A 57,671-nucleotide genomic window follows, 5' to 3' on the forward strand; every position below is an offset into this window, starting at 1 on the left:
ATTCTTTTTCAGCGATTATCTCTTTATAAGCTTGAATCTCTCGCTGAAGGCGAAGAATCTCTTTGTCTTTATCAGAGTTACTAACGCTGGATGGGCTTGAAAAACCTCCTTTTTCGTACTGGGAAACCCAGTTATAAATGTTTGCACTCGAGACGTTAAACTCCTTAGATGTCTTAGCAGCTCCGTGTTCTTTGTAGTAATTCACTATGGTCAGTTTTTCCTCCTGGCTCCATGATTTTTGATGCTTTCCCATTGAATCACAAATTTAAAAGTTATACCCTAATTTGTGTCCAACTTTTTAGCGGGCTAGATTCAATCCTAATTAACTTCCACGTTCTAAACATTTTCAACAATGGTCAAAAAACATTTGTGAACGAATACTTTCGTGCATTGCCTGATTCGTAGAGAATAACTTCTATGGTTTCTATTGTGCCCAATTCTATGTATCTATGTGGTAAGAAAAAATTTAAACACATAGATACATAGGATTTACACATAGGGTCACATAGCCCAAAAATTACTCAATCCAACTCTGATAATACTTCCCATCATCGAGTTTTAACGCCTCATCCGTGAGGGCCAATGGACGGAAAGTATCAATCATGACGGCCAATTCTTCCGTAGAGGTTTTGCCAATACTCCGCTCATAAGCTCCAGGCGCTGGCCCGTGCGGAATACCCCCAGGGTGAAGCGTCAAATGCCCCTTTTCGATATTGTTCCGACTCATAAAATCCCCGTCCACGTAATATAAAAGCTCATCGGAGTCGATGTTGGAATGGTTGTAGGGGGCAGGAATGCCCTCAGGATGATAGTCGTACAACCGTGGGCAGAACGAACAAACCACAAACGCCTTCGTCTCAAACGTTTGATGCACTGGCGGGGGCTGGTGGATGCGTCCCGTAATGGGTTCAAAATTATGAATCGAAAACCCGTAAGGGAAATTATACCCATCCCAACCGACCACGTCAAAAGGGTGGGTAGGGTAGAGGAGCTCGTACAAAACGCCCTGTTTTTTTATTTTAATGACAAAATCCCCCTTTTCATCGTGCGTTTCGAGGTCTTGGGGGAGTTTGTAATCACGTTCGCAGAAAGGAGAATGTTCGAGTAACTGTCCAAACCAATTTCGGTACCGTTTGGGTGTATAAATGGGATGAAACGACTCCGCAAAAAGCAGCCTATTGTTGTCTCCGTCGAAATCAATTTGATAAATCATCCCCCGAGGAATGACCAAATAATCGCCATACTCAAATGGAATATTTCCGAGTTGCGTCCTTAAAGTCCCCGTGCCTTGATGAACAAAAATGAGTTCGTCAGCATCGGCGTTTTTGTAAAAATAGGAACGCAGCGACTGACGAGGGGCTGCCAATCCAATATGAATATCGCTATTGGCCAATATTACTTTTCTGCTCGCTAAAAAATCGTCTTCCGCAGGGAGGTCAAACCCCTTCAATAAACGAGGTTTAATACTTTTAGCGACGCTAATGTTGGGGCTAACATCCGTTTCGGAAAGTACTTCACGAATCATCGTTGGGCGATGGACGTGGTACATCAAAGACGACATTCCATCAAAACCGATGGTGCCGAAAAGCTGTTCGTAATGCAACCCGCCCTCGTCCTTACGAAACTGCGTATGGCGCTTGGGGGGAATATTTCCGAGTTTGTGATAAATAGGCATGTTATGATGAAGTTGGAATACAGTTCTGAACAATCATTTCCAGCATTTCTTGGGCTGCTGAAACCGACGCTGGCTCAATTCCTTCAAGGGCTTTTTGGCGAATTTTGGGCACTAATTCCGTCAATTTTTCGATGGTTTCAAGCCCTTTTTCGGTAATGGTGAGTTGAAACATCCGCCGATTGGTAGGATGAATATCACGCAGCAAAAAACCATTTTGAACCAACAATTCAATGATTCGAGTAACGGATGCTTTATCTTTAAATACTTTCTCCGCTATATCGTTTTGGGTACAATCGGGATATTCGGCGACTGTATTTAAAATCAACCATTGGTCAAGAGTAATATCAAACCCGTTGATTTTGAATTGGTTTTGAAAAAACTGACGATATATTTTGACGGTTTTTTCTAAATTGTAGAAAAATGAGGTCGTTAATTTTTTCATTGATTTTAAATTGTTGTGACAAATATATTTAAAATCAATAGTTGATATATCAATTATTGGCAAAAATATTTTAAAAATTTGCTTCAAAATTTTTCTTTGAATGAATTGTGTTATTTTTAGGTTCATTAGCAAACAATTTAGCCATAAGACGATGAAAAAGATGTTTATCAGCCTGCTTTTCATTGGGTATTGTTTACACGCTTTCACCCAAGATAAAAAAGCGTACAGCTACTTTTTGCCTGAAACCAAAATGACCGATCAAGATGCACGTATCGAAGTGAACCAAAAAGGAGATACCGTTTTGGTAGCTTTCTATCGAGCATTAGAGGCAGTTAATAAGACCAATAATACCTTTACAAAGGTGTATAAAGGAACACCCTTCTTTAAAAACGGTTGGTTCAAGGGGAAAACGGTTGAGAAAAATGGGCACGAGGCCGAGTATTTGATGGCTTATAACCAACAAAAAGGCGTGCTTCACGTCATGGCTAATCCACTTTTGGAGGCGGTTACGATGAAGCCAACCGAGTTTGTGCTTCAAAACCACCGTTTTGTACTACTCAAAAATCAATACTACGAGCCTATTTATGAGGGGAAAACGATGATTTTGAAAGAACACCAATGTTTGCTACATTCAAAAAGTAGTGCCCAAAACACGGGTTATGAGGCATCGGGGAGTGAGAGCGAATATGAAGGAGAATTTATCAAAACGACGAAATATTACTGGTACGAAGATGGTAAACTTTCGGGCATTCCAACAGGAAAACGCTTTTTTAAACTGTTTGGAAATCAGGCAAAAGAAATGGAAATGTTTGCCAAAGAACGCCAACTTACGCCGACTACCGAAAAGGGCATGATTGAAATCGTTAAAAATTTTAACCCACTTTGACAACTTTCTCACAGAAGTTCCGTTTCTTAGTAGTTCAACCTAATCATTTATTCTTACAAATATTCTTACAAACAACAAATGAAAAATTTATTCGCAACTCTGTTTTGTATGCTTGTTGCATTGACATTTGCCTACAGCCAAAATCCTCCAGCGAGCCCACGCGTAACCGCTGAAAATGGTAACATCAAAATCGTATATGGCCAACCCTCTAAAAAAGGTCGCGTGATTTTTGGGGCTGAAGGAAGCCAAAGCTTAGAAAAGTACGGTAAAGTATGGCGTACAGGTGCCAACGAAGCGACCGTTATTACGTTCAAAAAAGACGGAAAGTTAGGTGGCAAAGACGTGAAAGCAGGAGATTATGCTTTCTTTACAATTCCTGGTGAGAAAGAATGGGTAATCATTTTGAACAGTGAAGTAAAACAATGGGGTGCTTACAACTACAAGCAAGACAAAGACGTACTTCGCGTGACCGTACCTGCTACCACCTCAGCAAGTCCAGTTGAAAAACTTACCATCGAAGCCAAAGACAACGCAATTGTATTGGGATGGGACACCGCAGGTTTCTCGGTTCCAGTGAAATTCTAATAACGCTAATAATACATTTAGAAGCCCAGCCATTTGGTTGGGCTTTTTTTGTGTTTTAATGCAGTATGGTATTGATAATTAAGCCTTTGTCCAGTATCGTCAAAAACAAACCTTCCTTAACTTTACCAATGATGAAACGATTTTTATATGCTTTCTTATTTCTAGTCTTGATAGTTTGCTTGGCAGGATTATCCTTGGCGTATTGGCCAAACAAATGGCGTATTGATAATAAAGGTATTACCCCAGAACAAGCTACGTCTTTACGTCAAAACTACGAAGGATCACATCATTTGATGAAAACTTCGGATGGTGAAACCCTCTTCCTACGTCGATGGAATCCCGATTCATTAACTCCTGCTAGAAAGGACATTGCCGTACTTATTTTTCACGGTTTTACGGCCTATAGTGGTCCTTACAGCATGGCGGCCATTCCATTTTCGAAGGGCGGCTATACCACATTTGGCCTTGATTACCGAGGCCACGGGCTCTCGGGTGGAAACCGTGGCGATAGCCCAAACAAAGAGAGATGGATTGCCGACTTGGCGGAAGCAATCGTTTACCTCAAGAAATTGGGATTCTCAAAAGTGGTAGTGATGGGACATAGCTTAGGGGTGGCTTCAACGATTTGCGCGGCCAATGCTGTTCCTAACGAAGTGGCAGGGTTGGTACTTCTTTCGGGTGCATACGAGAGTCGGCCTGGGCTGAACAAGCCAATGAACCCGTTTGTAAAAGCCAAAATCATCGCAAGTGCGGTCTTTCGCCCTTCGTTCCAGTCGGTGGAGTATTATCGGGAAGGGATGACTGTTACGCCTGATACGTTGTTTACTTTTCATTATACCCCAAGATTTGTGACAATGTTGGATGTAAAACAACTTCGGCTTCCTGCGCAGTTGAATATACCCGTTTTGGTGGGAGTAGGGGACAAAGACGAATTATTTGCAATTGATAAGGTCAAAGAGTTTTATAATTTAGTGCCAGGCAACAAGAAAGAATTTTACGTAATGAAAGACGCCACCCACGCCAAAATCCCCGTAGAAAGCTGGGAGGGAATTGCGAAATGGCTTGACAAAACGTATGTGTTACAGCAATAAATTGCCTTCTAAATCATCTTCGAGTACTACTATCTCAAAAGAAAGTTTTCAAGACAACAATAAATTTGGGTCGTTTTTGGCTTTTAAGCAGATAAACCCATGTTTTTATGCAAATTACCCGTCGTCAGACTTTGTCTTTACTCACCGCTACCACAGGAATGAGTATGTTGCCAGAAACCTCGCAAGCCGTTGAGCCTGCCAAATCAGCCTCTTTTGTGCCTTGCCTCAATATGAGCACCATTCGAGGGCAAAAATTAGGATACGTCAAAGAACTAGAAACGGCTTCTAAAGCAGGGTTTCGTTCGGTTGAAATTTGGATGGATACCCTCCAAGAATTTATAAAAAATGGGAATACCCCCGCTCAAGCCCGAAAAGTGGCAGCGGATTTTGGTATAAAGCTCGAAAATGCCATCGGTTTTGCGGCTTGGATTGTTGACGATGAATCAGCAAGAGCCAAAGGCGTGGATCAACTCAAACGGGAAATGGAGCTGTTGGCAGAAGTTGGCTGTATGCGCGTAGCGACCCCGCCAGTTGGAGCACAAGCCCCTCAAGCCCCTCGCATCGACCTTCAAAAAGCGGCCGACCGTTACCGTACTATTCTTGAAATAAGCGACCAAACCAAAGTAATTCCGCAATTGGAACTGTGGGGCTTTTCCAAAAACCTCAATAAACTCAGTGAAGTAATGTACGTGGCGGTGGAGAGTGGCCACCCGTCGGCGCGGTTGCTATTGGATGTATATCATTTGTTCAAAGGCGGCTCAAGCCTAGATACCCTCAAGTTGGTGGGTAAACCTGGCGTTGAAATATTCCACATCAATGATTATCCTGCAAATTTTCCGAAAGAAACCATCGTAGATGCTGACCGCGTGTATCCAGGTGATGGAATTGCGCCCATTGGCCAAATTTTGAAGACCATCAAAAACCCAGAGCGGCCCATTGTGCTTTCGTTGGAGGTATTCAATAAGACCTATTATGCCCAAGATGCCCTTGAAGTTGCCAAAATGGGCTTGGCAAAAATCAATAAAGTCATCGCGGGGATTTGATTTTCGTACAGAATCTAAACGCTTTGCACGATATTTGCGTTTAGAGTTCTAACGACTACCGATAACACCAAACCTGAATGCAATTTCTTTTTCCGACCTTTTTGTGGAGTTTACTGGCAGTGGGGATTCCAATTGCCATTCACTTGTTCAATTTTCGCCGCACCCGCCGTATTTACTTTTCCAACGTCTCGTTGTTGAAAAACGTAGAGATGGAAACAAGTTCGTTTCGACGTTTGAAACAGTACTTGATATTGGCAACCCGGGTACTTGCCATTGCGGCCTTGGCGTTGGCATTTGCCCAGCCCTATCTTCCAAGCGAAAACAAATCTGGAACCAATGCCCAAAGCGTGACGAGTGTTTATTTGGACAATTCGTTCTCGATGCAAAACGAAGATAATAACCAACGTTTTTTTGACATTGCCACAGGAAAGCTCGATCAATTGTTGACGCTGTTCAGGAATGCCACCCGTTTGCAGTTGATTACCAATGACTTTGATGCCCAAGAGCAACAGCTCACAACGACCGACCGCATCAAAGACCGCTTGACTACCCTCAAGCTTTCACACACGCCACGGTCGCTACCAAGTATTTACAAACGTCAGGTGAATTTGATGTCGCGGTACGCAGGAAGTGGTAAAAATCAGTTTTTTTGGTTTTCCGACTTTCAAAAAAGTACCGTTGGTGACGTAGCAAGCCTTAAAGTTGATTCTACCAATCGGTTGTTTATTGTGCCTGTGCAAGCCGTTGCGAATCAAAATGTGTATGTTGATTCGGTGTGGTTGAATACACCTTTTGTACGGGAATTTCAGAACAATATCTTGTACGTTCGGGTCAGTAACTCAGGGAATGATGACGTTCAAAATATGGTTGTCAAATTGTTTTTGGACGATGTTCAGGTTTCGACCGCGCCCGTCAACCTTTCTCCCAAAGGGTCGGCGACGGCTTCTTTCAATTTTAATGTTCGCGGGAAAGGTTTCAAACGGGGTCGAGTTGTATTTGACGATTTGCCCATTACGTTTGACAACGAATACTTTTTTGTGCTAAACGCTTCGCCCGTCATCCGCGTCTTGCATTTGTACGGACAAGCAAACCCCAACCGTTCGATTGAAAATGTGTTTGCTAACGACAGCCTGTTTGCCATGCGTAGCCTCAACGCTAATAATGCCGACATTGGCTTATTGAAGCAGACCGATTTGGTCGTTATAGAAAGTGTAGAACGGGTAGAAGGAGCGATGCGCACCGAATTAGAAAATTTCGTCCGTAAAGGAGGAAGCATTTTGGTTGTTCCCCCATCAAACCCCGATATAGCTTCTTACGGAGGGTTTTTAAGCGCCCTTGGTGTAAATTCATTGAGTGAACGCACTTCTAACGAACCCATTCCATTGACCAACCCTGAGCGGAAAAGTCCGTTTTTTAGTGATGTTTTTGAGCAATCCATTCGCCAAGAGAACCTTGAATTACCAGTTTCAAAGCCCGTTTGGCAATGGCAAGCAGGTGGGGCAAAGTTGTTGAGTTTGCGGAGTGGGGACGTTTTCTTGAGTCAGTCGGCGGTTCAGCGGGGCAAGGTTTATGTCTTGGCAAATCCGCTTACGGAAGCTTTTGGAAGCTTTGCTCAAAATGCACTTTTTGTGCCAGTGATGTACAAAATTGCCGCGCAAAGCGTACGTGAACAGCGGACAGCCTATTCGTTTGATGAAAATAATATCGCACTGACTGTGCCAGATTTGCCACAAAATACGATTTTTAAACTCAAAAAAGGTAAAATAGAGTTGATTCCAGTTCAACGCTTGAATGGAAATCAATTGACGCTCGAATTACCGAAAAGCAACCAATTAACCACCGAACAAGACATGGAGTCGGGCTATTATGAGTTGCAAAAAGACGGACAAACCGTTCAATTGCTGGCCCTGAATCACGACAATCAAGAATCGCAATTAGATTATTACACGCCCGATGAACTTCGGAAACTATTCGCCAATCAGCCCAACGTACAAGTGTTTGATCACGTGGCAGACGGTGATTTTGTGAAAGAGTTTCAAAAACAAAACATTGGTGTCAGCCTTTGGAAATATTTCTTGTGGGCGGCGTTGGCGTTTTTGCTTTTAGAAATCTTAGTCATTCGTTTGATAAAATAAAGGGGTTTCCGTACCGCTGGTTTTGAGAAACCAGCAACACCTGTGCCGCTGGTTTCTCAAAACCAGCGCAAGCGCAGAGTGTGCAAAAGGTTTCTCGAAAATGTGCTACTGGTTTCTCAAAACCAGTTCAAACGCAGAGTGTGCAAAAGGTTTCTCGAAAATGTGCTACTGGTTTCTCAAAACCAGTTCAAACGCAGAGTGTGCAAAAGGTTTCTCAAAACCTTGCCCAAGAATGAAACGCAAGTTTTTTTTGCCCCAATTTGAGGAAAAGTTTTCCCGTTTTGTAAAATATACGTTTGGTTCAAATTTTTGATAACTTGCAACAAACGACTCTAAACTTTATAGACATGAATGACTTAATACGGGGATTATTAGCAGGCTACGGCGCAAAAAAATTAGGAGGAGGCTGTGTAAGCACAGTTGTTATATTTTTAGTCCTTTGGTATGTTTTAGGACAATGTAGCTAAACGACTAAATACAAAAAACGCCGTCAATTTTCACTGACGGCGTTTTTTATTGGTATAAACTCTACCAGACTAACTCATGATTTTACCCAATGAGTTGTCGTATAAATCTTTAGCTTCGGCTCCTGAAATAACCGTTTGCTTATCCACCACAAAACCTTCTTTCGTTACTTTACCAAGCAACGCGTGCGTGATTTTAAGGTCAGCACCAAGCACTTTTTGGAATTCAGCTTGCTTGTCAGGGCTTACACTTACCAACACGCGGCTTTGTGCCTCGCCAAACAAGAATGCATCGGCGCGGTACGGGCTTTGGGTTGCAACTTCAAAACCAAATCCGCGAGGTAATGCCGACTCAGCCAAAGCGACCATCAAACCACCGTCTGAAACATCGTGAACTGACTCAACCAATTGATTAGAAATCAATTGTGCTACTGCTTGTTGTAATTCAAATTCCTCGTCGAGGTCGAACGCAGGAGCAGGAGAGGCTTTTACACCACGGTATGAGTACAAGTATTCCGACGAAGCGATGTCGTTTTTAGGTTGACCTACCAAGAAAATCAAATCACCTTCGTTTTTGAAATCAAGTGTCATTTGGCTTTCAGGTTTTTCCATCAAACCAATCATGCCAATCGTTGGGGTTGGGAACACTGGGCCGTCGTCCGATGATTGGTTGTAGAAACTCACGTTACCACCCGTCACAGGTGTACTAAATTTGCGACAGGCTTCACCCATTCCTTTAACGGCATGAACAAATTGCCAATAAACTTCAGGAACGTACGGGTTGCCAAAGTTGAGGTTGTTGGTAATCGCCAATGGTTCAGCACCTGTACAAACGAGGTTACGAGCCGCTTCCGAAACGGCAATTTGTGCACCAATAAACGGATCTGCATTGACGTAACGAGCGTTACAGTCAACCGTCATGGCAATGCCTTTTTGGTAGTTCGGGCGTTCTACGTCGCGAATACGAACCACTGCCGAGTCCGAAGGACGGTTGGTCGAGCGGTTGGCCGTGCCTACCATCGAGTCGTATTGCTCATACACCCACTTCTTAGAAGCGATGTTTGGATGCGACAGAAGGTGACGCGTTACAGCCGCAATTTCAGCTGCTGAATTTACGTCAGCTACCGAATTAATATCGAATTTCTTAAATTCTTGGAAATAAGCAGGCTCGCGGTATTCGCGGTGATTTTGTGGTGCGCCGCCACCTAGCACAAGGTCGTGAGCAGGAACATCGGCAATCAATTCGCCGTGTTGGAAGAAATGCAAACGTCCGCCTTCAACCACTTCGCCGATTTGAGCGCAATGCAAATCCCATTTATCAAAAATATCTTTGATGACATCTTCTTTGCCTTTTTCAACCACCACCAACATACGTTCTTGTGATTCAGAAAGCAAAATTTCCCAACCTTTCATGTTGGCTTGGCGCGTTGGTACTTTATCGAGGTCGATAATCATTCCGTGTTCGCCTTTGGCACTCATTTCAGAGGTTGAGCAGATGATACCCGCTGCCCCCATGTCTTGAATCCCCACAACATAACCCGTACGAATGATTTCAAGCGAGGCTTCCAGAAGCAATTTTTCCATGAAAGGGTCACCCACCTGAACGGCTGGCAACTTTTCAGTTGACTTTTCAGAAATATCTTCCGAAGCAAAACTTGCCCCACCGATACCGTCTTTGCCCGTGGCCGAACCTACAATAAATACGGGATTCCCAACGCCGTAACTGATGGCGCGAGCTACTTCACCCGCTTTTACAATCCCTGCCGAAAACGCATTGACAAGCGGGTTGGTGTTATAACAATCATCAAAGAAAACTTCACCACCTACCGTCGGGATACCGAACGCATTACCATAGTCGCCGATTCCTTTTACTACCCCTTTCACTAGCCATTTTGTTTTGGCCAATTCGGGATTTCCGAAGCGGAGAGAGTTTAATTGAGCAATGGGACGCGCACCCATTGTAAAAATATCACGGTTGATACCGCCTACACCCGTTGCCGCACCTTGGTAAGGTTCAAGGGCTGAAGGGTGATTGTGAGATTCAATTTTAAAGCTACACGCAAGGCCGTCGCCAATGTCAACCAGACCAGCGTTTTCTTCACCTGCTTTGGCAAGCATACGCTCTGAGTCACGGGGGAGGGTTTTAAGCCAAACGATTGAGTTTTTGTACGAGCAGTGCTCCGACCACATCACCGAGAATATGCTCAACTCAGTGAAGTTGGGCGTGCGGCCTAGTATTTGTTTGATTTGTTCAAATTCTTCGGGAAGAATACCTAGTTTTTTGGCGGTTTCGACGGTTGGTAGTTGTTCTACGTGTTCCACGAGCGGAGGAGTTGGGGGATTGGTGATTTGTACTAAAGGCGCAAAGTTAACTTTGACGGCACCTATTTTCTAACATTATTTTATATTTTCTTCCTTGCGTGCCTATTTGAACGTCTTTTTTCAGGAAATACTCACTTCATTTTACAAAGAATACTCATGTAAACTGGTCGAAAAAGTCGAAAAACTGGGCTTGATTGCAAAAATGTAAAAACAGAGTCTCGATAGGCAACTCTAATTGATGAATTGTTAATGAAAATGAGTTTTTTTTGAAAAATATCTTATGAAACTAGATATTATTGCGAAAATATGAAATATTAATCTTTGGTGTTATGAAATTGTAAAATTCCAAGATAATTTGATATATTCTCAATATTTTAAAAATACAGGTACAATATTTGGCAAAAAGGTTGTTGTACCAAATAAATTTTTGTGTAACTTGCGTGAGATTAAAGTTCCGTAGAAGTACTTAGGCAACAAAGTGACGAATCGGAAGTCAACCAACCCCCAATATACAACAAAACCATGTTAGAATCTGCCCAACAGGGGTTATATCGCCCCGAGTTTGAACATGACGCATGCGGTATTGGTTTCCGCGCCAATATGAAGGGTCGCAAGTCTCACCAGATGGTCGCTGATGCGATTACGATGCTCGAACGTATGGATCACCGCGGTGCTTGCGGTTGCGATCCTAACACGGGTGACGGTGCTGGAATTCTTATTCAAATCCCTCATGAGTTTTTTGTGGAAGAGTGTACCAAATTAGCCATTACCCTCCCTGCTGCGGGTGAGTACGGTGTTGGTATGATTTTCTTCCCTAAAGATGAAAAGCTTCGCAGTGAATGCCGCGATATACTCAACCGAAAAATCAAAATGTTGGGTATGGAATTGCTAGGCTACCGCCTCGTTCCAACACTCAATGATGTTTTGGGGGAAGGCTCCTTGTCGGTAGAACCACAAGTAGAACAACTATTCATCAAACGTCCTGATTCGGTTACGGATGAACTGGGTTTTGAGCGTAAACTGTTTGTACTTCGTCAATACGCCACTCGTATAATTAACGATACTGTAGTGGGTGCCAAAGCACATTTTTATTTCTCGTCGCTTTCGTGCCGCACTATCTCCTATAAAGGTCAGTTGACAACAGGTCAATTGAACTATTACTTCCCAGACTTGCACAGTGAATCGGTCGTTTCGGCCTTTGCCATTATTCACTCGCGCTTTTCTACCAATACTTTTCCTTCTTGGAAACTGGCACAGCCCTTCCGTTACGTGGCTCACAACGGTGAAATTAATACCGTACGTGGAAACGTCAACTGGATTCGTGCTGGCGAGAAGTCGTTCTGGACAGAGCACTTCACCAAAGAAGAAATGGATATGTTGTTGCCAATCTGTGATTTAACCAACTCAGATACGGCCAACTTAGACAACGCCATCGAACTTCTGTACTTGTCGGGCCGCTCATTGCCGCACGTAATGATGATGGTGGTACCAGAGGCTTGGGACGGAAACGAGGCCATGGATCCAGAACGTAAGGCTTTCTACGAATACCACGCGGCGATTCAAGAACCTTGGGATGGGCCAGCGTCGATTTCATTTACGGATGGTAAAATCATCGGTGCTACCCTCGACCGTAACGGTTTGCGTCCTTCGCGTTATTGGGTGTTGGACGACGATACCATTATTATGGCCTCGGAAGCAGGGGTACTCGACATCGACCCTGCGCGCGTAGTAACCAAAGGTCGTTTGCAGTCGGGTAAAATGTTTGTGGTGGATATGGAGCAAGGCCGTATCATTCCCGACGAAGAGCTCAAAGCCGATATTTGTTCACGTCAGCCGTATCAAAAATGGTTGGATGAAAATAAAATCAAAATTTCTGACCTCGAACCTTCACAACGTCCGTTTGCTCCGTATGACGATAAACTTTTACTAAAACGTCAAATCGCGTTTGGCTTTACTTCAGAAGACCTACGGATGGTGATTGGGCCGATGGCCGAGACTGGCTATGAGGCGATTGGTTCGATGGGAGTCGATGTACCATTAGCAGTATTATCGGATCAAAGTCAGCACCTTGCTAATTACTTTAAGCAACTTTTTGCGCAAGTAACCAACCCGCCGATTGACTCTATTCGGGAGCGTTCGATTATGTCATTGATTTCGTTTGTAGGTTCTACCGAAAATCTATTGACTGAATCGCCGCTGCATTGTCGTCAGATTGAATTAGAACAACCTGTTTTGACCATCGAAGAATTTGATAAACTTCGTTGGGTAGATAAAGACCATTTCCAAGCCAAAACTATCAATACCTATTTCCGTGCCGACCAAGGTGGAAAAGGGCTGGCGCGTGCGTTGGAACGTATTTGTACTTACGCCGAAGATGCGATTGAAGATGGTTTTGAGATTATTATCCTATCTGACCGTGCCATTGACTCTGACCACGCACCGATTCCGTCGCTGTTGGCCATGTCAACCGTACACCATCACTTAATCCGTAAAGGGTTACGTGGTAAAGTAGGTATTCTTGTAGAAGCAGGGGATGTGTTTGAAACGCACCACGTAGCAACACTCATTGGTTATGGTGCTGCGGGGGTATGTCCGTACATGGCATTCCAAACCATTGCCTACATGAATCGCCAAAAGATGATTAATGGAGAGTTTGAAAATGCAAAACTCTACGCTAACTACATCAAGGCGATTGACAAAGAATTGCTCAAAATCTTCTCCAAAATGGGAATTTCGACGCTTCAGTCGTACCAAGGAGCGCAGATTTTTGAGTGTTTGGGTATCAACAAAGACGTGATTGACAAGTACTTTACTGGAACCATCTCGCGTATTGGCGGCATGGGTATTGAAGAAATCGCCCGTGAAGTATTGGTTCGCCATAAAGTAGCCTATCCAGAAACACCAATGGTAAATCCGCACCTAGAAGTGGGTGGTTTTTATCAGTGGAAACAACGCGGAGAAGCACACATTTTTAACCCGCAAACAATTCACCTTTTGCAACAATCGACTCGCACAGGTGGCGAACAGGGTTATCAGGTATTTAAGAAATTCTCGAAACTTATTGATGATCAGACCCAAAAAGCCCTTACGCTTCGCGGTTTGATGCGTTTCAAGAAAGGAAAAGCAATTTCAATCGACGAAGTAGAGCCTTTAGAAGAAATCTTCAAACGTTTTGCGACGGGAGCGATGTCATTTGGTTCAATTTCGTGGGAAGCACACACAACGCTTGCCATTGCCATGAACCGCATCGGGGGTAAATCAAACTCTGGTGAAGGAGGAGAAGATGAGATTCGTTATCAACCGCTTCCCAACGGTGACTTTATGTCGTCCGCTATTAAGCAAGTGGCATCGGGACGTTTTGGGGTGACGAGTCATTATTTATCAAATGCCCAAGAACTTCAGATTAAGATGGCCCAAGGGGCGAAACCAGGTGAAGGAGGGCAGTTACCAGGCCATAAAGTTGATGATTGGATTGGGCGTACGCGTCACTCTACGCCAGGTGTAGGTTTGATTTCGCCGCCACCTCACCACGATATTTATTCAATTGAGGACTTAGCGCAGTTGATTTATGACCTTAAAAACGCCAACCGTGCCGCACGTATCAGCGTGAAATTGGTATCAGAGGCGGGTGTAGGAACGGTTGCCACAGGGGTTGCCAAAGCGCACGCTGACCATATCCTTATTGCAGGTCACGATGGAGGAACGGGGGCGTCTCCGTTGAGCTCAGTTCGCCACGCAGGTCTTCCTTGGGAGCTTGGTTTGGCCGAAACGCACCAAACGTTGGTGAAAAATAAACTTCGCGGACGAGTGACTGTGCAGGCCGATGGCCAAATGCGTACAGGTCGTGACTTAGCCATTGCGGCGTTGTTAGGGGCCGAAGAATTTGGCGTAGCCACCGCTGCACTCGTTGCAACGGGCTGTATTATGATGCGTAAGTGCCACTTGAATACTTGTCCAGTAGGAGTTGCAACACAACGCAAAGAATTGCGTGCACTTTTCACTGGAAAACCAGAACACGTAGTGAACATGTTTACGTACATGGCACAGGAGTTGCGCGAAATTATGGCGCAGTTGGGCTTCCGTACCATCAACGAAATGGTGGGACAAGCACAATACCTCGAAATGCGTGATGATATTAAACACTGGAAATACAAAGCATTGAATTTCAATGCGATGTTGTTCAAAGAGCCAGTAAGCCTTGATGTTGCGCAATTTAAACAAGAGGAACAAGACCACGGAATTGCAGAAGTAATCGACTGGCAATTGATGGAAGCCGCCAAACCAGCCCTCGAAAAAGGAGAAGAGGTTTACGGAGAATATCCTATCAATAACCTCAACCGTTCGGTAGGAAATATGCTTTCCAACGAAATATCAAAAGTATATGGCGGCGTTGGGTTACCAAACGGAACCATTCACTTCAAATTCAGAGGAACGGCAGGACAGAGTTTTGGGGCTTTTAATACCTCAGGAGTACGTCTTGAGCTAGAAGGCGATGCCAACGATTATTTTGGAAAAGGACTTTGTGGAGCTGAACTCGTGGTTTATCCAGACCGTGAAGCAACGTTCATTCCAGAAGAAAATATCATCATCGGTAACGTAGCTTTTTACGGAGCAACTTCGGGAGAAGCGTATATTCGCGGAACTGCTGGAGAGCGTTTCTGTGTACGTAACTCTGGAGCAAAAGTAGTCGTAGAAGGGGTAGGAGATCACGGTCTTGAGTACATGACAGGTGGTGTTGCGATTATCCTCGGAGAAGTTGGACGAAACTTCGCCGCGGGTATGTCGGGTGGAGTTGCTTATGTTTGGGATAAAAACGCCGACTTTGCGCCGAAAGTAAATCCTGAAATGGTAAGTGTAGATGCCTTGACCGACGAAGATAAAACGATTGTGAAAGGTTTTGTAGAGAAACATTTCCAATATACCACCAGTAATGTGGCATTTATGATGACCCAAGACTGGGATACGTACTTGAGTCAGTTTGTGAAGGTATTGCCAAACGACTTCAAGAAAGCCTTGGCAAGCCGTGGAATCAGTCTTTCGCAACAGATTGCTGATAAAAACGTCGTCTATCAAGACATCGTTGTTGATGTAGCCCAATAATTAGCCCATCCCTTAATATTCGGCCTTGCAGGCAGGTTTTCCTGCCTGTAGGGTTTTGAAAAACAAAGCAAATAAGCTAAGAAAAGCACATCTGGATTCATTTCTCAATCGCTCATTTAATCTTTTATTCAGTACTAAAATGGGAAAACCCACTGGATTCATTGAATTTGGCCGTGAGTTGCCAAGTAAGCGTAGTGTAGAAGAACGCCGCTTAGATTATAAAGAAATTGAATTGCTAGGGACAACGGATGATGCCAAAAAACAAGCAGCTCGCTGCATGGATTGCGGTATTCCCTTTTGCCATAATGGCTGTCCACTAGGAAATATTATCCCAGAATTTAACGACGCTGTTTACGAAGAAAACTGGGAATATGCTTACCAATTATTGACCAGTACCAACAACTTCCCAGAGTTCACGGGGCGTATCTGTCCTGCACCTTGCGAAGCATCGTGTGTGTTGGGTATCAACAAACCACCCGTTGCGATTGAGTACGTGGAGAAATCTATCATCGAAACGGCCTTTGCCAAAGGGTACGTTAAACCACGCATTCCTGCCAAACGCACAGGCAAGAAAGTAGCAGTCATTGGTTCAGGGCCAGCAGGTTTGGCGGCAGCAGCACAGCTAAACTACGCAGGGCACTTGGTGACGCTTTTTGAGCGTGCCGATGAGGTCGGAGGATTGCTTCGTTACGGTATCCCTGATTTTAAATTGGAAAAAACGGTCGTGGCACGCCGCGCAGCAGTGATGGCCGAAGAAGGCGTTGAGTTCAAAACGGGCGTAAACATTGGCGTGGATATTCAAGCGGAAGAGATTCTTCGTGAATTTGATGCTGTTGTCTTAGCCATTGGTTCAACCGAGCCTCGTGATATTCGCATTCCTGGTTGGGACAAATACATTGGAAAAGGTATTCACCCCGCGATGGAGTTTTTGAGCCAACAAAACAAACGAGTGTCTGATATTGCGCGCGTGGTTGACCACCGTGGCGATAAATATGTGAATGGTGAAATTTTGGCAACTGACAAACACGTCGTGGTAATCGGTGGGGGAGATACAGGTTCTGACTGCGTTGGAACGTCAAACCGCCACAAAGCGGCGACTATTACGCAAGTGGAAGTAATGCCAGCGCCAAAATACGACGATAAGTTACAACCGTTTTATAAAGTTCGTGACGAAAAAACCCCTTGGCCGCAGTGGCCATTGACCAAACGGACGTCAACCTCACACGAAGAAGGTTGTGACCGTTTTTGGGCGATTGCCGTGCAAGAATTTGTGGGTGATGGCGAAAAATTGACAGGGTTACGCATTGCCGACATTACGGGTGAACGTACGTTGGAAGACGGACGCAAAGCGCCTGTTACCGAAAACGAACGCGTAGTCAACTGCGATTTGGCGCTCATTGCGGCGGGTTTTGTGCATCCTCAGCAGTATTTAATCGAACAATTTGGTATCGAAACTGACATGCGTAAAAACATCAAAGCTTCGGAAGGTAATTATGTTACTTCGATAGACAAAGTCTTTGCCGCAGGTGACTGCCGTCGTGGACAATCGTTGGTTGTTTGGGCGATTTCAGAAGGTCGCGAAGCGGCTCGTAAAGTAGATGAGTTCTTGATGGGCGAGTCGATGCTGGAAGCCAAAGAGGTAGGAATGTTTAATCCTGTCTTCTCGCACGCTTAGTTTGTAATAAAAAAAGCCCGTAATCGGGCTTAAAAATAGACTCCTTCTTGATGCTTCAAGAAGGAGTTTTTTATTGGGTACTAACTAAAGTTGTTGAAGTGATATGCGACTTTTTGCAGCAAAATTATCGGTTGGCGATTGCGCCTATGGTCAATGCTTGCGTGCCAGTCCCGCCTACTCGACCACGTAAAACGATGGTGTAAAAACGCCCTTTGATGGGAGCAAGGGTAAAAGTAGTCGGAGCAAGGTTGGTGGTGGTACCATTCACCCGCACTTGAACGGGTAAGGCAGCACCGCCCGTTGGAGTAGGCGTGATGGCCACAAAATCAGAGGCTTTTTTGTAGCCAATGTTGGTCATGGCTGGCGCATAAGTGCCATTGTAACCTACGTCGTAGCCCGTCGTTGCATTAACAATCGTATTGACAACCCGAAAATAAGCTTTAGAAGTATCTGCTGGCGTAAGTTTGTCTTCTACCACCAATGGTTCTAGCGTAGCAGTAGCTGCAGAACCCACCGCAAAAACCGAGTAATATTTGTTGGCTTCTAGCGGAACAGTCCCTGTTAGAAGTGAAACTTGTTGGTTACTTCCACTGGCAGGAACCACTACCTCAACCTTGGCACTACCCGCATCAATTGTTGCGTAGTCGATGGCAGGATAAATGTTGCCGTACGTGATCACACCTGGCAAGGCAGGCGCGACGGTAAGAACCCCCGAAAACTGACGGTCGTTTACCAAAATACTCACACCTGGGCCGTCCGAAACCATGTGGTGGAATTTTACGCGTGCTCCCGAAGCAGGAGTAACAATCGTTAATTGATCGCTAGATTCTCCTACACACGCAAAAAGCCCAGCGGAAAGTACGCCTGCGAGCAAAATGCTTTTTGTTATGGATTGAAATTTCTTCATTGTTTGTTTCTTTTGGATTCGTAATCGGTTGAATGACCTACGATTAAGGTTGCATAAACCAAATTTCTTTGGTGTGATAATCAGCATTTAACGCGCCAATTTTGTCCAATGCTGCTCGGTTCCAAACGTATTCGGAGTTATAGCGTGGACGCAAACGATACGCCAATTTTCCGTTATTATCAGGGAACAAAGTAGAGCCTGTTGGCGCGACAAATCCTTTGAAAATATCAGGACTGTACTTGTAACGACGCATATCAACCCAGCTTTCCATGTGGCCATGCACAAACATTGAAATGTATTTTTGGGTCATAATGTCACTGAGTGTCAATGTTGCCGAAGTTTGGGCAACGGCACTACTTTTGAGGTAAGCAGCCCGTTCTGTATTAAAATTAGCGCGACCCGCCGCGTCGGTTGAAGACATAAGTGAAAACACCCAATCCAAGTGTGCATTGATGCCTTTGTTGTACGCATCGAAGGCCATGGCTTTGTCTCCTTTGGTAAAAGCTGCTTCGGCTTTCACAAACTGCATTTCCCAGTAAGTAATAAGTGGGTGGGCGGTGCCATTATCGAAAATAGATTTTCCAGTGGCAGGCGTGGTGGCAGTAGGCTGTGATTGTCCCCAGAAGTTGGCCACCCGATTGGTACGTCCTGCTACGTTGTTTGCATCACCAAAACCAACATTTACGCCTCTATACACTTTGTCGTCGCTTGCGGTTAGCATTGCAGCCATGCGTGGGTCGATGGCGCCAGGGTACAATGTACCATTGAATAAGTTGACCAAATAGTTACTTTGGCGAAACCCATTCATGTTGTTGCGAAGTGGACCCCAGAAGTTAGCGTCGGCAGTGTTGGTGCCACCGTGTGGGATATAAAAGTTGTCGGCATTGCTACTGAAGGAAGCATCGACAAACTTAATAACGGCGTCAGGATTGTACGTTTTTTTGTTGCTGATGTGATTGGCATTACGTGCCAAAATCGCATTCACAAACTTAATCCACTTCGTACGGTCGCCTTTGTAAACCAGGTCGCCACGGCCAAGGGAAGCGACAGATACACCACCATCGGTACGGGAAAGGTCGGCGAGGGCTTCCGTTCCAAGTCGAACTACCTCTTTATAAACATCTTCTTGCGAATCGTACTCAAATACGTAACGGTTTGGCTCCCAAGCTTGCTTTAAAATCATCTCACCGTTGGCGTCGGTGGTACTTTGCCAGCCCCAAGTGCGAAGAGCTTTGGCCACACCTAAGTAGTCCCACTGTTGTTTGGCGGTAGCATCCTCGATGACCAAGTCCACGTTTTTTCCAATTGACCAATAGTGAGAACGCCACATTTCGCCGCCGTTATCGCTTCCTGCGACGTAGCCGTGGCGATCCCAGGCATTTCCAGAGGCCGTTGCGAGCCAGTATTGACAATATTGCCCCGTAAAACGGCCGTCGAAGGTTTCGGCACGGGCCATTTGGCCAAGCATGGGAGGAAGCAACGCAAAACCTTCGGATACTTGGGGAAAACTAGGGTCAAAATTTACATCTAAGTATTTTTCACAACTTGTCAGTCCCACCCCTAGCAGGGTAACAAGTGATAGAAGTTTTATCTTTTTCATTTTAAAGTCTTTTAAAAAAATCTCAATCAATCTTACTAGAAAGAAAAATTCAAGCCTGCGGTAATGGTGCGTGGCAAGGCCAACGTTCCATAGTCAAAACCACGCGCTCCGATACCCAACGTACCAGCACTTGTTCCGTTTACATCGGGGTCAGCTCCTGTATAATTGGTCAAGAGGAACAGCTCGTTTCCAGAAACAAAGACGCTTCCTGAGCGGAATATTTTCTGCTTGTCTAAAATAGACTGAGGGAAGCTGTAACGGAGCGTTACATCCCGCAAGCGAACCCAGTTGATGTCTTTTTCAACAAAACTTTCTTCTGTGAAAGCTCCATAAAAATCGGAGCGGAATTGAGGAGTAACCTGAATGGTGTTAGGCGTTGGCGAATCGGTTTCCTCGCGGCCATCGCGCAATACACCTTTGAAAACGTAAGGATTGCTTCGGTCAAGAACGCGGGTAGAAAGACCATTACGGAACATATACATTTCGTTTCCGTTGAAAACATCACCGCCTTTACGGATGTCTAACAAAACAGAAAGCGACCAGTCTTTATAACGAACCGTATTTTGGAAACCTAGCATAAAGTCGGGGTTACGGTCTCCGATAGGTAAGAACACAGGGTTTGAAATAGGCAAACCTGTGCTTGGGCTAACAAGAATATCCCCGCGTTTGTTACGCAAGTAACTGTAACCTGCCAATGCGGTGGTTTTACCTTCTCCACGGGTATTTACGTAAGACAAATTAGGGTAGAAAGAGCTTTGGTTGGGTGCCATGGCACTTGCCCGAACGTTTCCATACAACCATGTGTCGGAGTTGTAATATTCAGCCACTTCGCCAGGAAGGCTCACTACTTCATTCACAAGACGTGTAAAATTGAGGTTCATGTCCCACTGAACGTTCTTAGCTTTGATGGGCGTAATGTTCAATTGGGCTTCAAGTCCACTGTTGCGAATTTCACCACCGTTCAACAAACCAAAAATGAATCCAGTACCGTAGCTCAAACGCTGGGTCGTGATTTGGTCAAAATTGCTCTTGTTGAAGTATGTTACATCCAAACCTACGCGATTTTTGAAGAAACGTAGCTCTAGGCCAGTTTCAAAACTCCGACCACGCTCTGGGCGTAAGTTTTCGTTGCCGCCGTAGAAGTCATACAAAAAGCCACCTCCCGTTGAGGTTTGTGGAACAAGGCGAGGGCGTGTACGGTAAGGTGTTGCGTCGTTACCAACTTCGGCATAAGCAAAGCGAACTTTTCCATAACTCAAAATTTGTTGCTGTTCAAACGCAGGAAGTTCGGTGAAAACAAACCCTAAACTAACCGATGGATAGAAGAAGGAGTTGTTCTGAACAGGCAAGGTCGATGACCAGTCATTACGCCCTGTTACGGTTAAGTACAACATGTCGGCGTAACTCAAGTTGAGTGAACCTAACACACTGACCAGACGGCGTTGAAGGAGCGTGGCCTTGCTACGCTGGGTGCTATTCAAGGTGTTGTTGATGCTATTAAAGTCGGGCAAATAAAGTTGCTCCCCATAAATAGCAGTTGTTTCATAACGGCGATCATCGATTGTGGTACCCACCATGAGCGACGTTTTTAGCTTGCCAAAGTCTTTTTTCGCAGTAGCGCGGAAGTTACCGTTGAGCAATTGACTGTTTTCTGTGGCATTTTCCACAAACCCTTTGGCAGTAATACCAGCATTGGATTCTGGATGTTGGAAGCGGTTGTAACGCGTCGAGAAAATATCGGCCCCTAAGATTCCCGCTAAGGTAAGCCAAGGTGTTACGTTATAGTCCAACTGAATGTTACCAACAGTACGGTTGATTCGGTTGCTGTTGATGTTCTTATACACGTTGAAGAACGGGTTGTCCAAGTCGTTGGCATCTTCGCCAAAAGTACGGAAACGGCGGCCGTCTGCTGTAAGGTATTGTTGGGCATCCAAATAAAAAGGGAAAGCCAACATCCCAATCAGAAATCCTTGGGCACTACGAAGTGGTTGGAAATTGTTGGTGCCGATATAGTTGAACGATGTCGTAGCCCGCAAATTCTTGGTGATTTGTCCCACGCCTGTCAAACGGATGTTGATTTGATCCATTTTATTGGTAGGTACCACTCCTTTGTCCGAAATATACGAAGTCGATAAGCGATAGGTCGCTTTTTCACTGCCACCTTCCACCGTTACGTTATGTGACTGACGGAGTCCTTGTTGGAAAAAATTACCAACGTTGTCATAGACTTTGCCGCCACCTTCGCCGATTTGGGACACTTCACCCCCAAAATAAGAAAAGTTGTTTGGGTTAAAGACGCCGTTGAAGCCACGTCCGTAAGTGGTTTGGCCTTCAGGGAAACGATACACATCACGAACACTCAATGAACCATTGTAGGTGATTTTTCCGCGACCTGTGCCTCCTTTTTTGGTTGTGATAACAATCGCACCGTTGGCGGCTTCGATACCGTACAAGGCAGCGGCTTCTGGCCCTTTTAGGATGGTGACTGTCTCAATGTCGTTAGGGTTAATATCTGCCGCACGGTTTTGGTAGTCCATGTCGCGGTTGGGGCGGTCAGAAACCAATGCCCCTTGGGCAAAGGTGTTGTTTGAAATAGGCAAACCATCAACGACATAAAGCGGTTGGTTGCTATTTCCGATAGAACCCGCACCGCGCAACTGAATAACGGCCGATCCACCCGCAGTACCACTGGTTGGGGTCATTTGAAGACCTGCTACCCGTCCTTGAAGTCCCATCATGAAGTTGTCCCGCTGAGAGTCCAACAAATCTTGACCTTTTACTTCTTGCACAGCATACCCCAGCGCACGTTTCTCTTGTTTTACCCCAAGGGCAGTTACCACGACTTCATTTAAGATGTTTTCGTCGTTTTCTAGCGAAACATTGATGGTATTGTTGCTCCCAACTTTAACTTCTTGGCGAAGATAGCCAATGTAGCTAAAAATAAGGGTGGCATTGTTAGGCGCATTTACCTTAAATTCTCCGTTGGCATCCGTGGTTGTACCTTTGGAGGTTCCTTTGACAACGATGCTTACACCTGGAAGCACGCTGTTGTCGGCCGAACTGGTGACTTTTCCTGTGATGAGTCGGTCTTGTGCCCATGTCGTAAGACATACGCCAAAAACAACTAGAAAAGTCATACTTCGATGAAGAAGTTTTTTCATAGTTAGTGAATTTGGTTGTTAGAAATGATAAGTTGAGGTGAACTAAATTCGGATTTACTTCAAAAAAAATCAAAAACGTTCGGATTTGCAATGTTTTTCCGAATAAAATTGCATGAGTATGCGGTTTAAGGGCGTAAATGATGCGGATTTGTGCGGATTTTTGCACGGATGAAAGTAGGGGTGTAAATTCGCGGTAAATGTATATCCTTTTTGGTTTTAAAATTCCGAACTTACTATGTCTGTAACCATTGCCCCGATTCAGGAGAGCCTCCCTGCGTATCTTTCAGCGCATCAGTACTCCAAAGTTGTCGTTATTGCTGATACAAATACAAAAAAGCACTGCTACGCAAAGGTAAAGCCTCATTTGCCCAAACATGACCTTATCGTCGTGCCAGCGGGAGAGCAGCACAAGACCCTTGCAACCTGTGAAAAGATTTGGGGCGAAATGACCAAAGCCCAACTCGACCGTCATGCGGTTGTTTTTAACTTGGGTGGCGGAGTGATTGGGGACATGGGCGGGTTTTGTGCCGCTACGTACAAAAGAGGGATTGACTTTGTGCAAATTCCGACAACGCTGCTTTCTCAAGTGGATGCCAGCGTGGGTGGAAAATTAGGAATCGACTTCCAAGGTTTTAAAAATCATTTGGGCGTTTTTACCCAGCCAAAAAATGTTTTGATTGACGCATCCTTTTTGTCAACCCTTCCGTATATAGAATTGCGCTCTGGATTTGCCGAAATTGTGAAACATTGTTTGATTGCGGATGCGGCCAAGTGGGAAGAAATTCGTAAAAAAGACTTTGAACAACAAAATTGGACAGACTTGATTGCACACTCAGTTGAAATCAAGAAAAAAGTTGTGGCCACTGACCCAACGGAAAAAGGGCTTCGCAAAATCTTGAACTTTGGCCATACCATTGGACACGCCGTTGAAACCTACTTTTTGGGAAAACCACCTAAGGAGCGTTTGTTACACGGGGAAGCAATTGCGGCAGGGATGGTTATGGAAACTTATTTGGCCTACCGCAAAAAAATGGTGGATTTGCAAACACTTGAGCAGGTTGAGGAGTTTATATTTTCAGTGTTTGGTAAAGCCGATGTCCAGCTTTCGGATGCGCCAACGGTGATTGCACTGGCGCAGCAAGATAAAAAGAACCGAGGAGGAGAGTTGCGTTTTTCACTGCTAGATGGCATCGGAACTTGTGCGTATGATGTGAAAGTGACACCAGCTGAAATCCAACAAGCTATCGCTTATTACGTAGGTTAATTTGGGTGATAGTAAGTTTTGCAGTAAAAAATTTGCTTTTGTAGAAAATTTCGTATTTTTAATCAAATATTCTCTCAAACACCCCAAACCACGAACTATCTATGAAGCTTGTCAAACTTTTACTGCTTGGATGTGCTGTTGTTATTGTGGCAGCAAGTTGCAACACGAGTCAGAAAATTTTTGTTGAACACGATTACAGTTACGAAACCAATTTCAAAGCCTACAGCACGTACGCTTTCTTGGAATGTGAACGTGATACGGGTAATGTGTGTACAGAAGTCTATAATGCCATCCACCGACAGATGCAGGCGCGTGGATACCGACTTACCACTAATAAACCTTCGTTGTTGGTAAATTATGGTATTTTCTACGATAACTTGCGCTATCAGGGATATATGCAACCCGTGATTAAAAACTGGGTGGATACTGAAGATGATTCGTTTAAATATGAACCCATTCGTTATTCGCTCGACAAAGGGACAATTATTGTATCGCTCATTGATGCAGATACCGACCAGGTTGTTTGGCGCGGATATGCGGCGGGTATTTTTAAGAATCCCAATGCTGCCAATAATTATTATCGTAACGTAGTGCGTACAATTTTTGACCAATATCCGCTGTTTGCTTCTGGTTATGATCCACGAGGTGGCGGTGGTCAATCCAATGGGCGCTAGTTGCGGAGATACATAAAAAAAGGACGCTGTTGGGCGTCCTTTTTTTATGCTAAAGTTTTCTCGCAAGCTGACTAATAGATAGTTCCTACAATAGAAAACGATTTTTTATCGGTTAAAGACAGGTGCTGAAAACCAGAAATTTCGTACGTTTTGATTAACCAAACCCCTTCTGGTCGCATTCCACAAGTGAGACGAAGCTTTTTCTCAGAATCATACAGTTTATTTTCTTCCTTTAACGAAACCTCGATGATTGAAGGCATCTGGGTTTTGTCATCGAAGGTCACTTTCAACGACTGAACGGGCTGATTTTCGCCTTTTTTGAGGGAATAAAGGTTGGTTTTGGGCATTGGCTGCGTAATCTCGTAGCTCGATTGATACGCCTGTTTATTAATATCTGCTTGGATAAACAGGTCTAATTCTTTGGCCCAATTAATTTCATTTGTTTGCTTTGATTCGCTTTCCCCATCCAGCGACATTTTTTTATCAACCGTCGGTTTGCGTTTTTCTAATTCACGAAGCTGTGATTCGATAAAGCCTTTTAAATCAAAATAAGACTTAACTTGGTTGGTTTCGGTTTGGGGCTGGCAGGCAGCAAGGAAAACGAGCGCGACGAAAATACAAAAAAGTGGTTTCATGGCTCAATAACCCTCACTGCCTGCAAAAAGTTCGGTATTACAACAAGCTTACTCCCGTCATTTCGGCTGGTTGAGCAACGCCCAAAAGCGCTAAAATGGTGGGTGCGATGTCAGCTAATTTTCCATCTTTAGGTTGCCCAGTGTATTCGTTGCCTACAAAAATGCAAGGAACTAGGTTGGTACTGTGGGCGGTGTTTGGCGTTCCATCGTCGTTACGCATGTAATCAGAGTTGCCGTGGTCAGCAATAATGATGGAAGTATAGCCGTGTGCCAGACCCGCAGTTGCAACGGCTTCGGTACATTGGTCAACGGTTTCACAAGCTTTGATAACGGCCTCAAAAACACCCGTGTGGCCTACCATGTCAGGGTTGGCAAAGTTGAGACAAATAAAATCGGCGGTTTCTGCTTCGATTTCGGGAAGAATGGCATTGCGAATGTCGAAAGCGGCCATTTCTGGCTTTAAGTCATACGTTTTTACATCCTTGGGCGAAGGGCACAAAAGCCGTTTTTCGCCTTCAAATGGCACTTCACGGCCTCCTGAGAAGAAGAAAGTTACGTGCGGGTATTTTTCGGTTTCCGCAATGCGAATTTGGGTTTTACCTGCTCCTTCAATTACTTCTCCGAGGGTATTTTTGAGATTGTCTTTGTCATAAATCACTTTCACCCCAACAAACGCATCGTCGTAGTTGGTCATGGTGAGGTAGTACAAATTCAATTTAGTTGTTCCTTGTTCGGGGAAATCTTGTTGGGTAAGCATTTCAGTAATTTCGCGCCCACGGTCGGTACGGAAATTGAAACACAATACGACGTCTCCTTCTTCGATTTTGGCAACAGGAGCACCTGTTTCGTCCACAACCACGATGGGTTCAATAAATTCGTCGGTTACGCCTGCTGCGTAAGAAGCCTCAACCGCCGCTACAATTTGACTATCGACAACTGACTCCTGACCCACGCCATTGACCATCACGTTATAGGCTTTTGCCACGCGTTCCCAACGTTTGTCGCGGTCCATGGCATAAAAACGCCCCGTTACGCTGGCAATTTTGCCCGTTGTGGTTGCCAATGAAGCCTGCAAATCGGTCAAAAAGCCTGCGCCGCTTTTAGGGTCACAGTCACGGCCATCGGTAAAAGCATGAACATATACGTCATTAAGTCCTGCTTCCTGCGCGGCTTTACAAAGCCCTTTGACGTGGTTGATGTGAGAGTGAACCCCGCCATCGGACACCAAACCTATGAAGTGAACTTTCTTTTGGTTGTCTTTTGCGTATTCAAAAGCTTCAACAAGCGTTGGCTCTTGGGCGATAGAGCCAGATTCGACCGCCAAGTTAATTTTGACAAGGTCTTGATACACAATCCGTCCCGCGCCAAGGTTGGTATGACCTACCTCCGAATTACCCATTTGTCCGTCGGGAAGTCCAACGGCTAATCCGCTTGCTTCGAGTTTGCTGTGTGGGTATTGTTGGAGGATACGGTCGTAAAAAGGCGTGTTGGCAGCGATAACGGCAGAGCGGTTTTCTTCGCCATTTTTAGCGATGCCCCAACCATCCATGATGATAAGAATTACTTTTTGACTCATTGTGGGTTTTATTTTTTACACTAAATTATGTTCCTTTATTAAGTATTCCAAGAAATTTTCCCCGCACCGACTTACGATTTGAAAGACATCTTCAAAGGCTGACATGTCATCGTAGTAAGGGTCGGGTACATTGGGTGAATCAGCCTGTTCGTCAAAATCACGGTAAAGAAGCACGCGTCCTTCTTCGGGATAAAAACCAGTGGAGCGATAGCTTTGGGTTTGGATGTTTTCTAGGTTAGATTCATCCATGGCGACGATGTAGTCAAAGTTGGCAAAATCGTCGCTTGAAAGTTTTCGGGCGTGATGGGTGAGGGTAATGCCATAATCAGCCGCAACGCGGCGAGAGCGACGGTCGGGGAGGGCACCAATATGATAACCATGCGTACCCGCAGAGTCGCAAGAAATAGTGTCTGATAGCCCTTTTTGGGCAACAAGCTCACGAAAAGTGCCTTCTGCAAGGGGAGAGCGGCAGATATTGCCGAGGCAGACGAAGAGTACTTGAAGTTTCACGAATGTTGAAAATGGGCCAATTTGAAAATGAAAATTAGCACACCTCGTCATTTTCAACTGACCAAATGAACGAATTATTTTTCAAATGGTTCTCCATTTTTGTCCACCAACACAAACACTTCCTCACTGTCTTTTTTCATGAAATACTTTTCACGGGCATATTTCTCAAGAAGTTTGTCAGTACCAAGGGTGGATGCTTGTTCTTTTTTGAGCAAGACGATTTGTTCCTCGTAATATTCTTTCTGGGACTTCAATTCTTGAAGTTTCAACCAATTCCCAACTTGGTCAGGAATACTATTCAGTTCAAAAAAAGTCAGCCAAATTAGCAAACCTAGCGCACTTGCTTTGTAGAAATCTTTTAGAAAACGGAAGCGATTGAGGAACTGCATGTAGATATTGAGGGTTAGATGCAGAAAAAATGTCGAATGAAGCAAAAATGTCGAGTGTCGAATGCAGAATGTCGAATGAATATGTTTATTCGACATTCTGCACTCTGCACTCGACACTAATTAAAATTTCTTACCAGGGAAGTAAGCTGTTTCGCCCAATTCTTCCTCAATACGGAGCAATTGGTTGTATTTAGCCATACGGTCTGAACGAGAAGCTGAACCAGTTTTGATTTGGCCAGTGTTCAACGCCACTGCCAAGTCAGCGATGGTCGAATCTTCCGTTTCACCTGAGCGGTGGCTCATGATGTTTTTGTAGCTATTGCGTTTTGCCAAACTAACAGTGTCGATAGTTTCGGTCAATGAACCGATTTGGTTCACTTTAATCAAAACGGCATTACCAACTCCTTGCTCAATACCCATTTCAAGGCGTTTCACGTTGGTTACGAAAAGGTCATCACCTACGAGTTGGCATTTAGAACCAATCGCGTCTGTGTGCAATTTCCAACCAGCCCAATCGTCTTCGGCCATACCGTCTTCGATTGAAATGATAGGATATTTATTCACCCATTCTGTCCAGAAATCAGCCATTTGAGCAGAAGTCAACTCTTCTTTGCTTGATTTCTTGAAGATATAGCGTTGTTTTTCTTCGTTCCAAAGTTCAGAAACCGCAGCATCCATGGCGATTGAAATATCTTCACCTGGGCGGTAACCCGCTTTCTCGATAGCGATAAGGATTGTTTCGAGGGCTTCAACGTTTGACTGGATGTTTGGAGCAAAACCACCTTCATCACCTACGTTTGTTGAATAACCTTTTGATTTTAAAACACCTTTCAACGCGTGGAAAACTTCAGTACCCATGCGAAGTGCTTGAGAGAAAGAAGTAGCGTTGGTAGGCATTACCATAAACTCTTGGAAATCAATCGCGTTGTCGGCGTGTGCGCCACCGTTCATGATGTTCATCATTGGCACAGGAAGAGTATTAGCATTTACTCCACCTACGTAACGGAACAATGAAAGACCTGCTTCTTGGGCTGCGGCTTTGGCAATGGCCAAAGAAACCCCCAAAATAGCATTTGCGCCCAACTTGCCTTTGTTGGCAGTACCGTCGAGCTCAATCATGATTTTGTCAATCAGATTTTGATCATATACAGAAAGTCCCAAAAGTTCAGGATAGATGATTTCGTTTACGTTCTGAACGGCTTTCAATACACCTTTTCCGAGATATACGCTCTTGTCATCATCACGTAGTTCGACTGCTTCGTGAATACCTGTAGAGGCGCCAGATGGCACGGCTGCACGGCCAAGGAAGCCGTTTTCGGTGCGAACATCTACTTCTACTGTTGGATTACCGCGAGAGTCAAGGATTTGACGGGCGTGTACCGATTGGATTGTACTCATCTTTGTTAGGTAGGTTTTGTTAATAATAAAACGTTGCCTGTTAAATAGTTTAGCATACAAAGTAACACAAAAAAAGCGTGAGGGAAAAAGAATCAGTACTATAAATGAATTTTGAGGGTGATTTTATTGGCGAAAGTAGGTTCATTCCCAACGATTTAACGTGGCAATTGTATTTTGCCAAGAGCTTGTTGTTTTAAGCAAATAAAATTCTAAAAAAGTAGAATATAGGTATTGATTGTATTGTCAAAGTTGCTATATTTGATATAATAGTTGGTCGATTACACACAACACACACGCACATTATTAGTTACATGAAGAAAATTTTACTGAGCCTTGGCTTGGCATGGATGGTATTGCTTTCCGTGGAAGCCCGACCAAAGGATAATTGGTCAAGAGGAGAAATCAAGCTCGCAACAGGCGAACGAATGAAAGGGGAGCTGCTGTATGCTCCCGAAGTGGAGGTGGTATCAATAAAACTTGACGATGGCCGCCACCGCGCCTACGGAAGTCGGCAAGTTGAGTCGTTTTCGTTTTGGGATGCAAGAAAACAACAAACTCGTTATTTTGTTAAAAGTCACCTGCCCCACGGAGGGCGAGAGATTGTTTTTGAAAACATTGCGGATGGTGCCCTAAAAATTCAACGTTTCCTCAAGCCTTATTCGCGTAAAAGGCTTCTTCCTTTTACTTCAGTTATTACGGATGAAATTCCCGAAACAGCCCAGGAACATGGCCGTTATCAGTATTATGTGCAAGAAGGGGAGCATTTGATGACCATTGAGCACTTCTTACGGAGAAGGTTTTCGACATCAACCAAAAGATGGCAAAAAGAATTGGAAGAATACCGTTACTACAACGAACTAGATAACGGCATTGCGAGCTGGCTCAAGGTACTTTTGTACTATAATGTGTTGGAGGCGGAGCATAATCCCAAAACATACGAAAGTCGCCCAAATGTTGATGCGTCTTTTATTTTGATGGGAAATTTGAACTAGGCAACACTTTTGTGGGGAAGGTTGCTCACAACCTTCCCTTATTTTATTTATGCTTTCAAACGCTCAATGGCTTGCCAAATTCGTTCGGCTGGCATACAAAGAGAAACCCGAATGTAGCGTTGGCCTTTAGGACCAAAAATAAACCCTGGGGCAATGAAAATATGTTTTTGGTATAACAAATCGTCCACAAGTTGCTCCGCAGAGGCAACTTCTTCGGGGAGTTTTGCCCACAGAAACATACCTTCTTGCGTCGAATCGAAGGTGCAGTTTAGGGTTGTTAAGAAGGTTTTGGCGGCATCCAATCGACTGTGATACACGGCATTTTGGGCGGCGTGCCATTCTTCCGAATTTTGAAGAGCGGCTACGGCGGCTTGTTGAATGCCTAAAAACATACCAGAGTCCACATTGCTTTTTATGGTAAGTACTGCATCCACGTATTCTTTAGCCCCTGATAACCACCCTATTCGCCAGCCCGCCATGTTGTGTGACTTAGACATGGAGTTTAGCTCAATGGCCACCTCCTTTGCTCCTTCAATTGAAAGTAAGCTGATGGGAGGTTTCTGGTTGAGTATCAGGCTATAAGGGTTGTCGTGACATAATAAAATGCCATGCTCTTTGGCAAAGCGAACCGCATTTTCAAAAAGCGCACGCGTGGCGGGTGCGCCCGTAGGCATGTGTGGATAGTTGAGCCACAAAATTTTTGTTTTGGAGCTTACTATACCCTTCATAGCTTCCCAGTCGGGCTGCCATTGGTTATTTTCTTGAAGGGGATATTCAATAACTGTTGCCCCCACCATTTCGCTTACCGCGCGATAGGCAGGATAGCCAAGCTCGGGAACGAGGACTTCATCTCCTTCGTCTAAAAAAGTCAAACTGATGTGCGTAATGCCTTCTTTTGAACCAATTAAGGGCAAGATTTCATGTTCTGGATCAAGCTGTACGCCATACACACGCTCATACCATTTTGATATACCTTGACGAAGGGCAGGAATGCCTTTATACGATTGATAACCGTGGGTATTGGTAAGTGAAGCTGTATTCTTTAATGCTTCAATGGTTGCTTCTGAGGGGGCTTGGTCAGGGTTTCCAATCCCCATATTGATGACATCATGTCCTGCGGCAAGTAGCTTTCGAACTTCGGCGAGCTTCACCGAGAAGTAATATTCCTGCGCTTGAGTAGCGCGTTTTGCAAGAGAAATAACCATGGATGGGTGCAACGTTGCGTCGAAATGTTTCTACAACGTCGTTTATTTTACAATACAACGAAAGGTTTTGGACTAAAACAGAGTACAAAGATAATCAAAGCTAACCAACCCACGACTTTTCGGGAGTTACTTAGCGGGGCAATGTCGTCCGTTGAGGGATGATACACGCCTAAAACACGACCAATCAAGAACCCGAACGCTAAAAATCCTGAGTAACCTTCTACGGTTGGAAATAGGAGAGAAAGTCCAAGTTGAATAGTGACCGTTAAAAGGGCTAACATCCACTTAGTGAGCGCATTATTCTCGTCGATTCTACTATAACATAGTTGAAGAAAAATAATGTAAATCCCTAGTGAGGCGAGTTGCTCCCAAAATAAATTTTCATTGGCAATGGCAAACTCGTCGGCGCGGTAAGTGCCAAGTCCCGCGTAAGTAATAAAGACAAAAAACAAAATGGGAGAAACTATACGGTAGTTTTTGTTGCCAATAAGCCCGTACAACACATGTCCCCCGTCAAGTTGTCCAATGGGAATAAGGTTGAGCGACGTGAAAAATAGCGCCAAATAGCCCGCTAAAAGCAGCGGATAGTGCATGATTTCTTGGGGAGGAGGAAGGCGAGTGGGGTCGGCAACGTAGGTTTTGAAAAACGTAAAAAGCAGATTATCGCCCAATAAGATATTTCCAGCTTGGTTTTTGGCATAGACAACGCGTGCAAAGCCCATCCCATATTTTTGGTATTCGGGGTGAATTTTGAAGATGTAATCAAGGGTAGGAAGGGTAGCAAAACCATACCAAAGAACGCCGATGGCAACAACAAAGCCAGCGAGTGGCCCTGCTATTCCAATATCAAAGTATTTTTCACGCGAGCGGATAAACTCTTTGATACGAATAAATGCCCCAAGTGTACCGATGGTTTGGCCAATTCCAAGCCAGAGCGGAATGTAATAGGGAAGAGTAACTTTGACTTTGTGGTATTTGGCCGCAAAATAATGCCCGAACTCGTGAACAGTCAAAATCCCCAGAAAAGGAATCGAGAATCGGAAACCTTGCCAAAAATGTTCCCAGCCTAATGGATTTTCAATCTGGTAAAATGGAAGGTCAAAAGGCCGCCCAAACATCCATTCGGCGCCTGCTAAGGACGTACTTATGAGGGTGAGTACAAACAGTAGGAGCTGGAGGAGTAGGGTGCGGGTAGAGTTCACTTAAAAATCTTTTAGGTATTCGACAATCGAGGTTGGTTTTTGAACGTGAATGGTCTGAATACCAACTTCGCCTGCGGCTCTGATGTTATCGGCATTGTCGTCCAAAAACAAAGACTCATGCGGTAAAATTCCAGCGTCTGCTAATACACCATGGTAAATGTCGTGGTGAGGTTTCATCACGCCCATTTCGTACGAAAGAAAAAGCTTTTCAAACAACGCATCTAGTTTTGGAATGCCAGTCGTACGGTGGAGAATGCGATTTACTTCCTCAACGTGAATAGAGCTAGTATTGCTCAAAAGAAAAAGCCGATAGCCTTTTTGGGCTAAAGCGACGATTGTTTCAACCCGTTGGGGGGGAATATCGAGTAGGAGTGAATTCCAAGCTTCGTCAATTTGGGCGTCTGTCCATTCAGGATGTGCAAGGAGCTCACGAATGTAGTTTCTAAAATCAGGGGCAGATAACTGCCCCGTCTCAAACTTCTTAAAAACCTCATTGTGCTGAATAAGCCGTTGAACATCTTCCAGTGGAAGCTGACTTAGCTCCGCAAAAGATTGCGCTGCCCGTGGAACATCAATGTTGATGATGACGTCTCCGAGGTCAAAAATGATGTTTTTTATTGCTTTCATTCCGTAAAGACCCCCATCGAACAGAACTTGTCAATCCGCTGATTGATTCTTTCTTCGGGCGTTAGCTTTTGGAGTTCGTTGATACTGCCTAAAATGACATTTTTCAGGATGTTAGCCATGGCTTGATGGTCTAAGTGAGCGCCACCGAGTGGTTCTTCTACAATTCCATCAATCAATTTTGCCATTGTCATATCCGAAGCCGTTAAGCGGAGTGCTTCGGCGGCTTGTTCTTTAAAATTCCAGCTACGCCAGAGAATAGATGAACAAGATTCTGGCGAAATTACTGAGTACCAAGTATTTTCGAGCATGAGAACACGGTCGCCGATGGCAATTCCCAACGCTCCCCCTGAGGCACCTTCACCGATAATAATACAGATGACGGGCACTTTAAGCATAAACATTTCCTTAAGATTCCGCGCAATGGCTTCACCTTGACCACGTTCTTCTGCTTCTAGGCCAGGAAATGCGCCTGGGGTGTCAATAAGTGCAACGATAGGCTTGTTGAACTTTTCGGCTAATTTCATCATGCGTAGCGCTTTGCGGTAGCCTTCGGGGTTAGCCATCCCGAAGTTGCGGTGTTGGCGTTGCTTGGTATTACGGCCTTTTTGTTGACCAATGATGAGCATACTTTGGCCATCAATGTTACAAAATCCACCGACCATGGCAGGGTCGTCGCGTACGGTACGGTCACCGTGAAGTTCGATAAACTCCTCACACATAAGTTCGATGTAATCGAGGGTATAAGGGCGATCAGGGTGGCGAGAAAGCTGCACCCGTTGCCATCTAGTGAGGTTTTGAGCCGTATCTTTCCGTAGTTGTATAATGCTGTCTTCGAGTCTAATAACAGCTTCCGAAACGTCAACTTGTGTCGTGTCGGCGAGTTTTTTTAACTCGGCAAGCTTGGATTCGAGCTCTGCCACAGGTTTTTCAAAATCTAAATAAGTTGGCATAAAGTTGGTTGCTTACAATTCAAAAGTTTGTCCCTTTGTGGGGATCTCGATATTTTCGTAACCGACTGATTGTAAAGTGCTTTTAAAGTGGTCCATACTTGGCTTTTCCCCGTGGACAAGGAAGATTTTTTTTAACTCGGCAGGTGCCTGTTGCTGAACAAACGTCAGAAGGTCTTCTTTGTCTCCGTGGCCGCTAAATACGTCAATTTTTTCGATATTGGCCAATACTTGCTCGTCTTTCCCTCGAATGCGTAAGGTTGTTTGGCCATTGAGAAGTCTCCATCCGAGCGTTCCTTCGGCACAATACCCGATGAGCAATATGGTGCAGTAAGGGTTGCTAATGTTCTGAGCCACATGGTATTCGACGCGCCCACCCTGCACCATTCCAGAGGAAGAAATGATGATACAAGGCTCTACATGGTTTGAAATGGCGCGGCTGGCGTCTGTACTTTCGAGGTAGATTAAATTTTCAAAGTCAAACAACGATTCATTCTCTTCGTTAAACTCACGGGCCTCGCGGTTTAGCATCCGAACGTTCCGCTGATAGACCCGCGAGCTTTCAAAAGCAAGCGGACTGTCGGCAAAAACTTTGATGGGAGGAAGCTGATGGTTATTATATAATTTATTTAAGGTATATAATAAAGCCTGGGTTCGGCCCACGCTAAAAGACGGAATAATAAGCCGCCCTGGAATGTCAACGCAGGTACGTTTGATAACATCTGCCAAAGCCAAATCAGGCGAAACGCCTTTTTCATGCAAACGATTGCCGTAGGTTGTTTCACATACCAAGAAATCAACCTGGGGCAAAGTAGCGGGGTCAATAAGAAGTGGATAGCCTTTACGGCCCACATCACCCGAGAATCCAATGGTTTTTTTCTGTCCGTTTTCCCAAACTTCAACTACGATATGTGCTGCACCCAATAAATGCCCTGCGGGGATAAAAGTAATAATGACGTTGTCGGATACCCTAAAACGGCGATTAAAGGCAAGAGGAACAAAGTTTTCGAGTGCTTGACGTACTTGTTTTTCGAGGTATAAATCTTTAGGAAGTTCTTTTTTTCTACCTTTTTTTCGTTTACGCTGCGAATCCGCACTGTTCAATTCATTGATTCGCTTCTGATTCAGCATTGCTGCATCTTTTAGTAATATACTGGTTAGAGCAAAAGTAGAATCGGTACACAGTACTTGTCCTTCGTATCCATCTCGATACAAGTTTGGGATATTTCCAGAGTGATCAATATGGGCGTGAGTCAGTAATACTACGTTAATTGACGGAGCTTCAAAAGGGAAAAGTGCGTTGGGAAATGGGGGTGGGGTATCGTTGAGCGCGCGTCTTCGGTCGCCGCTTTCAAAGTCAGAACCACAGTCAATCAAAATACGGTAATCGTCTTCCAATTCTAGGAGGTACATGCTACCAGTAACCTGTTGTGAAGCCCCCCAAAAAGTTAATTTCATATGAAGTCAGTTATTCCTCTTATGTACTCAATGCGGAACACGAGGAGAGTTCGTTACGTTTCCTTCAAAGGTTTAATCACCATAATGCGAATAAACGATTGAAGAAGGGTTTCTGCAAAAGTATCAAAAACAGCTTAAAAAAACATTATTCTGCTAACGGAATAGGACGGGCGATTCGTTCCTCTAAGGAGATAAATGTTTCGGTTCGTTGAATACCACCTACTTTTTGAATTTTATCGTGAAGAACTTGTCGCAGATGTTCTGTATCACGACAAACAATTTTAGCAAAAATGCTGTAAATACCCGTAGTGTAATGAATATTAACTACTTCTGGAATACGTTCGAGCTCAATAGCGACTTCTTCGTAGAGCGAACTTTTATCTAAATATATACCTAAAAAAGCGCTAATATCCCAGCCTAATTTAGTTTGATCAACCAATAATTGCGCCCCTTTAACAATTCCAAGCTGCTCAAGTTTTTTCATTCGCACATGAACTGTTCCTCCTGAAACATGAACACGTTTGCCAATTTCGGTGTAAGCTAGGTGTGCATCTTCTAAAAGAAGTGCCAAAATTTTTAAGTCAGTAGCGTCAATTTTATCAATTTCTAAATTTCGTTCCATGATGAAGTGGTAAAATTAGATTTCATTTAACAAAAGTGCTGTTTTGTTGAATGAAATCAAAATTTTTAAAAATATTTATGGAAAATTTGCAACAAAAAATAATATCCATTAGTTTTGCATTGTCAATTAATCAAAAAGGCACTAGACCACAAGTAAATTAGTTGACTTCAGTTCTTTATACTGTAGGATGATGAAACTTGGCAGCCATGCCCTCCTGTCTCGGGGGTGGTGAGTTCAGGATAAACACGATATAATGCCGGCACTCTAGTCGACTGGGGTAGACCACCAAACTTTGTATCGCGGCTAACTGCACCGTGGGCGGTTCGAATCCCCCTCCTACAGCATTAATGTGAATGGTAAAACAATTACCCTCACAACCCTAAGGATAGCTTGTTTAAATGATTCATTTCAACAAGTTATCCTTTTAAAATATAAAATGAAGTGTCCAATTGACACTTGTTTAAAAGAAAAACTATTTGGTTTTTAGTTTGTTGATGAAGTGTAATTGCGACACGCAGGCTCAGCTTTGAGGCCTGTGTGTTTTTTTTGTGCCCATGCCTAGGTATTATCAAAAGAATGGTTTAATTGCCAACTTTTCGATTTTTAACTTGACATATGTTGCTTCTCACCGTTTTTACCTCTGATGCCGTCGTTCTGGGCTTACTTTTTGTCATTTTGGCGGGTGTTTTTTACACGGCTAATTTAGAGCACCCACTTTGGGCAAAGTTTTACGCAATTTTTCCTCCCTTACTTCTTTGTTATTTTATTCCAGGAGTTTTAAATTCATTTAAAATCATTTCGGGAGAGGAGTCAAAACTATATTCAGTGGTTTCTCAATATTTTTTACCAGCGTGTCTGGTTTATTTTACCCTTGGGATGGACTTTAAAGCGGTAGTACGTTTAGGCCCCAAAGCGCTTCTTGTATTTTTGGCAGGAACGTTGGGAGTGATGCTTGGGGGGCCAATTGCAGTAGCGATCGTTAAAACGTTTGCACCTGAGGTAGTTGGCGGCTCAGGCGCTGATGCCGTTTGGAGGGGGCTATCTACCATTGCGGGAAGTTGGATTGGGGGAGGAGCAAATCAAACAGCGTTAAAAGAGGTTTTTCAACCAAGTGATCGTCTTTTTTCACAGGTGATTGCGGTAGATGTTATTATTGCTGAAATTTGGATGGCCGTGCTGATTTATGGTGCAGGAAAAGCGACTAAAATTGATCATTATTTTAAAGCAGATGCTACTGCTATTGATGAATTAAAAACAAAGCTTGAACTAGAACACAAAACATCTCAGCGAATTCCAACGCTCAATGATTTGATGATGATTGCCGCGGTTGGTTTTGGCGCTACGGCTTTTGCTCATTTTGTGGCAGATTTGGTTGCTCCTTGGCTCAAACTTAATTATCCTGCTCTTGAAAGGTTTAGCTTAACTTCATCGTTTTTCTGGGTTGTTTCGGTCGTTACATTTTTGGGAATTTTGCTCTCTTTTACCCGATTGCGCCAACTTGAATTTGCGGGAGCCTCAAAAATTGGTAGTTTGTTCCTCTATGTACTTGTGGCAACCATTGGCATGAAAATGGATATTTTTGCCGTGGCCGAAAACCCTGGGTTATTTCTCGTAGGGATTCTATGGATGACCATACACGTAATGGTTACCTTGTTGGTTGCCAAATGGTTAAGAGCACCTTTCTTTTTTACAGCAGTGGGTTCACAAGCCAATGTAGGAGGTGCTGCTTCGGCACCAGTGGTTGCCGCTGCTTTCCACCCCTCGCTGGCATCGGTAGGTGTGTTACTGGCAATATTGGGGTATGCACTAGGAACGTACGGAGGGTATTTGACTGGCTTGATGATGCAATGGGTGGCAGAATAAATTAGCGTTCGAGTAAAATTGCCCCTCTGAACTCAGTAATTGACTCACTATTTTGAATCTTATATTGTAAAAGGTAAACATAAGATCCATTGGGAGCGGCGGCATCTTTAAATGTCCCGTTCCATTGGGGATTATTACTTTGTTCAAAATAAACAGGATGTCCCCAGCGGTTATAAACTGTAAGGCTAACGATTTCACCCCCTACCATGATCGCTTTGAAAGTGTCGTTGACTCCGTCACCGTTGGGGGTAAAAATATCTGGAACATAAAATCGGGGATTACATGGCCCTGAAACGGTAATAGTTCGTGTTAAAATACAACCAAACTGATTAGTTACTTTCACCCGATAAATACCGTCGGGCTGCGCTTGTATCGACCGTGTCGTCTCTCCTGAATCCCATAAATAGGCCAAATCGCTATCATCATTTTCAGAAGCAAAAAGCGGTTTTTCATTGCAAGTAGTAGCTTCACTCGCTACATTAGGTGATGGATGGTTTCGAACAATGATGGTGTCGCGGCCAGAACAAGGCCCCTGTGTCGCTGTTAAAATATATTGACCACTTTGTGACACCTTTGTTTCGATACCAGTGCCGCCGTTTGACCAACTATAATTAATGTTTCCCCCAGAAGCGTTGACGTTTGGACGTAAGGTAATAGCTTCGCCTTCACAAGTAATTTTGTCAAGCCCTAAATCAACTTGTGGAGTGGGCAATACGGTAATGGTTCTGCTTGTAACACATCCGCCACCTAATGTACTCACCTTTACGGCGTATGTTCCAGGTTGGAAAATAGTTAACTGAGGGTTGGTTGTATTAGAAGAGGCCCAAAAATACGAATAAGTATTGGTTCCTAATGCTCCTGCATCTAACACCATTGAAGGAGATGAAAAACAAAGGGTTTCATTTGGTTTTAATTCAGGTGGTTTGCCAACGACAACGGTAGTAGAAAATGATTTAGAACAAGCACCGTTTGAAACGGTTATGGCATAGGTTCCTGTTTTTGCCACGTTGATTTTTGGAGTAGTCTCTCCTGTCGTCCATTTGTAAGAAACTGGGAGGTTGTTTGGGGTGATAGTTGGTGATAGCTCTACGATATTTCCCTCGCAGAATTCGTTGGCCGCATTAAAAGTGACTTGCGGCAAACCGATTACACTCAAATTCAAGGTTCGGGTGCTATCGCAGCCAAGGGCGGTTTTGAAAGTATCTTTGTAGGTTCCACTGGACGAATATCCCTCGTACGTTTCGCCTTGACAAATGGTTTTATTAGTAGTGGCGTCTTGTACTTTGGGCGGCACATTAACAACTTTGAGGGCGATAGAAGTACATTTATTAGCGTCTGTTGCAGTTACGGAGTAAACCCCACTTTCTTCGAAGGTATTGGTTGCGTTTGTGGGTGTTTTTCCGCCAGACCACCTATAAGAAATACCACCACTTGCAGTTAAAACAGTACTTCCGCATGATTTTGAGTCTTCGGTAATTTTAACAGGAAAGATAGGAGGTTGAAGCCCCCAGGTGATATTTGTATAATACTCGGGTGTATCTGAGAAGATGGTTAAACAGGTAAAAGTGCCAGGAAATAATAATATGGCATAACCCTCTTCCCCAGTAATTGAATAACTACTGACATTTTTGATTCCAGAACCCTTGTAGTCAATTACAAAAGGCTCAGAGAAGCGAAGAGTCACTGAACTATTATTACTGCTACCAGGTGAAAAAAAACTACCTAGGGAGGAGATAAGCAACAGTGGGTTAGTGACAGGTTCAGAGAAGCACATGGTTGTTTGTCCGCCTGCACCAACCGCCCATTCTGTTTTGGGAACAGTTGTGTTTGGAATGGCCGCTACCCCGCTATACCCTCCAAAATTGACAAAGTCAAATATTTTATCAGTAGAACCAAACTCGTAATTGGCACTCATGGTGACATTAACAGGGCGGCCATTTACTTGGATAGTGCCAGTGGCTTCTCTTCCTTTAAAGTTACTCCATGCTGCCCAAGAATAGTCTTGCTTACACTGGGAAAAACAGTGCAAATGAATAAAATACGTGAGAAATAAAACTAGTGTAAATTTCCAATACATCTTCAAACGGTTCATAATCAGCACAATTCAGAAAGGAATTAATTACGACTAGCCATAAATGTACTTCAGCACGTTGTTTGATGAACAGTAGATGTTCTAATTCTGAGAAGCATATTTATGGATTATTGGCCGTAAAAATAGTTAATCTTACGACGCTTTGCATCCTTTGAAAGTAACATTTTATTTTACGGAAGCGCCCACTAAATATTAAACCAAAATGAAAACTTCACCGCAAAGGGCGTGACATTAGGATTTTGGCGATAGGTGAGGCGATGAACAGCGTCAACTCTTAGTACCTTAAAAATATTGTCAATGGCATATCCAACCTCTACGTAAGGCGTGTTTCCTAAGCTATTAAACCCAGGTACTGCTTGGCCTTGTGCGTTGCTGGGAGCAAGCAGATTCATGTTGGAAGGGTGAATACTGCCGTACAAAACCTTGGCATTGGCTAAGAACCGCCATTTGAGCCGTTTGATAGCGGGGAGGCGATTGAAAAGAAGTCCCTCAAAATTGTGCTCGTACCGTAACTGAAGGTAACGGTCGCTCACAAATTCAAAGTAATTCATCAGGTTAAAGGCATTGTCAACGTAGAAAACGGACTCGTTTCCAAGTGGGGTATATAGTAAAGGATAGGGGAGGGTGGATGGAATATATCCCATCGTTATGTTATAATTGGAACGCCCCCAAATACCGACCCTAAAGCTTTGTTTTATGTTGAGAGACAAGCGATGGTAGCTAAAATCACTGTTGAGAAACCTGCGCAAGCCAAGTTGATAACGAAGTACTACCAAAGGCCACTTTTGAGTACCTAGAGTTAGACGCTCATTTTCGTTATAAATGAAAATCTCATCTTTTCCCCAACGGGTTTCAAAAAATAATTCAGCCGTTTCGTAATTACTCTGAATGGGTGAGCGATCGCCGAGAGAAGGGGCTGTTTTGAACGCGAAAGGGTAAATGGGCTGAAAAGTTCGGTGACGTAATCCGACTGTTTGGGTTAGCCCTCTCAATAGTTCTCGTTTGAGGTAAGCAGAGGTAATCCCCTCAAAATATCCCCGCCGTACATTTCCCCACTTGGTTAGTGCGCCAAACAAGACGTTATTGCCAATCGCTTCAGAGGACAAACCTACGCGTTCGAGGTCATAACTATGGCTAATACCTCCAATGGTCCACGGTTTTCTACTGAAAATATAATCAACATTAAAATTGTATTTCCACTCTTTGTCGAGGGTACCATAGGCCGCCGAACCGCTCAAAACCCATTTTCGACTGAAATCTGGGTTGGTTTTGGCGCCAATGCGAAAACGGTGCCCTTCAATGGCATTGTTTGAGTATAAATACAAAAACGGCCCAACGTCTATGTTTACCTTAGGAATGCGTTTATAACCATTGACAAACATGTTAAATACTTCGATGTACGTACGCATGATTGGCACTTGCTTCACGGAGTCAATGAGCCTATACGCCGTTTGTTCGCCAGCCGTTAGGGGTTCGTGGCGTGCTTTGTCCCAATAATCAGCGGGGTATTCTTTGTAGCTTTCTGATAATTCTATGGGATAATCATAAAACTTTGGAGGATGTGGTTTATTGGAAATAATGTTCCGATTTGAGGTGTAAAATTTAACCAACATGCCTGCGGTGGAGTCGGTCAGTTCGGCTACATCAATGAGTACCCGAGATTTCACGGGCATCCACGTACTATCGCCAATTTGCTCGTATTCTTGTTGAAGTTTTATTTTTTCTACAAAGTTAATATTCGCACTTTTCCCTACCGATGCATCTATTTGTACCAAAGCGTGACTGAGGGTATCAACCCAAAAAGAGCCACTAAAGGCCAAGTCTTGCGGCCGTTTGGGTTCATAATCAATGTGATAACACCAGTACCCTGCCACAAATGTGGTATCTATCAGATAATAGTCGTAGGTGTTTTTCCAGCCGTCTGCAATGGGAGAATGAAAATCTTTATCAAGAACACTGAGCCAATTTTGGTAAAAATTATACTGCTGAAACGACGAACCAATCATTTGCGAAATCAAGCTGCCGTCTGTCACAGCAATGCCAGATATCTTGGTTTTGAGAATATGTTCTTTCTTTTTTCGGGGGTCTTCGCGGAAATAATAGTTAGAAATGGATTCTGACAAATATATAGGAATAACAGGGCGCCCATCTTCACCTGCAATTTTATCAAACTGCTCAACAGCTCCTGTGATTTGCTTCATCGCTCTCCGTTTCTTAAAACGTTCTGAGAGATTGTCAACATCAACTTCTATTTTACTGTAACTTTCGTATTCGTACGCTTGGAGTCGGTTGGGATTGTGCAATGGTTTTTGCTTAACAACTCTCCTCAGAATGTTGTAGGCTGGGTTTTCGCCTGCGTAAACTTTTACTTCTTGAAGTTTAAATTCCGAGCCCTCAAGTTGAAAATCAATGGTTTGCGTGAGTTGATTTGGTATAATTGCTTTCGCCCGTTTTCGATACGACATGGACGAAACCACCAATGAATCACCAATTTGGGTTGTTTTGAGGCTATAAAAACCTTCAAAGTTGGTCGTCACTCCTACGGTTTTCCCTTTGATAGCGACCGCAGCAAAAGGCACAGCTTCGCCCGTTTGGGCGTCGGTGATTCTGCCCGAAATGGTATAGGTGGTTTGACCAAAACCTTCATTCCAACATAGTAAAATGGAGATGAGTAAGGGAAGTGCTTTGTTGATGAATAGATGTTTAATCACTGGTGGGTATGGTTGTTCATGGTCTGGTTTTCTTACAAGGACTCGTTAAAAATAAAAAAGTTTTAACGAATTGGCAATTTTTTGATAGCTCCACCTCTTTTTACGACAAATGGAGGGGGGAGCGTTGCAATTTTCAAAGTTGAATAACGAAAAATCCCTTCGCCGTATTGAGAAGCGAAGGGATTTTTCGTAGCGTGAGTAAAGCTACATCAAACTTTAATCTTGGCTTTCGTTGTATTCTACGTGCCATGTATGATCGGCGAGCATGGTGACTTTGGCAATAAAACGGCTAAACTTATAGGCACGTCCCCATTCATTTGGTGCAACCATCGACAAAACATCTTTTCCATCTTCCTTTTCATACACATAGTAAGTTTCGTTCAAGACGGGTTCAAAATTCATTTGGGCACCGTAGATTCTTTCTGATACATCAACACGTTGACGAAGTTCTTTGGCTTGCTGTGCTAAAGTCGCCATTTGCTGATAAATTTGGTTAAGTTGGCGCTCGATTTGTTGGCGCATGGCCAGTACAGCCTTCCCTTTTGCTTTGCCCATGTCAACGGGCTTAATGACTGCCCCACCAACAGAGTGAGCGTAGGCCATGAGCCCAGGGTTTTCGGCTACTTTATCAGGATTTATTGGATTTTGCTCCATTGGAAAAGAAATTATATTGACTTGTTCTTTAACGTAACAAAATTACATATTGTTTAAAATTGCCAGAGAATTAATGGCCTTTGGTCTGAAAAATAAATAATAAAAGTCCTATTAATGAATGTATTTTAGATATTTTATGTATATTTTGTTTTATATAAAGATAAAATATGTTGTTTGTGAATACATAAATGATGAGTATATTATTTGACTAATTTCTCTCATTTAAAACCATATTGGCATCACGATTGCATACTTTTAGTCCGTAGAAAACGTTACATTTACGGTTGAAAATCTAACAGTTTAAGAGCAAGCTCTTGAAAGTGAGTTATTTGATGAAAATTAGAAATCGCCTCTTTCCTTCTCAGTATTACCTTCCCCTTGTTATTTTTGGGGTCTCTGCACTATTTTTTGGCTGTTCTCAGTACAGCACAAGCGGTTTGAGCGTAGGGTATCATAACCTTACGGCCAAATACAATGCCTATGTCATCGCCCGTGATAAGATGAAGGAGGCGGACATTGCCTTGAAAAAAAATAGAAAAGAAAATTATAACCAGCTCCTTCCTATTTTGTACCCGTTGGACTCGATGGAGGCAAAAAGTGTGGATGCTCTTTTGCAAGATGTCATTAAAAAGGGGTCATTGATTCCCGACCGTCACCAAAATAGCCGTTGGGTGGACAATGCCCTTGTTTTGATTGGCCGCGCGCGGTTATACAAAGGACAGTTTACCGATGGGATTGAGACATTGCGTTATGTCAATGCCAAAGGAAAAGATGATGATGATAAACATGAGGGCTTGATTTGGCTGATGCGTGCGTACGTTGAAACCAAAGACTACAACAGCGCCCTAAGTGTAGCCGAACACCTCAGAAGCTTGCCTTTGAACGAAAATAATACCCGTGATTTTTATTTAGTAAAAGCCTATTTGCACCAACAAAAGCAAGAGATTCCGCTGGCACTTGGGATTTTGGAGGAAACGTTTCCGTTGCTTTCTAAAAACGAAGAAACGGCCCGTATTCATTATGCCGCAGCCCAAATGTATGACCTTATTGAGAAGCCTTTGGCCGCCAATATTCACTACAAAGCTGTTTCCAAAAATAGACCTTCATACGATTTGGAGTTTTTTGCCAAAATGAACTCACTTCAAAATGAAGCCCTGACCAACTCCTCGATTTCTACCGAAGATGGCTTCAAGAAACTCTTGAACGACCGTAAAAACAACGACTTGATAGACCGCCTGTATTACTCGATGGGGGTGATTGAGACTCGCAAAAAAAATTACAAAAAAGGACTTGAGTTTTTTGGCAAGTCGGTTCGTGAAACAACTACCAATACCACGCAAGTTCCTTTTACCTATTTGGAAATGGCGAAAGTGTATTATGATAAGCTCCAAAACTATGAGTTAGCGAAAGCTTATTTTGATAGTGCGCTTGTATTGTTGCCAGTTGCGTCGCCGCAGCGCCAAAAAGTAGCGGAACGTAAGGAGGTTTTGGACGAGTTTGTAAAGCACATTACCACGATTCGGACGGAAGATAGCCTACAACGACTTTCGCAGATGAATCCAGCAACGTTGGATAAATACTTAGATAAGGTAATTGAAGACGAAATCGCGGAATACAAACGAAAAGTAAAAGAGGCCGAAATACTGGTTTCACAAGCGCAGAGTTTGAGTGCCAATGCGTCCAATTTTGATGGAAATCCTGCCGAACGTTTCCCGTTGTATGATTTGACATTGGTCAATACGGGGAAAGTTGAGTTTAGACAGCGTTGGGGAAATCGAACGTTGGAAGATGATTGGCGCCGAAGTGCCAAAATAGCTACTTTAATGACCCCCGCTGATAATAATATTACGGCAGTACCAACAACCCCAGGCCAAGGGGCTACTATTCAGATTGCGGGAGATGATTTGGTGAAATTGACCAAAGACTCACCCGAATGGAAAGCTAAAAAAGATGCGCTCTACCGTAATATTCCCCTGAAAAAGCAGGAGTTAGATGCCTCAAATCAGCGATTAGAAGATGCACATTATAAATTAGGAAAGATTTATAAGTTTAGCCTAGAAGAACCTGACAATGCAGTAAAAACGTTTGAAACTACTTTGTCCCGTTTTCCAAATACAAATTATAAACCAGAAATTTATTACCTGCTTTTCCTAACATCGGCCAAAAATAGCCAATCATGGAAAGATAAGTTGCTGGCCGAATTTCCAAATTCTTCCTTTACTCGCCTTCTGACCAAAAATGGCGGCGCTGTCGCAGCTTCAGGAAATATTGAGCTAGAAGCAATGAAGGACTACGAAAAAATCTTGACACTGTATCAGTCTAATAATTTCTCAGAAGCATACGCCCAGCTCGAAATGGCAATGGTCACCTATTCGGGTAGTAAAATTGAGGACAAGTACGCGTTGCTTCGGATTTATTTACTAGGAAAATTACAAGGAAAAGAGGCGTATTTGAAGGCGCTGAACAGTTTTGTGAAAGATTATCCTTCTAGTGCGCTCTTACCGCGCGTTCGGGAAGTGCTAGAGTCTCAGCAATCGACATCAAGTAAGAAAAATGGTTGATTTTTAAAACAAAATCGCCTATCTTTGCAGGCGTTTTTGTTTTTTATATTTTTCACGTTTAAACAATCTGAGGTTACAATCATGTATTTAACATCGGAAGTAAAAAAAGACTTGTTCAAAAAATTTGGCAAGTCTGAAAGCGACACTGGTTCTTCAGAATCGCAGATCGCACTTTTCACTCACCGTATCAACTATTTGACGGAGCACTTGAAGCAGCACAAGCATGACAATGCTACGCGTCTTGGCCTTTTAAAGTTGGTAGGTAAGCGCAGACGCTTGTTGAACTATCTTCTCAAGAATGACATCAGCCGTTATCGTGCTGTCATCGCTGAACTGAATATCAGAAAGTAATGCGATACTTCAAACAGGGAACGTCAGGTAACTGGCTTCCCTGTTTGTTATTTATCTTCACCTAAGTAAGTAAATAATTTCTTTTTGCGGTTTTATAAATAATAACCTATCGTGTTCGCTGAAGGATAGGTTTTCAAGCGGTTTTTTAATTCTTCTTTCATGTTTAACATCATCACAAAGACGATCAACCTGCCCGATGGTCGTATCATTACAATTGAAACAGGAAAGCTTGCTCGTCAAGCCCACGGTTCAGTCGTGGTTCGCATGGGTAATGCCATGCTCCTAGCTACAGTTGTATCTAATCCCGAGGTAAGACCTGGTACAGATTTTTTACCACTATCGGTTGATTACCAAGAAAAATTTGCTTCGGCTGGTCGCATCCCTGGAAGTTTCCAGAAGCGCGAAGGCCGTTTGTCAGATCATGAAGTTTTAGTGAGTCGTTTGGTGGATCGCGCTTTGCGTCCTATATTTCCAGATGACTTTTATGCAGATACGCAAGTCAACGTTTTCTTAATCTCAGCAGATTCAGAGGTTTTACCCGATGCGCTTGCTGCGTTGGCTGCTTCTTCAGCATTGATGCTTACGGATGTACCTTTTAATGGACCAATTTCAGAGGTACGTGTCGCCAAAATCAATGGTGAATACATCATCAACCCGCCTACGTCACAGCTAAAAAACGCTACTTTGGATCTCATCGTTGCGGCTTCTGAAAAAGACATCTGTATGGTGGAAGGTGAAATGAACGAAGCCTCAGAAGAGGAAATGGTAGAAGCTTTGAAGGCCGCACACGAAGTGATTAAAATCCAGTGTGCAGTTCAAAAAGAATTTGAAGCAGAGGCAGGAAAAACGGAAAAACGCTCTTTTGAATACGTAGTACACGACGAGGAGCTTCGTGCCAAAGTACGGGAGGCTTGCTATGATAAAATTTATGCCGTAGCGCGCCAAGGTAGTGCCAATAAGCAAGTTCGTAAAGATGGTTTCAAAGCCGTTATTACTGAGTTTTTGGCCAACTACAAAGAAGAGAATCCAGAAACGTACGACGAAAAAGTAGGTCTTATCAAACGTTATTACCACGATTTGGAGTGGGAAGCGTCGCGCCGTTTGGTGTTGGATGAGCGTACTCGTCTCGACGGCCGTGCCTTGGATCAAATCCGCCCAATTATGGGCGAAGTTGATTTCTTGCCTACGCCGCATGGGTCAGCCTTGTTCACACGTGGTGAAACACAATCGTTGACTACGGTGACGTTGGGTACAAAACTCGATGAACAAATCATTGATACGGCAATGTTTTATGGATATGGCCGTTTCTTGTTGCATTATAACTTTCCAGGCTTTTCAACGGGTGAGGTAAAACCAAACCGCGGCCCTGGTCGTCGCGAGGTTGGCCACGGTAACTTGGCGCACCGTTCGTTGAAAAAAGTATTGCCTCCAGATGAAGAAAATCCATATACGATTCGTATCGTTTCGGATATTTTGGAGTCGAATGGCTCGTCGTCAATGGCGACTGTGTGCGCAGGTACGCTTGCCTTGATGGACGCTGGGATAAAAATCAAAGCGCCAGTGGCAGGTATTGCCATGGGCTTGATTACTGACGAACAAGGAAAATACGCCGTACTTTCGGATATTTTGGGCGATGAAGATCACCTTGGTGACATGGACTTCAAAGTGACGGGTACTGAAAAAGGTATCACTGCTTGCCAAATGGACTTGAAAGTAAACGGACTTCCTTACGAAGTGTTAATAGAAGCACTTGATCAAGCTCGCCGTGGACGTTTGCACATCTTGGGCGAAATGAAGAAAGCGATTACTGAAGTTCGTCCTGAGCTAAAACCACAGACGCCTCGCGCGGTTGTTATCCAGATTGCGCAAGACCAAATCGGTGGTGTCATTGGGCCAGGTGGTAAAGTGGTTCAAGAAATTCAACGTGTCTCTGGTGCAACTGTTACCATCGAAGAGCGTGACAGCATGGGTTACGTAAGCATTTTTGCCAACAACGCCGATAGCATGGACATTGCCGTAAAACGCATCAAAGGCATTGTGGCAATTCCAGAAGTAGGTGAAGTTTATACTGGAACAGTGAAGACGCTTCAACCTTTCGGGGCCTTTGTAGAGTTTATGCCAGGTAAGGATGGGTTATTGCACATTTCCGAGATTACGTGGGAGCGTTTAGAAACCATGGATGGCGTTCTTAATGTAGGTGATGAGGTGCAAGTGAAACTTGTGGAGCACGATAAGAAAACGGGTAAATTCCGCTTATCACGCAAGGTTTTACTACCAAAACCCGAAGGATTCGTTGAAAGACCACCCCGCGAAGACCGTGGTGATCGCAACGATAGAGGCGGAGATCGTCGTCGTGATGACAATCGTCGTCGCGATAAGTAGATTTTTGTTTTTTTAACTTAAATTAGAAAGTAAAAAATCAACTTTTGATTCGCTTTTTACGTTACACTCTTGTAATAGTACAAAGCACCAAAGTAAAGATAGATGAGACAGCTTAAAATTAGTAAGCAGATAACCAACCGCGAAAGCCAGTCACTTGACAAGTATTTACAAGAGATTGGTAAGGTGGATTTGCTAACTCCTGATGAGGAGGTGACTTTGGCGCAGCGAATTCGAGAGGGAGACCAACAAGCTTTGGAACGACTTACCAAAGCTAACCTTCGATTTGTGGTATCTGTAGCAAAACAATACCAAAATCAAGGTCTTTCGCTTGGTGATCTTATCAATGAAGGAAACCTAGGTTTGATTAAAGCCGCTCAACGCTTTGACGAAACCCGTGGTTTTAAATTCATCTCGTACGCTGTATGGTGGATTCGTCAGTCCATTTTGCAAGCGTTGGCCGAACAATCTCGTATTGTCCGCCTTCCACTCAACCGTGTTGGGTCATTAAATAAAATATCGAAGACATTCTCAGATCTTGAACAAAAATTTGAGCGTGAACCATCACCCGAAGAATTGGCCGAAGTATTGGATATTTCAGCCAATGAGGTTGTGGACACACTCAAAATTTCTGGCCGCCACGTTTCGATGGATGCGCCTTTTGTACAAGGAGAAGAAAATAGCCTCCTCGACGTTCTTGAAAACGACATGGAAGAAAAGCCTGATCAAGGGCTTATCAATGATTCTCTTCGGAAAGAAGTTGCTCGCGCACTGTCAACGCTCACGCAGCGTGAGTCGGATGTGATTGCGCTTTACTTCGGATTGAACGGAGAACATCCCATGACGTTGGAAGAAATCGGAGAGAAATTTAATTTGACCCGCGAACGCGTTCGCCAAATCAAAGAGAAAGCAATTCGTCGCCTACGCCATACTTCACGCAGCAAAGCGTTGAAGACGTACCTCGGTTAAGAAGCGCGTAAATACATTTCTACAAAAAAAGCCACTGTACAGTGGCTTTTTTTGTACCTTGTTCCAACCTTTTACCGCAAAAAAAAGTCATACTAAAAAAAATATGGCTATGAAAAAGACAATGATTGCATTAATAGTTGGCTGTTTGGTCGCAGTTCTGGGAGCTTGCGAAAGCCAAAACGTAGAACAACAAGCCCAAAAGTTAGAAAACAATGAACTTGCAGGGACTTGGGTGTTGAAAAGTATCCTACTGGGCGATATGATGGATTTGCCATGCGGCATCCCCAATGAAGGAAAGTTTGAGCCAATTACGCTGGAATTGACTACAACCAAAGACGAAACGGGATCGGTTCTGTTATTAAATGGCCGCTCGTCGGTGAACCAGTATTCTGGTAGTTATGCGTTAGAATCATACAATGAAACTACCAAAACAGGCAAACTTAAAATGTCTCCAATTGGAAGTACAAAAATGGGTGGTTCGCCAGAGTTGATGCAATGCGAATCCCGCTATTTTTTATTATTAGGGCAATCAGCAGATTTTCAGTTGAGCATCATCAATGGAAAACAGCAGCTCGAATTGGGCGTTTTGAGTACGCAAAAATCAGCCGCGACCATCGGAGGAAAAGGAAATTTTTTGATTTTTGAAAAACAATCCAAATAGGTGAAACAAGAAGCTTGACTTTGTTCTTTTGCTAGGTCAGGCTTCTTTATGAACTTAAACATACGATTTGAGTACTTTGGAGTGCAGTTCGTGGATTACCCATTTTGAAATGTAGGAGAGAAGGTAGTTTTGTAAGGTAATTTTAATTTTAAACGCCTTATGAAACGAATTACAACCCTTTCAATTGCTTCTTTGCTAACCCTGTTCGTTGCTTCTTGCGAACAAAAAAACATTCTTGAGCCTGTTTCCAGTATCCTTGACCAAGCGCACGCAAGTACGCGCACTGATATTCTTACCAAAAAAGAATTGGAAGAGCGGATGGCAGCTATTGCCTTCAAAAACAATGACGAATTTGATTGGCGTTTGGCAGATGATGTCATGATTTATTCTGGGCTTAAACACGCTAAAGATGGAAATGTGTTGATGATTGGGTATAAATTGCCAACAATCAGAGGTGAATACGAGTGGGATTTGAACCAAAGTGCCAACAAAGATTGGTTGATGGTTCGAGAAAAATTACTCAACATTGCTTTTGAAGAAGAACAAAAATCCAATCCTAAGTTGAAGAGCCCCAGCGAAATTCTAGTAGCTGCCAGTAAAGAAATGCCGAATTTTGATTTGCGCATAACGGAGTTGAGCACCATTCAAAAATTGCGAGAAACGGGGCTTATCCGCTATATGGAACCTACGTTTGTTCCTGATGATTATATTGGTTCGGAAAAAGGACAAGCCAAGAGTGGAGGTGGTTTCGGCTGTGGTGATAATACAGGAGTTCATGGACTCCGGGTGGACGAAGACTATTTTTTATCGATTCAGGGGACACAGCACAAAGTCTCTTGGCAGCTACGTGATCATAATACGCAATTTGCATGGTTTTTAAATGCCAACGGCTATTCTCAAACAGCCAACAAACGATTCACTATTGCTTATATAGATACGGGTTTGTCGTCGATACAGCCTATTATGAACCAAAACTTTGACGATGGTGACTCACAAGGCCGATTTGTTGCAAGCTTCAGTACAGTGCCCAACGGACGCGGAGGTGTAATTTCCCCCGAAGATGTGTGCGGGCATGGCACGGCCTCGGCGTCGATTGGTACGTCGCCTTCTTACGATAATAAATTGATAGGCGTAGCTTATAAAGCCAACTTGGTTTCGGTAAAAGCCGCTAACGATGTGTTATTGTCTGAATGGTCGGAGTACCGAGGAGTAGCTGATGCTTTCTCTGGGCTTGCACGCACGACAACGGATGTCATTAGTATGTCGATGGGGACGGTATTGATTGCGCGTTCATTGGCCAATAATCAAGTGTATCGGATGGCCGTTAATTCCATTCGGGATGGCGTTATGCTTGCGAAATTTAATAACAAAATTATCTTTTGTGCGGCAGGGACTATACCACCAGTGGTAGGAACGGCAATGGAGCAATTACCTAGTTATTTGCAATCGCTCGATATTCGTCACCGAATCATTTTTCCCGCCTCTATGAATGAAGCAGTATATGCAGTAACGGGAGTGAAACGCCAAGTGGACAACAACAACTATCCGATTGGGCTTAAACAATATAGTAATATAACAACCTGTACCTCATGTTGTTATCACAATGATGTTGACTTTGGCGTAGTGATGCAAAAAAGAACGGGTGCTTCCAACGTAATTTTGTCTCTTCAAAATTCTCAAAGTGATATTCCGTCCAACTTTGGTGGGTCTTCGTCGGCTACGGCTACCATGTCGGCGATGGTGACGGCGGTTTGGTCCAAATACCCGACCCTAAATAGTACCGAAATAATGAATCACATTCGCTTTTACAGCAGCCGATATGGTGCGGTACATCCTAAAATTGGTTATGGGATGTTGGATATGTTTGAAGCGACGCGCTATTCGCAACCCGCCCGATAAAAAGCCGAAAAAGATTTTCTGAAACTTCTATCTGTAAAAAGGTAGAAGTTTTTACTTTTAAGGAAAATCAACTTCCATGGCTTTGAACATACCTACACGTCTGATTAAGAATATTTTACAAATACTATTTTGGGGAATCATTTGGATACAATATGGTTGTACGCGGCCCTCGCCTCCTGTGTATGCAGGTGCTAAAATGAAAGGCGTTAATCTGGTTGCGCCGCCAGAACCAATTGATTCGGCGGCTTTTGTGCCAATAAGTACACTAAAAGCGGAATGGGTGGCGGTGGTTCCCTACGGTTTTTGTCGAGAGAATGAGCCTCATTTTTACTTTAATTCCAACAAAATGTGGTGGGGAGAATCCGTCGAAGGAATTGTAAAAACGATTGAGCTGGCCCATAAAAATGGCCTAAAAGTAATGCTCAAACCCCACGTGTGGGTGGGCAGAGGTATGTACACGGGCGATTTTGACTTAAAAACAGAGGCTGATTGGCAAATCTTTGAAAAAGACTTTGGTAATTACATTTTGACCAATGCGCGAATTGCGGATTCTTTAAAAGTGGAACTGTTCTGCATCGGTACCGAAATGGACAATTTTACCCAAAAACGGCCTGCTTTTTGGAAAAATCTAATCAAAGATATTCGTAAGATATACCAAGGACAGCTCACTTACGCCGATAATTGGAACCATTATCCCAAAAACCCGTTTTGGAATGAGCTAGATTTTATCGGAATAGACGCTTATTTTCCCTTATCTTCTGAAAAACACCCGAGCCTGGCAACTTTGCAAAAAGGTTGGAAGTCACATTTGAATGAAATAGAAAACTTTGCGGGAAAATACCAAAAACCTATTTTATTTACTGAAATTGGCTACAGAAGTGTAGATTTTGCCACTGAAAAGCCGTGGGAATCGCACGACGAAAAACCCGAAAATTTAGCATTGCAAGCCGATGCCTACCAAGCGTTTTTTAATGAAGTGTGGCCCAGAAAATGGCTCGCAGGGGCTTTTGCTTGGAAATGGTTTTTACAACAACCCAAGCGTCAATTTCACCGTGATGCCTTTTCTCCACAGTTTAAACCTGCCGAAAAGGTACTTCAAAATGCTTTTGGAGGACGGTAATTTATGAGGGTATTTTTCGGTCTTTCACGACCAAATATTGCTCATTTTCGAGAGGTAAATAGCCATATTCATACACAAAAACGTACGTAGCACCTTTTTGGGTGGTGCGGGTACTGGTAAAATAAGCAAAGTCAAAACCTTCTCTCAGCAACGCACTTTTGGAGATTTTTCCCTTGTCATCTTCTTTGCAGGCTTCCTCCAAGATTCGGCGATTTTTACGAAGAGTATTATTGATGTTCCGAACAAAATTGTTAGAGTCCGAATTTAGTTTGTTGTTATAGGCATTTCGGCACGCATCCGAACAAAACTTTTTGTCGGATCGTCCCATTATTTTTTCTCCACATTCTAAGCAGGCTTTCATTGCTTTCGTTGTTGTTTCTTCTGCAATATACACATACTTATCCGTTTGTAAACGGTTACAAACGTTTTTATCCAACTAGAAACGCGTACGAACCGAATCGAGTAGTGGCCAGGCTGCACCTTTGTATCGTCGATTGAGAGACAGTTGACAAAACAAAATCAAATCACTCAAATACAAATTTTTAGGAACATGAACAAGGTAACATTAACAGGCAACGTAGGTAAAGATTTGAACGTACGTACATTTGAAAACGGTAAGTTGGCGTCTTTCACAATGGTCACCAAAGAAACTTACAAAAACCGTAAAAATGAAGAAGTAGAAAGCAAAACGTGGCACAACCTCGTAGCGTTTGGCAAAGTGGCGGAGGTATGCGAACGCTTGATTACGAAAGGGAAAAAAGTGTCGGTAGAAGGAAAACTGAATTACCGCTCGTACAAAAACAAAGAAGATAAAACCGTCTATGTGACCGAAATTCAGGTCTATAAAGTGAACGAAGTAGAATAAATGGAAATGTCGAGTGCAGAGTGCAGAGTGCAGAATGTCGAATAAAAAATTGACCATTCGACACTCTGCATTCTGCACCGCGCGGGCGGCCCCCTCGACACTCAAATTACGACACTCAAATTAATGGGCTTTTTCCACGGCGTGGCCGCCGAATTCGTTGCGAAGTGCTGCCACAACTTTGCCCGTAAAGGTATCGTCTTGTTGTGAGCGATAACGCATCAACAATGAAAGCGCAATCACTGGCGTTGGAACACCCATGTCGAGCGCCGTTTCCAACGTCCATTTTCCTTCACCCGATGAGTGCATCACCCCTTTGATGGCGTCTAATTTAGGGTCTTTTGAAAAAGCCTTTTCGGTCAGTTCCATCAACCAGCTGCGAACCACTGAGCCGTGGTTGAATACGCGCGCAACCTGTTTTAAATCAAGGTTGTAGTTTGATTGCTCCATCACCTCAAAACCTTCTGCAATAGCCTGCATCATGCCATACTCGATGCCATTGTGAACCATTTTGACAAAGTGGCCACTTCCTGGGCCGCCTGCATGAAGCCAACCGTTGGGAAGTGAAATATCGTTAAAAACAGAAGCGCAATAGTTGAAAACTTCATCTTCCCCGCCAATCATGGTACAGGCACCATTTAAGGCACCATCCACACCGCCGCTAGTGCCGCAGTCCAAATAATCAATTCCTTTGGCTTTAAGGTACTTATATCGACGTATTGAGTCGTTGAAATTAGAATTGCCGCCGTCAATAATGATATCACTGGTAGATAAAAATGGAATCAACGTCTCAATGCAGTCATCAACGGGCTTTCCCGCAGGAACCATCAGCCATATTACCTTTCTGCCATTGAGCTGTTGACAAAGTTCTTCTAAACTAAAGGCAGGAGATATACCTTCAAGAAGAATATTTTTGACGTTTTCGGTTGCTACATCGTACGCAACTACTTCATAACCGTGACGATGCAGGTTAAGGGCCAAGTTGTAACCCATTTTGCCAAGACCAACAAATCCAATTTGCATTAAAGATGACGTTTATAAGTGGATAGATGAGTGGGAAAAGGCAAAAATAGGAGTATCGTTACTCAATCCCCACTCTCCAATGCTTAAAATTATTTATCCCACCAAACTTTTGTGTCCAAATCGTCAGCTCCTTGGCGAGCAATGGCCTCTTTCACGTGAACCGTATTGGCCGAAATCTCCGAGTTAGGATAGGTCAAGCGATTAATGAAATTACCTTTGATGCTCTTCCCAGGGAAAGGGTTAGGCGTAAGTTTAGGAAAACCGCTCCGACGGAAGTTCGCAAACGCTTCGGGGCCATTTAAGAAAGATGCTACCCAATATTGCGTATTAATTTGTTCTAAAGCAGTGGCTGCCACATACGGATTTGCTTTTAAATACGCGTCAATATCTGCCGTTGCTACCGCTGAGTTAGCGTCGTACAATGCCATTTGTTCCATGTGCAGGCGCACACCACGGTTGTAATACGTTTCGGCGCTGGTACCTGTTACCCAACCTCTTTGTGCTGCTTCGGCCAACAAAAGTTGCGTTTGCGCGGCTGTTACTAAAAACGATGGTGCGGTCATTTTAACCATACGGGTACGGTCAACTTGCGTAAAATCGTAGAAACTAGCCAATTTGTTTTTCGTTACTTCGGCCGAAATGGTGTTGTTGTCAAATCCTAATGGCATTCCAATTTGGACGGTTGGGTCGGTTGAAGCGCGCGAAGCTACTTGTTCTGGCCCAGATTTAGCACCCACATAGCGTACTGCAATGGACTTGAGGCGCGGGTCGTTGGTTTTTTTGAGGTAATCCACAAACGGTGCGGCAAGGTAAACGTTGGCAGCCTCCGTTGCATTCAACAGGTTACCAATACCGTTTACGTAGTTGGCGTCGTGTTTGATGATGGCATTGTCGGCATTGGTTTCCATTAATCCTCCCTGAACCGCCTTGGCAACTACCTGTTGTGCCTGAGCTGCATCGACTTTACTCAACCGCATTCCTGCACGGAGCAAAAGCGAATTACCGTACTTTTTCCAGAGGGCGATGTTACCAGTATAGAGAACATCGGCAGATTCAGTGGCCTTAGTAGCATCTAGGGCAGCGGTAGCTTCCGTCAATTCCTTGATAATACCCGCATAAACAGCTTGTTGGGTATCGTATTTGGGCAAAAATATTTGATTGGTGTAACCTTTCTCTGCATCCGAATAAGGAATTTCGCCGTAAGAGTCCGTCAAAATCATGTACGCATTGGCTTGAATAATTCTGGCCATATTGTACAAGTTGCTACGACTCGCCACCGACTGCGTTTGATTGATAACATCTTGCGAGTTACGAATCACGTTGCGGTAGTATTTCTGCCAGTTTTGAACGGTATTGTCGCGGCTGTCTTGGTTAAAGTTAGCGCCTGTGAGTACCCCAGAGTTGGGAGAAATCATTTGTTGTACAATACCAATTTCGTAGAAAACCGAACCTGTTGTAAAAGCTGAATTGACGGTCGCATTGTTCAAAATAAATACGGGGTTGACCGAAAGTGCGGCGGTTTTGTTGATGTTGAGTTCGTCAAAACCTTGGTCGCAACTTACCATTCCGACAACAGTTGCTGCCCAAAGTGGGAGTAAAAGGGCTGATTTTTTTAATATGCGTTTCATTGTTCGTTTCTTTTTTAGTGTTTCCGAAAGCTTGTTGATAAGACCCTTCGGGGATATTAAAACTTCGCATTAAGGTTAAAACCAATACTGCGGGTTGTTGGTAAACCTGTTGATTCCATTCCGACGAGGTTGTCTGACGAATATCCAAATGAGTCTGGATCAATGTTGTCAACCCACTTCTTAATCAGGAATACGTTGTTGGCAACTGCACTAAGCTTTAGGGTTTTAACTGGGAAGTTTTTCGGCAAAAAGCGGGTAAAATCGTAACCAGCAGTGATTTGGCGAACTTTCCAGAATCCTCCATCGTAGATAA

General features: G+C 43.7%; 44 protein-coding genes (1 of these 44 running past the window's edge). 19 read left to right on the top strand and 25 right to left on the bottom strand.

Annotated elements, in window-relative coordinates:
* The 3 genes from K339_RS0106150 to K339_RS0106165 all read right to left on the bottom strand — a co-directional run.
* On the bottom strand, nucleotides 1-253 hold a 253-nt coding region (locus K339_RS0106150), incomplete at its 3' end, for a transposase (protein ID WP_028522830.1).
* Nucleotides 254-517: 264 nt separating this feature from the next.
* Entirely contained in the window at nucleotides 518-1,675 is a 1,158-nt protein-coding gene (locus K339_RS0106160) for a homogentisate 1,2-dioxygenase (protein ID WP_028522831.1), read from the bottom strand.
* Nucleotide 1,676: 1 nt separating this feature from the next.
* The gene (locus K339_RS0106165; RefSeq protein WP_028522832.1) at nucleotides 1,677-2,117 is read right to left on the bottom strand and encodes a MarR family winged helix-turn-helix transcriptional regulator; all 441 of its coding nucleotides are present in this window, start codon (nucleotides 2,115-2,117) and stop codon (nucleotides 1,677-1,679) included.
* Between the two features lie 151 nt (nucleotides 2,118-2,268).
* On the opposite strand from K339_RS0106165, the gene K339_RS0106170 reads away from it, so the two are divergent.
* The 5 genes from K339_RS0106170 to K339_RS0106190 all read left to right on the top strand — a co-directional run bounded on the left by K339_RS0106170 (nucleotide 2,269) and on the right by K339_RS0106190 (nucleotide 7,857).
* Complete coding sequence (locus K339_RS0106170; protein ID WP_028522833.1) at nucleotides 2,269-3,003, top strand: hypothetical protein; 735 nt, start codon at nucleotides 2,269-2,271, stop codon at nucleotides 3,001-3,003.
* Nucleotides 3,004-3,081: 78 nt separating this feature from the next.
* Entirely contained in the window at nucleotides 3,082-3,588 is a 507-nt protein-coding gene (locus tag K339_RS0106175; protein ID WP_028522834.1) for a DUF2911 domain-containing protein, read from the top strand.
* Between the two features lie 128 nt (nucleotides 3,589-3,716).
* Complete coding sequence (locus tag K339_RS0106180; protein WP_169731818.1) at nucleotides 3,717-4,679, top strand: alpha/beta hydrolase; 963 nt, start codon at nucleotides 3,717-3,719, stop codon at nucleotides 4,677-4,679.
* 107 nt (nucleotides 4,680-4,786) lie between these two features.
* Entirely contained in the window at nucleotides 4,787-5,722 is a 936-nt protein-coding gene (locus K339_RS0106185) for a sugar phosphate isomerase/epimerase family protein (protein ID WP_037299388.1), read from the top strand.
* Nucleotides 5,723-5,799: 77 nt separating this feature from the next.
* Nucleotides 5,800-7,857 (top strand): BatA domain-containing protein, encoded by a 2,058-nt coding sequence (locus K339_RS0106190; protein ID WP_028522837.1) that lies wholly within the window; start codon nucleotides 5,800-5,802, stop codon nucleotides 7,855-7,857.
* 536 nt (nucleotides 7,858-8,393) lie between these two features.
* On the opposite strand, the gene purL is transcribed toward K339_RS0106190, so the two are convergent.
* The gene (gene purL, locus K339_RS0106200) at nucleotides 8,394-10,643 is read right to left on the bottom strand and encodes a phosphoribosylformylglycinamidine synthase subunit PurL (RefSeq protein ID WP_028522839.1); all 2,250 of its coding nucleotides are present in this window, start codon (nucleotides 10,641-10,643) and stop codon (nucleotides 8,394-8,396) included.
* A 522-nt stretch (nucleotides 10,644-11,165) separates the two neighbouring features.
* Here purL and gltB point away from each other — a divergent pair.
* Together gltB and K339_RS0106215 are read left to right on the top strand one after the other, a co-directional pair.
* Nucleotides 11,166-15,743: a glutamate synthase large subunit gene (gltB, locus tag K339_RS0106210; protein WP_028522840.1), complete on the top strand. Its 4,578-nt coding sequence runs from the start codon at nucleotides 11,166-11,168 to the stop codon at nucleotides 15,741-15,743.
* A gap of 139 nt (nucleotides 15,744-15,882) precedes the next feature.
* Nucleotides 15,883-17,418, top strand: a complete 1,536-nt coding sequence (locus K339_RS0106215) for a glutamate synthase subunit beta (RefSeq protein ID WP_028522841.1) — start codon at nucleotides 15,883-15,885, stop codon at nucleotides 17,416-17,418.
* 124 nt (nucleotides 17,419-17,542) lie between these two features.
* On the opposite strand, the gene K339_RS0106220 is transcribed toward K339_RS0106215, so the two are convergent.
* Genes K339_RS0106220 through K339_RS0106230 form a run of 3 tightly spaced genes read right to left on the bottom strand, consistent with a single transcriptional unit; the run spans nucleotide 17,543 to nucleotide 23,086 of the window.
* The gene (locus K339_RS0106220) at nucleotides 17,543-18,325 is read right to left on the bottom strand and encodes a DUF4397 domain-containing protein (RefSeq protein WP_037299392.1); all 783 of its coding nucleotides are present in this window, start codon (nucleotides 18,323-18,325) and stop codon (nucleotides 17,543-17,545) included.
* A 43-nt stretch (nucleotides 18,326-18,368) separates the two neighbouring features.
* A complete protein-coding gene (locus K339_RS0106225) occupies nucleotides 18,369-19,925 on the bottom strand; it encodes a SusD/RagB family nutrient-binding outer membrane lipoprotein (protein WP_028522843.1) in 1,557 nt (518 codons plus the stop codon).
* A gap of 35 nt (nucleotides 19,926-19,960) precedes the next feature.
* On the bottom strand, nucleotides 19,961-23,086 hold the full coding sequence (locus K339_RS0106230) for a SusC/RagA family TonB-linked outer membrane protein (protein ID WP_028522844.1): 3,126 nt from the start codon (nucleotides 23,084-23,086) through the stop codon (nucleotides 19,961-19,963).
* Between the two features lie 235 nt (nucleotides 23,087-23,321).
* Between K339_RS0106230 and aroB the strand changes: the two genes are divergently transcribed.
* Together aroB and K339_RS0106240 are read left to right on the top strand one after the other, a co-directional pair.
* Entirely contained in the window at nucleotides 23,322-24,350 is a 1,029-nt protein-coding gene (gene aroB / locus K339_RS0106235) for a 3-dehydroquinate synthase (RefSeq protein ID WP_028522845.1), read from the top strand.
* Nucleotides 24,351-24,451: 101 nt separating this feature from the next.
* Entirely contained in the window at nucleotides 24,452-25,024 is a 573-nt protein-coding gene (locus K339_RS0106240; RefSeq protein ID WP_028522846.1) for a DUF4136 domain-containing protein, read from the top strand.
* A gap of 71 nt (nucleotides 25,025-25,095) precedes the next feature.
* Here K339_RS0106240 and K339_RS0106245 read toward each other — a convergent pair whose 3' ends face one another.
* The 5 genes from K339_RS0106245 to eno form a co-directional block, all read right to left on the bottom strand.
* Nucleotides 25,096-25,659 (bottom strand): hypothetical protein, encoded by a 564-nt coding sequence (locus K339_RS0106245; protein ID WP_028522847.1) that lies wholly within the window; start codon nucleotides 25,657-25,659, stop codon nucleotides 25,096-25,098.
* 37 nt (nucleotides 25,660-25,696) lie between these two features.
* Nucleotides 25,697-27,235, bottom strand: a complete 1,539-nt coding sequence (gene gpmI / locus K339_RS0106250) for a 2,3-bisphosphoglycerate-independent phosphoglycerate mutase (RefSeq protein WP_028522848.1) — start codon at nucleotides 27,233-27,235, stop codon at nucleotides 25,697-25,699.
* Nucleotides 27,236-27,250: 15 nt separating this feature from the next.
* On the bottom strand, nucleotides 27,251-27,745 hold the full coding sequence (locus K339_RS0106255) for a low molecular weight protein-tyrosine-phosphatase (RefSeq protein WP_037299403.1): 495 nt from the start codon (nucleotides 27,743-27,745) through the stop codon (nucleotides 27,251-27,253).
* A 74-nt stretch (nucleotides 27,746-27,819) separates the two neighbouring features.
* Complete coding sequence (locus K339_RS0106260; protein ID WP_028522850.1) at nucleotides 27,820-28,134, bottom strand: septum formation initiator family protein; 315 nt, start codon at nucleotides 28,132-28,134, stop codon at nucleotides 27,820-27,822.
* Nucleotides 28,135-28,254: 120 nt separating this feature from the next.
* Entirely contained in the window at nucleotides 28,255-29,532 is a 1,278-nt protein-coding gene (eno, locus tag K339_RS0106265) for a phosphopyruvate hydratase (RefSeq protein WP_028522851.1), read from the bottom strand.
* A gap of 311 nt (nucleotides 29,533-29,843) precedes the next feature.
* Here eno and K339_RS0106270 point away from each other — a divergent pair, with 311 nt between their 5' ends.
* Nucleotides 29,844-30,524, top strand: coding sequence for a hypothetical protein (locus tag K339_RS0106270; protein ID WP_028522852.1), 681 nt, complete (start codon nucleotides 29,844-29,846; stop codon nucleotides 30,522-30,524).
* Nucleotides 30,525-30,571: 47 nt separating this feature from the next.
* On the opposite strand, the gene K339_RS0106275 is transcribed toward K339_RS0106270, so the two are convergent.
* The 6 genes from K339_RS0106275 to K339_RS0106300 form a co-directional block, all read right to left on the bottom strand.
* A complete protein-coding gene (locus K339_RS0106275) occupies nucleotides 30,572-31,729 on the bottom strand; it encodes a pyridoxal phosphate-dependent aminotransferase (RefSeq protein WP_028522853.1) in 1,158 nt (385 codons plus the stop codon).
* A 47-nt stretch (nucleotides 31,730-31,776) separates the two neighbouring features.
* The gene (locus K339_RS0106280; RefSeq protein WP_028522854.1) at nucleotides 31,777-32,931 is read right to left on the bottom strand and encodes a site-2 protease family protein; all 1,155 of its coding nucleotides are present in this window, start codon (nucleotides 32,929-32,931) and stop codon (nucleotides 31,777-31,779) included.
* On the bottom strand, nucleotides 32,932-33,558 hold the full coding sequence (locus tag K339_RS0106285) for an HAD family hydrolase (protein WP_028522855.1): 627 nt from the start codon (nucleotides 33,556-33,558) through the stop codon (nucleotides 32,932-32,934).
* Nucleotides 33,555-34,508, bottom strand: coding sequence for an acetyl-CoA carboxylase carboxyltransferase subunit alpha (locus K339_RS0106290; protein ID WP_028522856.1), 954 nt, complete (start codon nucleotides 34,506-34,508; stop codon nucleotides 33,555-33,557). Before K339_RS0106290 ends, K339_RS0106285 begins: the two co-directional genes overlap by 4 nt.
* Nucleotides 34,509-34,520: 12 nt before the next feature.
* A complete protein-coding gene (locus tag K339_RS0106295) occupies nucleotides 34,521-35,963 on the bottom strand; it encodes an MBL fold metallo-hydrolase RNA specificity domain-containing protein (RefSeq protein WP_028522857.1) in 1,443 nt (480 codons plus the stop codon).
* A 145-nt stretch (nucleotides 35,964-36,108) separates the two neighbouring features.
* Complete coding sequence (locus K339_RS0106300) at nucleotides 36,109-36,585, bottom strand: Lrp/AsnC ligand binding domain-containing protein (protein WP_028522858.1); 477 nt, start codon at nucleotides 36,583-36,585, stop codon at nucleotides 36,109-36,111.
* A gap of 615 nt (nucleotides 36,586-37,200) precedes the next feature.
* On the opposite strand from K339_RS0106300, the gene K339_RS0106310 reads away from it, so the two are divergent.
* Nucleotides 37,201-38,448 (top strand): DUF819 family protein, encoded by a 1,248-nt coding sequence (locus K339_RS0106310; RefSeq protein ID WP_028522859.1) that lies wholly within the window; start codon nucleotides 37,201-37,203, stop codon nucleotides 38,446-38,448.
* A gap of 1 nt (nucleotide 38,449) precedes the next feature.
* Here K339_RS0106310 and K339_RS0106315 read toward each other — a convergent pair whose 3' ends face one another.
* From K339_RS0106315 to K339_RS0106325, 3 genes are all read right to left on the bottom strand, one after another.
* Nucleotides 38,450-40,540, bottom strand: coding sequence for a T9SS C-terminal target domain-containing protein (locus tag K339_RS0106315; protein WP_028522860.1), 2,091 nt, complete (start codon nucleotides 40,538-40,540; stop codon nucleotides 38,450-38,452).
* A gap of 185 nt (nucleotides 40,541-40,725) precedes the next feature.
* Nucleotides 40,726-43,251, bottom strand: a complete 2,526-nt coding sequence (locus tag K339_RS0106320) for a DUF5686 and carboxypeptidase-like regulatory domain-containing protein (RefSeq protein WP_229598702.1) — start codon at nucleotides 43,249-43,251, stop codon at nucleotides 40,726-40,728.
* Between the two features lie 216 nt (nucleotides 43,252-43,467).
* Entirely contained in the window at nucleotides 43,468-43,905 is a 438-nt protein-coding gene (locus tag K339_RS0106325) for a DUF2452 domain-containing protein (protein ID WP_028522862.1), read from the bottom strand.
* Between the two features lie 332 nt (nucleotides 43,906-44,237).
* Between K339_RS0106325 and porW the strand changes: the two genes are divergently transcribed.
* The 7 genes from porW to K339_RS32725 all read left to right on the top strand — a co-directional run bounded on the left by porW (nucleotide 44,238) and on the right by K339_RS32725 (nucleotide 53,845).
* Nucleotides 44,238-46,466 carry a type IX secretion system periplasmic lipoprotein PorW/SprE gene (gene porW / locus K339_RS0106330; protein ID WP_037299396.1) on the top strand — a complete coding sequence of 743 codons (2,229 nt, stop codon included), beginning with the start codon at nucleotides 44,238-44,240 and terminating at the stop codon, nucleotides 46,464-46,466.
* Nucleotides 46,467-46,547: 81 nt separating this feature from the next.
* Nucleotides 46,548-46,817, top strand: coding sequence for a 30S ribosomal protein S15 (gene rpsO / locus K339_RS0106335; RefSeq protein ID WP_028522864.1), 270 nt, complete (start codon nucleotides 46,548-46,550; stop codon nucleotides 46,815-46,817).
* Nucleotides 46,818-46,976: 159 nt separating this feature from the next.
* Nucleotides 46,977-49,199: a polyribonucleotide nucleotidyltransferase gene (pnp, locus tag K339_RS0106340; protein WP_028522865.1), complete on the top strand. Its 2,223-nt coding sequence runs from the start codon at nucleotides 46,977-46,979 to the stop codon at nucleotides 49,197-49,199.
* 102 nt (nucleotides 49,200-49,301) lie between these two features.
* Nucleotides 49,302-50,165 carry a sigma-70 family RNA polymerase sigma factor gene (locus K339_RS0106345; RefSeq protein WP_013930257.1) on the top strand — a complete coding sequence of 288 codons (864 nt, stop codon included), beginning with the start codon at nucleotides 49,302-49,304 and terminating at the stop codon, nucleotides 50,163-50,165.
* Nucleotides 50,166-50,274: 109 nt separating this feature from the next.
* Entirely contained in the window at nucleotides 50,275-50,826 is a 552-nt protein-coding gene (locus tag K339_RS0106350; RefSeq protein ID WP_169731820.1) for an META domain-containing protein, read from the top strand.
* A 159-nt stretch (nucleotides 50,827-50,985) separates the two neighbouring features.
* Complete coding sequence (locus K339_RS0106355) at nucleotides 50,986-52,725, top strand: S8/S53 family peptidase (protein WP_028522867.1); 1,740 nt, start codon at nucleotides 50,986-50,988, stop codon at nucleotides 52,723-52,725.
* Between the two features lie 76 nt (nucleotides 52,726-52,801).
* The gene (locus tag K339_RS32725) at nucleotides 52,802-53,845 is read left to right on the top strand and encodes a glycoside hydrolase family 113 (protein ID WP_229598703.1); all 1,044 of its coding nucleotides are present in this window, start codon (nucleotides 52,802-52,804) and stop codon (nucleotides 53,843-53,845) included.
* A gap of 1 nt (nucleotide 53,846) precedes the next feature.
* On the opposite strand, the gene K339_RS0106365 is transcribed toward K339_RS32725, so the two are convergent.
* The gene (locus K339_RS0106365; RefSeq protein ID WP_229598704.1) at nucleotides 53,847-54,173 is read right to left on the bottom strand and encodes a hypothetical protein; all 327 of its coding nucleotides are present in this window, start codon (nucleotides 54,171-54,173) and stop codon (nucleotides 53,847-53,849) included.
* A 222-nt stretch (nucleotides 54,174-54,395) separates the two neighbouring features.
* On the opposite strand from K339_RS0106365, the gene K339_RS0106370 reads away from it, so the two are divergent.
* A complete protein-coding gene (locus K339_RS0106370) occupies nucleotides 54,396-54,710 on the top strand; it encodes a single-stranded DNA-binding protein (protein ID WP_037299400.1) in 315 nt (104 codons plus the stop codon).
* A gap of 120 nt (nucleotides 54,711-54,830) precedes the next feature.
* On the opposite strand, the gene gnd is transcribed toward K339_RS0106370, so the two are convergent.
* The 3 genes from gnd to K339_RS0106385 form a co-directional block, all read right to left on the bottom strand.
* The gene (gnd, locus tag K339_RS0106375; RefSeq protein ID WP_028522870.1) at nucleotides 54,831-55,730 is read right to left on the bottom strand and encodes a phosphogluconate dehydrogenase (NAD(+)-dependent, decarboxylating); all 900 of its coding nucleotides are present in this window, start codon (nucleotides 55,728-55,730) and stop codon (nucleotides 54,831-54,833) included.
* An 89-nt stretch (nucleotides 55,731-55,819) separates the two neighbouring features.
* Nucleotides 55,820-57,358, bottom strand: coding sequence for a SusD/RagB family nutrient-binding outer membrane lipoprotein (locus K339_RS0106380; RefSeq protein ID WP_028522871.1), 1,539 nt, complete (start codon nucleotides 57,356-57,358; stop codon nucleotides 55,820-55,822).
* A gap of 56 nt (nucleotides 57,359-57,414) precedes the next feature.
* Nucleotides 57,415-57,671: the final stretch of a SusC/RagA family TonB-linked outer membrane protein gene (locus tag K339_RS0106385; RefSeq protein WP_028522872.1), read on the bottom strand. 2,905 nt of this gene lie beyond the right edge of the window; the window shows 257 of its 3,162 coding nt (coding positions 2,906-3,162); its start codon lies off the right edge, out of view; it ends in the stop codon at nucleotides 57,415-57,417.

It is taken from the genome of Runella limosa DSM 17973 (assembly GCF_000482465.1).
In the GTDB taxonomy this organism is placed as follows: domain Bacteria; phylum Bacteroidota; class Bacteroidia; order Cytophagales; family Spirosomataceae; genus Runella; species Runella limosa.

What these genes read in the sequence shown, in the direction of transcription:
- K339_RS0106350 (WP_169731820.1), top strand. Translation starts at nt 50,275, where the DNA reads ATGAAAAAGACAATGATTGCATTAATAGTTGGCTGTTTGGTCGCAGTT.
- K339_RS0106170 (WP_028522833.1), top strand. Translation starts at nt 2,269, where the DNA reads ATGAAAAAGATGTTTATCAGCCTGCTTTTCATTGGGTATTGTTTACAC.
- K339_RS0106310 (WP_028522859.1), top strand. Translation starts at nt 37,201, where the DNA reads ATGTTGCTTCTCACCGTTTTTACCTCTGATGCCGTCGTTCTGGGCTTA.
- eno (WP_028522851.1), bottom strand. Translation starts at nt 29,532, where the DNA reads ATGAGTACAATCCAATCGGTACACGCCCGTCAAATCCTTGACTCTCGC.
- K339_RS0106190 (WP_028522837.1), top strand. Translation starts at nt 5,800, where the DNA reads ATGCAATTTCTTTTTCCGACCTTTTTGTGGAGTTTACTGGCAGTGGGG.
- K339_RS0106165 (WP_028522832.1), bottom strand. Translation starts at nt 2,117, where the DNA reads ATGAAAAAATTAACGACCTCATTTTTCTACAATTTAGAAAAAACCGTC.
- K339_RS0106285 (WP_028522855.1), bottom strand. Translation starts at nt 33,558, where the DNA reads ATGAAAGCAATAAAAAACATCATTTTTGACCTCGGAGACGTCATCATC.
- K339_RS0106240 (WP_028522846.1), top strand. Translation starts at nt 24,452, where the DNA reads ATGAAGCTTGTCAAACTTTTACTGCTTGGATGTGCTGTTGTTATTGTG.
- K339_RS0106325 (WP_028522862.1), bottom strand. Translation starts at nt 43,905, where the DNA reads ATGGAGCAAAATCCAATAAATCCTGATAAAGTAGCCGAAAACCCTGGG.
- rpsO (WP_028522864.1), top strand. Translation starts at nt 46,548, where the DNA reads ATGTATTTAACATCGGAAGTAAAAAAAGACTTGTTCAAAAAATTTGGC.
- K339_RS0106315 (WP_028522860.1), bottom strand. Translation starts at nt 40,540, where the DNA reads ATGAACCGTTTGAAGATGTATTGGAAATTTACACTAGTTTTATTTCTC.
- K339_RS0106230 (WP_028522844.1), bottom strand. Translation starts at nt 23,086, where the DNA reads ATGAAAAAACTTCTTCATCGAAGTATGACTTTTCTAGTTGTTTTTGGC.
- K339_RS0106245 (WP_028522847.1), bottom strand. Translation starts at nt 25,659, where the DNA reads ATGAAACCACTTTTTTGTATTTTCGTCGCGCTCGTTTTCCTTGCTGCC.
- K339_RS32725 (WP_229598703.1), top strand. Translation starts at nt 52,802, where the DNA reads ATGGCTTTGAACATACCTACACGTCTGATTAAGAATATTTTACAAATA.
- pnp (WP_028522865.1), top strand. Translation starts at nt 46,977, where the DNA reads ATGTTTAACATCATCACAAAGACGATCAACCTGCCCGATGGTCGTATC.
- K339_RS0106220 (WP_037299392.1), bottom strand. Translation starts at nt 18,325, where the DNA reads ATGAAGAAATTTCAATCCATAACAAAAAGCATTTTGCTCGCAGGCGTA.
- gltB (WP_028522840.1), top strand. Translation starts at nt 11,166, where the DNA reads ATGTTAGAATCTGCCCAACAGGGGTTATATCGCCCCGAGTTTGAACAT.
- K339_RS0106175 (WP_028522834.1), top strand. Translation starts at nt 3,082, where the DNA reads ATGAAAAATTTATTCGCAACTCTGTTTTGTATGCTTGTTGCATTGACA.
- K339_RS0106355 (WP_028522867.1), top strand. Translation starts at nt 50,986, where the DNA reads ATGAAACGAATTACAACCCTTTCAATTGCTTCTTTGCTAACCCTGTTC.
- K339_RS0106225 (WP_028522843.1), bottom strand. Translation starts at nt 19,925, where the DNA reads ATGAAAAAGATAAAACTTCTATCACTTGTTACCCTGCTAGGGGTGGGA.
- K339_RS0106345 (WP_013930257.1), top strand. Translation starts at nt 49,302, where the DNA reads ATGAGACAGCTTAAAATTAGTAAGCAGATAACCAACCGCGAAAGCCAG.
- K339_RS0106260 (WP_028522850.1), bottom strand. Translation starts at nt 28,134, where the DNA reads ATGCAGTTCCTCAATCGCTTCCGTTTTCTAAAAGATTTCTACAAAGCA.
- aroB (WP_028522845.1), top strand. Translation starts at nt 23,322, where the DNA reads ATGTCTGTAACCATTGCCCCGATTCAGGAGAGCCTCCCTGCGTATCTT.
- gpmI (WP_028522848.1), bottom strand. Translation starts at nt 27,235, where the DNA reads ATGAGTCAAAAAGTAATTCTTATCATCATGGATGGTTGGGGCATCGCT.
- K339_RS0106365 (WP_229598704.1), bottom strand. Translation starts at nt 54,173, where the DNA reads ATGGGACGATCCGACAAAAAGTTTTGTTCGGATGCGTGCCGAAATGCC.
- K339_RS0106370 (WP_037299400.1), top strand. Translation starts at nt 54,396, where the DNA reads ATGAACAAGGTAACATTAACAGGCAACGTAGGTAAAGATTTGAACGTA.
- K339_RS0106290 (WP_028522856.1), bottom strand. Translation starts at nt 34,508, where the DNA reads ATGCCAACTTATTTAGATTTTGAAAAACCTGTGGCAGAGCTCGAATCC.
- K339_RS0106275 (WP_028522853.1), bottom strand. Translation starts at nt 31,729, where the DNA reads ATGGTTATTTCTCTTGCAAAACGCGCTACTCAAGCGCAGGAATATTAC.
- K339_RS0106185 (WP_037299388.1), top strand. Translation starts at nt 4,787, where the DNA reads ATGCAAATTACCCGTCGTCAGACTTTGTCTTTACTCACCGCTACCACA.
- K339_RS0106180 (WP_169731818.1), top strand. Translation starts at nt 3,717, where the DNA reads ATGATGAAACGATTTTTATATGCTTTCTTATTTCTAGTCTTGATAGTT.
- K339_RS0106300 (WP_028522858.1), bottom strand. Translation starts at nt 36,585, where the DNA reads ATGGAACGAAATTTAGAAATTGATAAAATTGACGCTACTGACTTAAAA.
- K339_RS0106295 (WP_028522857.1), bottom strand. Translation starts at nt 35,963, where the DNA reads ATGAAATTAACTTTTTGGGGGGCTTCACAACAGGTTACTGGTAGCATG.
- gnd (WP_028522870.1), bottom strand. Translation starts at nt 55,730, where the DNA reads ATGCAAATTGGATTTGTTGGTCTTGGCAAAATGGGTTACAACTTGGCC.
- K339_RS0106215 (WP_028522841.1), top strand. Translation starts at nt 15,883, where the DNA reads ATGGGAAAACCCACTGGATTCATTGAATTTGGCCGTGAGTTGCCAAGT.
- K339_RS0106160 (WP_028522831.1), bottom strand. Translation starts at nt 1,675, where the DNA reads ATGCCTATTTATCACAAACTCGGAAATATTCCCCCCAAGCGCCATACG.
- K339_RS0106270 (WP_028522852.1), top strand. Translation starts at nt 29,844, where the DNA reads ATGAAGAAAATTTTACTGAGCCTTGGCTTGGCATGGATGGTATTGCTT.
- K339_RS0106380 (WP_028522871.1), bottom strand. Translation starts at nt 57,358, where the DNA reads ATGAAACGCATATTAAAAAAATCAGCCCTTTTACTCCCACTTTGGGCA.
- porW (WP_037299396.1), top strand. Translation starts at nt 44,238, where the DNA reads ATGAAAATTAGAAATCGCCTCTTTCCTTCTCAGTATTACCTTCCCCTT.